The organism is Flavobacterium cryoconiti, from assembly GCF_048158645.1.
GTDB lineage: Bacteria > Bacteroidota > Bacteroidia > Flavobacteriales > Flavobacteriaceae > Flavobacterium > Flavobacterium cryoconiti.
This window is the reverse complement of the sequence record NZ_JBLNKW010000001.1, coordinates 1-57671: the sequence shown is the minus strand read 5'-3', so window position 1 is coordinate 57671 and position 57671 is coordinate 1. Positions and strand designations below refer to the sequence as shown.

General features: G+C 33.7%; 45 protein-coding genes and 1 tRNA gene (1 of these 46 running past the window's edge). 31 read left to right on the top strand and 15 right to left on the bottom strand.

The window, feature by feature from the left end; translation table 11 throughout:
- Positions 1-368, bottom strand: the 5' end (the start) of a protein-coding gene (locus ACM55H_RS00230; RefSeq protein WP_416834587.1) for a hydroxymethylglutaryl-CoA synthase family protein. 994 nt of this gene lie to the left of the window's left edge; the window shows 368 of its 1362 coding nt (coding positions 1-368); the start codon lies at positions 366-368; its stop codon lies beyond the left edge, outside the window.
- Between the two features lie 369 nt (positions 369-737).
- Between ACM55H_RS00230 and ACM55H_RS00225 the strand changes: the two genes are divergently transcribed.
- Genes ACM55H_RS00225 through ACM55H_RS00215 form a run of 3 tightly spaced genes read left to right on the top strand, consistent with a single transcriptional unit; the run spans position 738 to position 4216 of the window.
- Complete coding sequence (locus tag ACM55H_RS00225; RefSeq protein ID WP_416834586.1) at positions 738-1403, top strand: succinate dehydrogenase cytochrome b subunit; 666 nt, start codon at positions 738-740, stop codon at positions 1401-1403.
- A gap of 12 nt (positions 1404-1415) precedes the next feature.
- Entirely contained in the window at positions 1416-3416 is a 2001-nt protein-coding gene (locus ACM55H_RS00220; RefSeq protein WP_416834585.1) for a fumarate reductase/succinate dehydrogenase flavoprotein subunit, read from the top strand.
- 53 nt (positions 3417-3469) lie between these two features.
- The gene (locus ACM55H_RS00215) at positions 3470-4216 is read left to right on the top strand and encodes a succinate dehydrogenase/fumarate reductase iron-sulfur subunit (RefSeq protein WP_416834584.1); all 747 of its coding nucleotides are present in this window, start codon (positions 3470-3472) and stop codon (positions 4214-4216) included.
- Between the two features lie 64 nt (positions 4217-4280).
- Here the strand turns inward: ACM55H_RS00215 and ACM55H_RS00210 are convergent, their stop codons facing one another.
- The gene (locus ACM55H_RS00210; protein WP_416834583.1) at positions 4281-6584 is read right to left on the bottom strand and encodes a family 20 glycosylhydrolase; all 2304 of its coding nucleotides are present in this window, start codon (positions 6582-6584) and stop codon (positions 4281-4283) included.
- Positions 6585-6784: 200 nt separating this feature from the next.
- On the opposite strand from ACM55H_RS00210, the gene ACM55H_RS00205 reads away from it, so the two are divergent.
- A complete protein-coding gene (locus tag ACM55H_RS00205) occupies positions 6785-7561 on the top strand; it encodes a DeoR/GlpR family DNA-binding transcription regulator (protein ID WP_416834582.1) in 777 nt (258 codons plus the stop codon).
- Here ACM55H_RS00205 and ACM55H_RS00200 read toward each other — a convergent pair.
- The 8 genes from ACM55H_RS00200 to ACM55H_RS00165 are packed head-to-tail and all read right to left on the bottom strand — an operon-like array spanning position 7558 to position 18000.
- Positions 7558-8628, bottom strand: a complete 1071-nt coding sequence (locus ACM55H_RS00200; RefSeq protein ID WP_416834581.1) for a dipeptidase — start codon at positions 8626-8628, stop codon at positions 7558-7560. The two genes, ACM55H_RS00205 and ACM55H_RS00200, sit on opposite strands and share 4 nt — an antisense overlap.
- Before the next feature lie 20 nt (positions 8629-8648).
- Positions 8649-9764 carry a D-TA family PLP-dependent enzyme gene (locus tag ACM55H_RS00195; RefSeq protein ID WP_416834580.1) on the bottom strand — a complete coding sequence of 372 codons (1116 nt, stop codon included), beginning with the start codon at positions 9762-9764 and terminating at the stop codon, positions 8649-8651.
- Between the two features lie 4 nt (positions 9765-9768).
- On the bottom strand, positions 9769-10416 hold the full coding sequence (locus tag ACM55H_RS00190) for a bifunctional 4-hydroxy-2-oxoglutarate aldolase/2-dehydro-3-deoxy-phosphogluconate aldolase (protein ID WP_416834579.1): 648 nt from the start codon (positions 10414-10416) through the stop codon (positions 9769-9771).
- Positions 10417-10434: 18 nt separating this feature from the next.
- Positions 10435-11466: a PfkB family carbohydrate kinase gene (locus ACM55H_RS00185; protein ID WP_416834578.1), complete on the bottom strand. Its 1032-nt coding sequence runs from the start codon at positions 11464-11466 to the stop codon at positions 10435-10437.
- Between the two features lie 11 nt (positions 11467-11477).
- The gene (locus ACM55H_RS00180; protein ID WP_416834577.1) at positions 11478-11945 is read right to left on the bottom strand and encodes a RidA family protein; all 468 of its coding nucleotides are present in this window, start codon (positions 11943-11945) and stop codon (positions 11478-11480) included.
- A gap of 4 nt (positions 11946-11949) precedes the next feature.
- Positions 11950-13269, bottom strand: a complete 1320-nt coding sequence (locus ACM55H_RS00175) for a GntP family permease (protein ID WP_416834576.1) — start codon at positions 13267-13269, stop codon at positions 11950-11952.
- 14 nt (positions 13270-13283) lie between these two features.
- On the bottom strand, positions 13284-14810 hold the full coding sequence (locus ACM55H_RS00170) for a SusD/RagB family nutrient-binding outer membrane lipoprotein (protein ID WP_416834575.1): 1527 nt from the start codon (positions 14808-14810) through the stop codon (positions 13284-13286).
- A 34-nt stretch (positions 14811-14844) separates the two neighbouring features.
- Complete coding sequence (locus tag ACM55H_RS00165; protein WP_416834574.1) at positions 14845-18000, bottom strand: SusC/RagA family TonB-linked outer membrane protein; 3156 nt, start codon at positions 17998-18000, stop codon at positions 14845-14847.
- A 378-nt stretch (positions 18001-18378) separates the two neighbouring features.
- Between ACM55H_RS00165 and ACM55H_RS00160 the strand changes: the two genes are divergently transcribed.
- Positions 18379-19143: a nitrilase family protein gene (locus tag ACM55H_RS00160; protein WP_416834573.1), complete on the top strand. Its 765-nt coding sequence runs from the start codon at positions 18379-18381 to the stop codon at positions 19141-19143.
- Here ACM55H_RS00160 and ACM55H_RS00155 read toward each other — a convergent pair.
- Positions 19138-20811 (bottom strand): Ig-like domain-containing domain, encoded by a 1674-nt coding sequence (locus tag ACM55H_RS00155; RefSeq protein WP_416834572.1) that lies wholly within the window; start codon positions 20809-20811, stop codon positions 19138-19140. The genes ACM55H_RS00160 and ACM55H_RS00155 overlap by 6 nt on opposite strands.
- Positions 20812-21037: 226 nt before the next feature.
- Between ACM55H_RS00155 and mce the strand changes: the two genes are divergently transcribed.
- The 3 genes from mce to ACM55H_RS00140 all read left to right on the top strand — a co-directional run bounded on the left by mce (position 21038) and on the right by ACM55H_RS00140 (position 22043).
- Positions 21038-21439, top strand: a complete 402-nt coding sequence (gene mce, locus ACM55H_RS00150; protein ID WP_416834571.1) for a methylmalonyl-CoA epimerase — start codon at positions 21038-21040, stop codon at positions 21437-21439.
- Positions 21440-21581: 142 nt separating this feature from the next.
- Positions 21582-21655: transfer RNA gene (locus tag ACM55H_RS00145), tRNA-Ile, on the top strand.
- Between the two features lie 160 nt (positions 21656-21815).
- Positions 21816-22043, top strand: coding sequence for a hypothetical protein (locus tag ACM55H_RS00140; RefSeq protein ID WP_416834570.1), 228 nt, complete (start codon positions 21816-21818; stop codon positions 22041-22043).
- A 36-nt stretch (positions 22044-22079) separates the two neighbouring features.
- Here the strand turns inward: ACM55H_RS00140 and ACM55H_RS00135 are convergent, their stop codons facing one another.
- Positions 22080-22667: a riboflavin synthase gene (locus tag ACM55H_RS00135; RefSeq protein ID WP_416834569.1), complete on the bottom strand. Its 588-nt coding sequence runs from the start codon at positions 22665-22667 to the stop codon at positions 22080-22082.
- Between the two features lie 58 nt (positions 22668-22725).
- On the opposite strand from ACM55H_RS00135, the gene pdxA reads away from it, so the two are divergent.
- From pdxA to ACM55H_RS00090, 9 genes are all read left to right on the top strand, one after another.
- Positions 22726-23775, top strand: coding sequence for a 4-hydroxythreonine-4-phosphate dehydrogenase PdxA (gene pdxA, locus ACM55H_RS00130; RefSeq protein ID WP_416834568.1), 1050 nt, complete (start codon positions 22726-22728; stop codon positions 23773-23775).
- A gap of 84 nt (positions 23776-23859) precedes the next feature.
- On the top strand, positions 23860-24411 hold the full coding sequence (locus ACM55H_RS00125) for a YceD family protein (protein WP_039108566.1): 552 nt from the start codon (positions 23860-23862) through the stop codon (positions 24409-24411).
- 9 nt (positions 24412-24420) lie between these two features.
- Complete coding sequence (gene rpmF / locus ACM55H_RS00120; RefSeq protein ID WP_007137315.1) at positions 24421-24615, top strand: 50S ribosomal protein L32; 195 nt, start codon at positions 24421-24423, stop codon at positions 24613-24615.
- A gap of 173 nt (positions 24616-24788) precedes the next feature.
- Complete coding sequence (locus ACM55H_RS00115; RefSeq protein ID WP_039108568.1) at positions 24789-25787, top strand: beta-ketoacyl-ACP synthase III; 999 nt, start codon at positions 24789-24791, stop codon at positions 25785-25787.
- A 23-nt stretch (positions 25788-25810) separates the two neighbouring features.
- Positions 25811-26290, top strand: coding sequence for an acetyl-CoA carboxylase biotin carboxyl carrier protein (accB, locus tag ACM55H_RS00110; protein WP_416834567.1), 480 nt, complete (start codon positions 25811-25813; stop codon positions 26288-26290).
- Between the two features lie 92 nt (positions 26291-26382).
- Positions 26383-27729 carry an acetyl-CoA carboxylase biotin carboxylase subunit gene (accC, locus tag ACM55H_RS00105; protein WP_035669422.1) on the top strand — a complete coding sequence of 449 codons (1347 nt, stop codon included), beginning with the start codon at positions 26383-26385 and terminating at the stop codon, positions 27727-27729.
- Positions 27730-28011: 282 nt separating this feature from the next.
- Positions 28012-28332: a hypothetical protein gene (locus ACM55H_RS00100; protein ID WP_416834566.1), complete on the top strand. Its 321-nt coding sequence runs from the start codon at positions 28012-28014 to the stop codon at positions 28330-28332.
- Between the two features lie 38 nt (positions 28333-28370).
- Positions 28371-28676: a hypothetical protein gene (locus ACM55H_RS00095; protein WP_416834565.1), complete on the top strand. Its 306-nt coding sequence runs from the start codon at positions 28371-28373 to the stop codon at positions 28674-28676.
- A gap of 127 nt (positions 28677-28803) precedes the next feature.
- Positions 28804-30141: a sigma-54-dependent transcriptional regulator gene (locus ACM55H_RS00090; RefSeq protein ID WP_416834564.1), complete on the top strand. Its 1338-nt coding sequence runs from the start codon at positions 28804-28806 to the stop codon at positions 30139-30141.
- On the opposite strand, the gene ACM55H_RS00085 is transcribed toward ACM55H_RS00090, so the two are convergent.
- Positions 30138-32564 (bottom strand): hybrid sensor histidine kinase/response regulator, encoded by a 2427-nt coding sequence (locus ACM55H_RS00085; RefSeq protein ID WP_416834563.1) that lies wholly within the window; start codon positions 32562-32564, stop codon positions 30138-30140. The two genes, ACM55H_RS00090 and ACM55H_RS00085, sit on opposite strands and share 4 nt — an antisense overlap.
- Positions 32565-32681: 117 nt before the next feature.
- Positions 32682-34583, bottom strand: a complete 1902-nt coding sequence (locus ACM55H_RS00080; protein WP_416834562.1) for a S9 family peptidase — start codon at positions 34581-34583, stop codon at positions 32682-32684.
- A gap of 212 nt (positions 34584-34795) precedes the next feature.
- Between ACM55H_RS00080 and ACM55H_RS00075 the strand changes: the two genes are divergently transcribed.
- A complete protein-coding gene (locus ACM55H_RS00075; protein WP_416834561.1) occupies positions 34796-35908 on the top strand; it encodes an NAD(P)/FAD-dependent oxidoreductase in 1113 nt (370 codons plus the stop codon).
- Positions 35908-36648 carry a monofunctional biosynthetic peptidoglycan transglycosylase gene (gene mtgA / locus ACM55H_RS00070; protein ID WP_416834560.1) on the top strand — a complete coding sequence of 247 codons (741 nt, stop codon included), beginning with the start codon at positions 35908-35910 and terminating at the stop codon, positions 36646-36648. The genes ACM55H_RS00075 and mtgA overlap by 1 nt, the downstream gene beginning before the upstream one ends.
- Positions 36649-36748: 100 nt before the next feature.
- Here the strand turns inward: mtgA and ACM55H_RS00065 are convergent, their stop codons facing one another.
- Positions 36749-40696 (bottom strand): hybrid sensor histidine kinase/response regulator transcription factor, encoded by a 3948-nt coding sequence (locus tag ACM55H_RS00065; RefSeq protein WP_416834559.1) that lies wholly within the window; start codon positions 40694-40696, stop codon positions 36749-36751.
- Positions 40697-41085: 389 nt separating this feature from the next.
- Between ACM55H_RS00065 and ACM55H_RS00060 the strand changes: the two genes are divergently transcribed.
- From ACM55H_RS00060 to ACM55H_RS00005, 12 genes are all read left to right on the top strand, one after another.
- On the top strand, positions 41086-44097 hold the full coding sequence (locus ACM55H_RS00060; protein WP_416834558.1) for a SusC/RagA family TonB-linked outer membrane protein: 3012 nt from the start codon (positions 41086-41088) through the stop codon (positions 44095-44097).
- A 17-nt stretch (positions 44098-44114) separates the two neighbouring features.
- Positions 44115-45641 (top strand): RagB/SusD family nutrient uptake outer membrane protein, encoded by a 1527-nt coding sequence (locus tag ACM55H_RS00055; RefSeq protein WP_416834557.1) that lies wholly within the window; start codon positions 44115-44117, stop codon positions 45639-45641.
- 79 nt (positions 45642-45720) lie between these two features.
- Positions 45721-46899 carry a glycoside hydrolase 5 family protein gene (locus ACM55H_RS00050; protein ID WP_416834556.1) on the top strand — a complete coding sequence of 393 codons (1179 nt, stop codon included), beginning with the start codon at positions 45721-45723 and terminating at the stop codon, positions 46897-46899.
- Between the two features lie 59 nt (positions 46900-46958).
- Positions 46959-48014 carry a glycoside hydrolase family 43 protein gene (locus ACM55H_RS00045; protein WP_416834555.1) on the top strand — a complete coding sequence of 352 codons (1056 nt, stop codon included), beginning with the start codon at positions 46959-46961 and terminating at the stop codon, positions 48012-48014.
- A 3-nt stretch (positions 48015-48017) separates the two neighbouring features.
- Complete coding sequence (locus ACM55H_RS00040) at positions 48018-49769, top strand: sugar-binding protein (protein ID WP_416834554.1); 1752 nt, start codon at positions 48018-48020, stop codon at positions 49767-49769.
- A gap of 189 nt (positions 49770-49958) precedes the next feature.
- A complete protein-coding gene (locus ACM55H_RS00035) occupies positions 49959-51767 on the top strand; it encodes a glycoside hydrolase family 2 protein (RefSeq protein WP_416834553.1) in 1809 nt (602 codons plus the stop codon).
- 154 nt (positions 51768-51921) lie between these two features.
- Positions 51922-52962: a glycoside hydrolase family 43 protein gene (locus ACM55H_RS00030; protein ID WP_416834552.1), complete on the top strand. Its 1041-nt coding sequence runs from the start codon at positions 51922-51924 to the stop codon at positions 52960-52962.
- 33 nt (positions 52963-52995) lie between these two features.
- On the top strand, positions 52996-54177 hold the full coding sequence (locus ACM55H_RS00025; protein WP_416834551.1) for an aldose epimerase family protein: 1182 nt from the start codon (positions 52996-52998) through the stop codon (positions 54175-54177).
- Positions 54178-55203, top strand: a complete 1026-nt coding sequence (locus tag ACM55H_RS00020) for a glycoside hydrolase family 43 protein (protein ID WP_416834550.1) — start codon at positions 54178-54180, stop codon at positions 55201-55203.
- A 246-nt stretch (positions 55204-55449) separates the two neighbouring features.
- A complete protein-coding gene (locus tag ACM55H_RS00015; RefSeq protein WP_416834549.1) occupies positions 55450-55617 on the top strand; it encodes a hypothetical protein in 168 nt (55 codons plus the stop codon).
- 151 nt (positions 55618-55768) lie between these two features.
- Complete coding sequence (locus ACM55H_RS00010; RefSeq protein ID WP_416834548.1) at positions 55769-56452, top strand: hypothetical protein; 684 nt, start codon at positions 55769-55771, stop codon at positions 56450-56452.
- Positions 56445-57461, top strand: coding sequence for a Kiwa anti-phage protein KwaB-like domain-containing protein (locus tag ACM55H_RS00005; protein WP_416834547.1), 1017 nt, complete (start codon positions 56445-56447; stop codon positions 57459-57461). The genes ACM55H_RS00010 and ACM55H_RS00005 overlap by 8 nt, the downstream gene beginning before the upstream one ends.
- Positions 57462-57671: the final 210 nt, after the last annotated feature.

Below are 57671 nucleotides of genomic sequence, written 5' to 3'. Positions count from 1 at the left end.
ACACCACCAATGCAAGCGAATGTAAAGTCAACTACATCACATTCAGACAAAGTATTTTCTCCAAATTTTTGTTCCATTAAGGCAATTAAAAATGAGCTGATTGGTTTTGAACTGTCAATAGCGCTTTCGGTTCCAACATATATTCTTGCAATTTCATTCAGATTGAGATTGTTTTCTTGAATCAGTTTTGTTAAAGCGTTTGCTGCAAAAACTACTGTATCTTGATGTGTATCTGGTAATGTCATTTTGATTAAACCCAGGCCTTTTTCTAGTTTTTCAGGTTCAATATTTCTGGCTTTTGCCAAAGTTTTAATAGGTAAATGTATTTTGGCAACATCAAAAGAGATGGAATCAATTCCTGTTTTCATTATTCAATTTTTAACTTGTAAAGTTAAAAACGCATTGTCTAGGTGCAATTAATTTAGGTACATAAAATGTAGGTGTAGGGTGTTTTTGTTAATTTAGAAATAAACAATAATAAAAATTATTGAATTGGTAATTTTAGTCGCTTTGTGTGTTGATTTTTGGTAAATTCTGCGGTGCCTTATTTAAGATTTCTTTCTTTTTTGTTTAACCGTTTATTTTGCTATTTTTTTAATTTTGTTTGATATTTAAGGATTTCTTGGTATTTTGTGTAAAACACTTTAAAATCATTATAAATAACGGCGAAAAGGTTGTAGTTGCTGTCTAATTGCTTTATTTTTGTAGAATTTTTTAAAACAAATTATATAAATCTTATGGCAAAATCTGCATTATTGAAATCGTCAATAGCAAAAAAAGTAGCTATGGCACTTTCAGGACTTTTTTTGATGTTGTTTCTAGCACAGCATTTTTTTATCAATATGACATCGGTCTTTAGTTCCGATACTTTTAATTCGATTTCTCATTTTATGGGAAATAATCCATTAGTTCAATTCGTAATACAGCCTATATTGATTGTAGGGGTGGTTTTTCACTTTATTATGGGTTTTGTTTTGGATTTCAAAAATAGAAGTGCAAGGCCTATTGCTTATGCAAAGAATAATGGAGCTGCAAATTCTTCTTGGGCTTCAAGAAACATGATTGTTTCTGGTTCAGTTGTTTTGGCTTTTATTGCATTACATTTCTACGATTTTTGGTTTCCTGAAATGGTTTACAAGTATGTAAATGTTAATCCGCTGGATGCAACAAGATACTATCCTGAATTAGTTGAAAAATTTGAAAGTCCAGTTCGTACAGCATTGTATAGCTTGTCATTCTTATTGTTGTCATTGCACTTGTGGCATGGTTTCAATTCCTCATTTCAATCGGTAGGTTTTAATAACAAATATTCAAAATCTTTGCATACTTTAGGATATGCTTTTGCAATTGTAGTTCCTTTTGGTTTCATTTTCATTGCATTATTTCATCATTTTAATCATTAATATTAAATTATAATGGCATTAGATTCAAAAATTCCTAGTGGTCCAATTTCGGACAAATGGACAAATTATAAAGATCATATTAATTTAGTAAACCCTGCTAATAAACGTAATTTAGATATAATTATAGTTGGTACAGGTTTGGCTGGAGGTTCTGCTGCTGCAACATTGGCAGAATTAGGATATAACGTAAAAGCTTTTTGCTTTCAAGATTCACCACGTCGTGCACACTCAATTGCTGCACAAGGGGGAATCAACGCTGCAAAAAATTATAAAGGTGATGGTGACTCAGTCCACAGATTGTTTTACGATACTGTAAAAGGAGGAGATTACCGTGCTCGTGAGGCTAACGTACACCGTTTGGCTGAAGTTTCGTCTAATATTATTGACCAATGTGTCGCACAAGGTGTTCCATTGGCTCGTGAATATGGCGGATTATTAGATAATCGTTCTTTTGGAGGAACTTTAGTTTCCCGTACTTTTTATGCACAAGGACAAACAGGGCAACAATTGCTTTTGGGTGCTTACTCAGCAATGAACCGTCAAATTGGTCGTGGTAAAGTAAAAATGCACAACCGTCACGAAATGCTGGATTTGGTAGTCGTAAACGGAAAAGCAAGAGGAATTATCGCTCGTAACTTAGTTACTGGTGAAATAGAAAGACATTCTGCTCATGCTGTTGTTATTGCTTCTGGAGGATATGGAAACGTTTTCTTCTTGTCAACCAATGCAATGGGATCTAATGCTACTGCAGCATGGAAAATCCACAAAAAAGGAGCTTTCTTCGCAAATCCTTGCTACACACAAATTCACCCAACTTGTATCCCGGTTTCTGGAGATCACCAATCGAAATTGACATTAATGTCCGAATCATTGCGTAATGATGGACGTATTTGGGTTCCTGCAAAATTAGAAGATGCGAAAGCTATTCGTGAAGGAAAGAAAAAAGCAACCGATTTATCAGAAGCTGAAAGAGATTATTTCTTAGAAAGAAGGTATCCTGCTTTTGGGAACTTAGTGCCTCGTGATGTAGCTTCTCGTGCTGCAAAAGAAAGATGTGATGCTGGTTTTGGAGTAAACAAAACAGGTGAAGCAGTTTATTTGGATTTTGCCGCAGCTATTCAACGCTACGGAAATGAGCAAGCGTATGTAAAAGGATTGGATACAAAGGATACTAAATTAGTAACTAAATTAGGTACCGAAGTTGTAAAAAGTAAATACGGGAATTTGTTCCAAATGTATTATAAAATTGTAGATGAGGATCCTTATACTTCTCCAATGATGATTTACCCTGCGGTACATTATACAATGGGTGGTACTTGGGTTGATTATAACTTGCAAACTACAATTCCGGGTTGTTTCTCTATCGGGGAATCAAACTTCTCAGATCACGGAGCCAACCGTCTAGGAGCTTCGGCTTTGATGCAAGGTTTAGCTGACGGATATTTCGTATTGCCATATACTATTGGAGATTATTTAGCTCCGGATATTAAAATGGGAACAATTTCTACTGATTTACCTGAGTTCGTAGCTGCTGAGAAAGCGGTTAAAGATCAGATTGATAAATTCATAAACAATAACGGAACACATTCTGTTGATTATTTCCACAAGAAATTAGGAAAAATTATGTGGGATAAAGTTGGTATGGCTCGTAACGCCAAAGGACTTAATGAAGCTATTGTAGAAATTGCTGCTTTGCGTGAAGAGTTTTACAAAGAAGTAAAAGTTCCAGGAACTGATAAAGGATTCAATCAGGAATTGGAAAAAGCGACACGTGTTGCCGATTTCCTTGAATTGGGAGAATTGTTCGCTAAAGATGCTTTACATCGTAATGAATCTTGTGGAGGACATTTCCGTGAAGAATATCAAACAGAAGAAGGTGAAGCGCAACGTGACGATGAGAATTTCGCATACGTAGCGGCATGGGAATACACTGGAAAACCAAGTGAAGCTGTTTTGCATAAAGAGCCGTTGGTATTTGATAACGTGAAATTAGTTCAAAGAAGTTATAAATAGTATTTCGAGAAAAGTCTTGAAGATTACTCTTAATACTTAATACTTAAAAAAAGATGAAACTTACATTAAAAATATGGCGTCAGAAAAATGCCGCTACAGAAGGAAAAATAGTTGAATACCCTATAGATCATATTGAACCAGATATGTCATTCCTTGAAATGCTTGACATTTTGAATGATGAATTAATCATGAAAGGGGATGAGCCTGTAGCTTTTGACCACGACTGTCGCGAAGGAATTTGCGGAATGTGTTCTTTGTATATCAATGGTGAAGCTCACGGGCCAGACAGAGGTGTTACAACGTGTCAATTGCACATGAGAATGTTCAAGGATGGTGATACCATTTTTATTGAGCCATTTAGAGCAAAAGCATTTCCTGTAATTAAAGATTTAGTTGTTGACAGAAGTTCTTTTGACCGAATTCAACATGCTGGTGGATTTATATCTGTAAATACATCTGGTAATACAATTGATGCAAACACAATTCCAATTAACAAGAAAGATGCTGATACTGCTTTTGATTCAGCTGCTTGTATAGGTTGTGGAGCTTGTGTTGCGACTTGTAAAAACTCATCGGCAATGTTATTTGTTGCTGCAAAAGTATCTCAATATGCTTTATTACCACAAGGACGAATTGAAGCTACTGATAGAGTTTTAAACATGGTTAGCCAAATGGATGCTGAAGGTTTTGGTAACTGTACTAACACTGGAGCTTGTGAAGTAGAATGTCCAAAAGGAATTTCTCTTGAAAATATTGCTCGTATGAACAGAGAATATATGTCGGCAAGTTTGAAAGGATAATATTATTCTTTAAGAATATAAAGTTAAAAACGCATTCATTAAGTTGAATGCGTTTTTTTATGTTCTATTCGTAATACAATTGCGAAGCGCTTATTTCCTGTTTTTCTTTTCCTTCTTGTTGAATAAAACAACTTAAAGAGGTGCCTCCAATTTGATCAAAATAACTGATTTTAATTTTGTGAAATCCTTTTTCAAGTTTTGTAGCCCCGAAAGCTTCGTTGAGCCAATGAATACCGTCATTATCAACTATTAATTCGTTATCTATAAATAGCTTGGATCCGTCATCGGAAAGAGTAGATAAAGTATAATTTGCAGTTTCTGGAATATAGATGTAGCCATCGAATTTTAAGCCGATGTAACGCTCTACTTTCGATTTCCATTTTTCACTGCTGATTGTACCTTCAAAAATACCAGATAAAGTAGGTTTTTGTAGATCTAAATCTTGTGTCTGCTGGAAAAAAGTTCCTGTATAATAATCGTATTTTAAGCCTTGTTTAGTCGGATTAATGGCTAAGGCTAATTTTAAATCAGAATTTTTTACTAGTATTTTGCTAATAGAACTTCTTCTGCCGCTTGAGCTGATCTGAATTGTTTTGATTGTTCTGTATTCACCTTTTGGAATGTTAATGGTAACTGGTTTTTTGTAAAGTTCAGCGGTTTCATCTGGATTATAACCGTCAATAGTATAGAAAATTTGTCCGTTTTTGATTGTTGGTTGAACATCTAAAACATATTTTGATGCTATTAGTGCTGTTTCTGTAGTGCCAAATGGGGCTGGAACTTTATACAATCTTTTTTGTAATTCTAATTTTTCTAAGTGATGTGGCATTCTGCTCAATACAAAGTTATTGTAATTTTTATTTTGAGTTTCTGTCCAGGCTATTTCTGCTAAAGCAAATAATCTAGGATAGAGCATGTAGTTTAATTTGGCAGGACTCGTTAGATATTCAGACCAAAGATTGGACTGAACTCCCATAATATATTTTTGTTCATCAATAGTTAAACTATCTGCTGGAGTTGGATTGTAATGGTAAACTTTGTCAATGGTAGTTAATCGACCCACAGTCAATGGTTCTTGCGGGGAATAACCTTGGTTGTAATCAAAATAAAGGTATTGCTCAGGATTCATAATTACAGCATGCTTTTGTTTTGCAGCACTAATTCCCCCAGCTTCCCCACGCCAAGACATTACAGCTGCATTTGGTGCAAGGCCACCTTCGAGAATTTCATCCCATCCAAGAATCTGTCTGCCGTTTGCATTAAGAAATTTTTCTATACGTTTTGTTAGATAACTTTGTAATTCGTGTTCGTTTTTTAAACCTAAATCTTTGATTTTTTTTTGACAATTGGGGCATGTTTTCCATCTTGTTTTTGGACATTCATCACCGCCAATATGGATGTATTTGCTTGGGAATAAAGCAATAACTTCTGTTAAAACATCTTCTAAAAAAGTAAATGTTTCCTCTTTTCCTGCACAGAATACATCTTCAAAAACGCCCCAAGATTCGATTACTTTATAAGGTCTTTCAGGAAAACAAGCTAAATTTGGATAAGCTGTAATAGCTGCTGTTGCATGACCTGGCATTTCGATTTCAGGAATGATATTTACATAATGGTCTTGGGCAAATTGAACGATTTCTTTGATTTCGTCTTGCGTATAAAAACCTCCGTATGGATTTCCATCAAAGAACATTGGAGATCTTTCAAATTTATTTCCAACTAAAGTCTGCGCTCGTTTAGATCCTATTTCTGTTAATTTTGGATATTTTTTTATTTCAATTCTCCAACCTTGATCATCGGTTAAATGCCAATGAAAATTATTGAGTTTATAATAGGACATCTGACTGATAAAATCTTTTATAACATCCACAGAGAAAAAATGACGACAAACATCCAGGTGTAAACCTCTGTAGGAATAACGAGGTTGGTCTTCAATCTCAATGCATGGTAGTTTTAGCTGTTTATTGTTAGGCAGATAATTTGGTAGAAGTTGTAGAAGGGTTTGTGTGGCATAAAACAATCCTTCATCGCGACCGGTAACGAGGATGCCTTTTTGAGTAATGCTTATTTTATAAGATTCTTTATTTGCTAATGTGTTATCTGTAGTGTTGAATTGAATTGTAATTCCCGTACTTTTATTTGAGAGTTTATCATTTAAGATGTTTTCAAATAGCTGTGCAGTTTTAAGCTCTTTGGAATTAAATTTTTGTTTTTCGAATTTAATTTTTACTGTTCCTTTTATAATAAGACTATCCCCGCTGGCTTTGTAATAATTAGGGGCGGGTATTATTGTGTTGTTGGTTGTTTTTTCTTGAGCATTGCAATAAGAATAACAAAATATCAAAAAGAGTATGATGCTTTTTTTCATGTTTTAATTTTTGATTGTTGAAACAAATTTAAAGTTTATAATGGTAGTGATAATTTATTTTGCAATTTTTTTGCAAAATAAATTTATGCGTTAAGCCTTTTGAAAACGAGTGTATTGTCTTTATTGATTGGTTAATGATTGATTTATATAGCAATATTATTGCATTAATTGTTTACATTTGTTCTAAAAAATAGAAGGGCATGAATGATAATGAATTAGTAAATTACACTAAAGAAGAAAGAAAAACTCATATTTTAAAAGAGATAAACTTGCATACCCGTGTAAGTTTTGAAACGCTATCGAGTCAGTTATTTGTATCTGAAGACACAGTACGAAGAGACATAAACGAGTTAGAGTTAGAGTCATTATTGATAAAGGTAAAAGGTGGAGCCATGACAAAAGCTTACCATCATTCTTCTTCCTCCACACAAACATATGCTGAAGAATCAAAAAAAATAATTGCTAATAAAACTATTGGATTACTTCATGACGGCATGGTTTTGTTGATTGGCGGTGGCACAACTATTAGAGAGTTTATTAGAATGATTCCTAGTGATTTGAATCTGACTATTTTCACGGTAAGTATTTTATCAGCAGTTGAATTATTGGATAAACCCAATATAAAAACCATAATGATAGGAGGGAGCATCTCTTCCTATAGTCAAATGTGCGTGAGTGGCGATGTTTATCATCAGTTGGGAAATATTAAGGCTGATTTATTAGTATTAGGAACAAATGCATTAGATATTGAAGGTGGTTTTTCCGATTCTGATTGGGAAACAGTTCAAGTAAAAAAGGCAATGATTCAAGCCTCTCATAAAACAGCTATACTCACTATATCAGAAAAATTGGATACAGTATTAAAAATGAAAATAGCCAACTTATCTGAAGTAGATTTTGTGGTTACAGAAGTAGATTCGGACAACGAAAAACTACAATCCTATAAGCAGGCTGTTCCAAGTTTAGTTTTTCTTTAGTTCCAATTTTTCAGTAAGAAATTAATCCAATTTTGATGGAAGATATTTTTTAAATCATCTTCAGAATATCCGTGGTTTCTAAAAATTGTAACCAGTTTTTGTAAGTCGGCGATGGTGTTTAAATCGTATGGACTTTGTTCCGTACCAAAGGCTCCATCAAGGTCAGATCCTATGCCGATATGTTGGGCATTTCCAGCAAGTTGACAAATGTGGTCCATATGTTTGAAAACACTTTCTAAATTACAGTCTTTATCAATAGGGGTTGAAACGCCTCTTTGCCAATTGGTAACTAACATCCATGCATCCAAGGCGCCTCCTATTACAGCCCCTCTATTGATAAGTTCTTTAATTTGATCGTCACTGTATTGTCTATTGTGGTTCACTATGCTTCTACAGTTATTATGACTTGCCCAAATAGGACCATTATATTGTTCTAAAGCTTGCCAAAAAGCATCGTCACATAAATGCGTTGCGTCAAGAATAATATTCAAACGTTCCATTTCCTTGAGTAATTCAATTCCGTTAGAATTCATTTTTCCTGTAGCATCTGTTCCGTTTGCATAGCGTCCAGGTCCATAATGTGCAGGCCCAATTGCTCTTAATCCATAGTTGTAAGCTTTTTCGACATAGGATAGGTCTACAATAGAATCGGCACCTTCTAAGCTTAGGATATATCCAATAGGTTTTTTCTCATTGGGAGTGCCGTCATTCCATAATGTGAGCTGGTTTTGTAGCGATTGCTTATCGGTAATTTGCACCATTTCACCTTCTTCTTCCATGCATTTATACCAAGCTATTTGCGCCTGTGTTTGTGCCCATGCTTGTTGAGGGGAATTCCAACCCGGTATTTTACTTTCCGGTTTTACATAGCGGGCAATCTGTGTAGCCACTACAATTCCAATATTCCCTTTTCTTAAATCAGGGAATGAAACGGTAGCTTTCGCTCTATCTGGTTTGTCAGTCATGCCATGCTCTAAAAGACGCAAAGTGGCTACGTCATTTCTTAAATCTCTATTCCATTCCATAGCATTCATGCTAAGGTCAAGATGTGCGTCTATTATAAACATAAGGTTATTGTGTTTAATCTTTAAATACTTATTTTTTTGTTTCGTGCCAAAACAGACCATTGATTACTGATGTTATCCTGTTTGTTTACCACTTGTATCGATTCATATAAAGCACAAGTCGGACAAACATGATAGGGTAGCGCATAAATTGTTTCTCCAATAGCATAGTCTTTTTCTCCTTTGTTTTCAAAAACTAAATGCTCTTCTGAGTGTGCAATTGGAATTAAGTTTTTATCATTTAAAATAGTTAAACGTTTATCCAAAGGATTTTCTGAAGCCACAGATTTATATCCAATATCGATACATAATGTGTTGCTCGTAGGTTTTGAAATAATGGTTCCAACAATTACAGCTGCATGTTTAAAATCCTGTTCTGGCAACTGTATTTGGTAATTGACATCCCAAAAGATAAAAGTGCCGGGACTGCATTCAATATCTTTTATAGTGGAATAAAAAGGAAATGTATTTGAGCCTCCGGCAACAATTTTCAATTTATAATCTAATCCTTGTTGAAGGATTGAAAGACGATTGTTTATCTGATTAAAGGAATATAAAACATCTTGTTTACGTTGTTCCATCGTGCCTTTTACATGCCCGTCATAAATATGTAATCCTAAAAAGTTAAGCATTGGCAATTGAATTATTCTATTCGCTAAATTCTCCCAATTGTCAGTAAAATTAACACCTGTTCTATTCATTCCGGTATTAATGTCAAGATAGATGTTTAGTGTTAAATTATTTTCCTTTGCCAGTTGAGCTAATTCTTCAACAGTTTTGAGATTGTCAACTATGGTTGAAAAAACGGAACTCGGATATTTTTGTATTAGTTTAATCCACCGATTTTTTTTTAGTCCGGCAGGTTGGTATGCCAATAAAACATCTGAAATATGATGCATGGCACTCAATTCAGCTTCTGCTATTGTAGCACATTTTACTTTGTCAATTTTATATGTTTTAAAAAGATCTAAAATTTCACCGGTTTTATGTGTTTTTATATGTGGTCTTAGCTTTTGGGTATTGCCGTCGACGGAAGCTATCAGCTTTTCAATATTGAATTGCATGCGATCGGTATAAACAGCCAAGAAAGGCGTGTCGATAAGAGTTTCCGGATTTATTTCCCACCAATTATATTGCATAGCTTTAGTTTCTTGATTTTCCCACCATTTCAGTTAAATGCTTAAATAAGTGACATGATTTTTCATAGTCTATTTGAGCCAATGTTTCTTTTGAAAATAAATTAGATCCAATTCCCACGCAAACTACACCTGATTTGAACCAAGATTTTAAGTTTTTTTCTTCGAGCGCTACTCCTCCGGTAGGCATTAGTTTCAAGTTTGGAAATGGTGCTTTTATCGCTTTTACATAATCTGCTCCGCCTATTTTATCTGCCGGGAAAAGTTTGACAATTTCTGCACCTAATTTATTCGCATTAAGGACTTCGTTTAAAGTTGCGGCACCAGGAATCCAATAAAGATTATTTTCAATACAATAATTTCCTATTTCAACATCAGTATGTGGACAAACGATGCAATCTGCACCCAAATTATGATATAGCTTGGCATCGTTAACTGTCAAAACAGATCCTACACATAGCTTCAGGTCTAAGTTGTGTTTTCTTTTAAAATCAATCATGCGGCTGAATACTTCTATTGAATCAGCTGAACGTGCTGCGTACTCAATAACCTTGATTCCGGTATCTGATGCTGATTTCATTATGATTTCGGCAGTATTGATGTCTACTTTAGTGATTAAAGGAAGGACACCTTGTTTTTTTAAAATTTCGTACATGAGTTTGTTAAATAAATATTATCTACTAATTCGATTACTAGGACCATTCTCAAGAAAATGTTTTATTTCCTGCGGGGTAGTCACGGCAAAATCTCCATAAATACTTTGTTTGATAACGCCACAAGCGGTAGCCCAATCAATACAATCTTGCGGAGGCATTTTATTAATTAATCCGTAAAGCAAGCCAGCAGTAAATGCATCTCCTGAGCCAATTTGATCTGTAACCAAATGTATTTGGTGTAGTTTCGATTGGTAAAAATGCGCTTCGTGCATCAACATTGCAGAATATAAATGGGATTGACCCTCTGATTTTCTGAAACTCATGGCAAGCGTTTTTAAATAGGGCATCTTTTGTTTTAATAGCTGGTAAGCTTTTTGAAATCGATCAGCATCAGTGCTGTTTTTATCGGTTTTGATGCCAAAATAAATTTCAACAGCATCTAAGTCTGCTACTGTAATAGTACTGTAAGCAAGTAATTCAGGCATAACTTCAGAAGGTTTTTTGCCGTATTGCCATAACTTAGAGCGATAGTTAAAGTCTGAAGAAATGGTTAATCCTTTGTTGTGGGCAGCAACGATTCCTTCTTTACATACTTGGGTAGCTTCATTGGATATTGCAGGGCTAATTCCGGACCAGTGAAAATGGGTAGCGCCTTCTAAAACGGTTTCCCAATTAACCTCCTCTGATGTAATTGTTGCAAATGAGGAGTTGTTACGGTCGTAAATAACTTGAGACTGTCTTATTTGATTGCCTGTTTCAACAAAATATAAACCCATGCGTTCTCCACCAAAAATGCAGTGAGAAGTGCCTACATTGAATTTGTTTAACTCATTCAAAGCAAGTTGACCCAGATCGTTTTTGGGTATTCTGGTAATGTATTCTGTTTTTATGCCTAACTGGGAAAGTAGTACACAAACATTTGCCTCAGCACCTCCAGTTTGAACACGCATTTCATTGGCTTGGGTAAATCTAAAGCCATTAGTTGCACTCATTCGTAATAAGAGTTCGCCAATAGTCGCTACTTTTGGTTGTGGGGTGTTAGTGTTCATTTGTATAATAATTAGTATAATTCAAAAATTGCCTCTACTTCTACGGGAATATTGTCAGGTAATGAGCCCATTCCTACTGCACTTCTAACTCCAATTCCGTTTTCTTGTCCCCATACTTCGGCAAATAATTCACTGCAACCATTGATTACATAAGGATGCTGCAAAAAATCAGAACTGCAGTTTACCATGCCTAAGACTTTTATGACTCTTTTTACGGAATTCAGACTATCAAAATTAGTGATAATGGTTGATAACATGGTTAATCCCACTTGTTTAGCAGCTAATTTTCCAGCTTCAATATCCATGTCTTCACCGATTCGTCCTATAATTAGTGATTTGTCGTTTCTTACAGGCCCATGTCCTGATAAATACAAGTATTTTCCGTCTATCAAAAACGGTTTGTATATTCCAAGAGGTTTAGGAGCAGGCGGTAATGATAAGCCAAGTGTTTCAAACTTTTCTTGTGGTAATAAATTCATGATATTAGTGTATAATAAAGTTTAATATAAAAACGAAAATAATTCCAAGGACAGAAACTAAAGATTCCATTACTGTCCATGACTTAAAAGTGTCTTTGATGCTGGTGTTGAAATATTCTTTAAACATCCAAAAACCAGGATCATTAACATGGGAGCACATTAGGCTTCCGGCTCCAATAGACAGTACTAATAAATTAGGGTCGAGACCTTGCAACTGAAGTAAAGGAAGTAAAACGCTGGCTGTCATTAATCCGGCCGCAGTGGCAGAGCCAATACTGATGCGTATCAATGCGGCGATGAGCCAGGCAAGTAAGTAAGGGTGAATGTCAATTTTTATTAAACATTCAACAATAGTTTGACTAACGCCACTTACCATCATCACTTCTTTGAGACTTCCTGCACCTCCAATTATAAGTAATATTAAGGCAACATCTTTGATTGCAATTGCGTAATCTGCCATGATAACCTTCATGCTTTTTCCTATGCGTATTCCTAAAGTGTAGGTGCAAATTATTAGGGACAGTAGCATTATAATACTTGGATCTCCTATGGTTTTGCAGATGATACTTACTTGTTCATTCTTCCAAACTAAAGGCAATAAAGACGTAATGGTTAGCCCAAAAACAGGAAATAATGAAGATAAAATGCTAATAAAAAAACTGGGTTGTGATATTTCATCCGTTGTTGTCTCAATTGGAATAATCGTGTTTTCTGAACCAGATTTAATGTTTTTTAATACATTAGAAAATAATAAACCAGCGATTAAAATGGTTGGTACAGAAATTAGAATCCCATAAATTAATACTAAACCAATATCAGCATTCAATATATTACTTAACGCCATAGGCGAAGGATGCGGAGGTAAAAAACCATGCGCTACTGATAGCGATGCCAGCATTGGAATAGCTAAATAGACTTTAGGTAATTTAAATTGATACGCTACTGAAAATATTAAAGGTACCAAAAGCACAAATCCAATGCTGTAAAACAAAGGGATGCCAACAATAAATCCTGTAACCATTAAGCCTAAACGCACATATTTTTCTCCAGTCCATTTCATAATGGTCTTTGCAATGACGTTTGCAGCTCCAGAAGAGACTGTAAGTTTTCCTATGCAAGTTCCAAAAATAATAATCAAGGTAATTGAGCCCAACATGTCACCCAATCCTTTTTGCACTGTTTGAGTTAGCGTTGTTATTGGCAAACCTAAAAAAAGGCCTGCCAACAACGAAACTATAATAAAGGCGATAAACGGATTAATTTTAAACCATGTTATTTGTAACACCAAAAAGATGATGCATGCCGAGAGAATTAAAATACTCATTTATCTATTCTTTTTTATTTATCCCACCACACTTTTGTTGTGAAAGTATCTGCGCCCTGACGCTTAGTTGCTTCTGCTAAGTTAGTTGAATTAACAGAATATTCACTTGTTGGATATTTGAAACGTCTTGGAATTGTGCCGTTTGTTACGTTTCCTGGAAAATTTACCGGAGTTAAAACCGGGTATCCTGTTCTCCTCCAGTTTGCATAAACTTCTTGTTCATCCACAAACAAAGCAATCCAAATTTGGGTATGAATTTGATTCATCTTTTGATCAAATGTACCAGTAGTCATAAATGGATTAGCTGTTAAATAGGGTGTTGTATCATTTATAGTATAGGCTGAACCGTAAATTCCTGCATTAGTAAAGGAAGCTTTGATAGCCTTTTCATATAAACTTTTATCTGTTTCGGCAGTGTACCATCCTCTTAGTGCTGCTTCGGCCATATATAAATTAGTTTCCGTATTGCTAAGTATAATAAGTGGCGCATCATATTTGAAAACAGTGCTTTGATTTGGTTCAGAATAAGTAGCTTGTTCTGTTGCACTTGGGGCAATATTTGTACCGTTTGGAAATCCTTTTTGAATGTCACTGCTTGTGTTTTGTTGTGTTCCTACCCAAACTCCAGAATAAACACTGATTCTTGGATCAGCAGTCGCTTTCAACAGATCGATGAATGTTTTACTAAGTTTACCGCCTTCAACATTTTTTTTACCGTATGACCCTTGTGTGAAATCATCTCTTCTTGGACTAAAAGCGGTTGGATTGCGATTGTAATCGTTTGGCCCATCAGTGTATTTCATTATTGCATTATCAGATCCATTAATGATTACTCCTCCGGCAATTGCTTTATTTACCCAAATTTTAGAAAGTGCAGGATCAACTTTGGTTAATCTCATTCCCAAACGAAGCATTAGTGAATAAGAGAATTTTTTCCATTTATTAACATCTCCATCATATATTAAATCAGCCTTGCCAAAACTTGGTTTAGAAGCATCCAATGCTAATGCCGCTTCATCCAGTTCTTTTAGCAAGTCTTTATAAATAAGTTCTTGACTGTCATATTTTGGTAAAAAGACCAAGTCTGTTCCGCCTTTAGCAGCATCTGAATAAGGAACGTCTCCATATAAATCAGTAATGCGATGAAACATATAAGCTCTCCAGATTCTTGCAATATTAAGTTTGTTGCTATCGGTTGGGGAATACTTTAACAAGTTCGTTACAATTGAAACTTCGTTAATACCAGCAGGGTAAGCTTGATTAAAGAAAGCAGAATAATAAACCTCATTGTTGAGGTATTTGTCTCCTACGCCTGAAGCTTCTTTGTAAGTGGCGTAATGTTGTAGCATTCCCCCACACTCAAGGATTGAGGTTAGGAAATAATTATTATTTAATCCATCTAGCTGGGACTGGCTAAAAAGATAGTTAGCATTCCCTTTCGTTACAGCATTTGGATTAGTATTAATTTCTTCAAAGTCTTTGGTACATGCTGACATACTTAATAAAAGTACACCCGCTATATATATTATTGTCTTTTTCATATCTTTTAATTTTAAATCATTATTAAAAACTAGCTTATAATTTAACATTCAAACTTAAACCAAAGCTTCTGGTTTTAGGTATTCCAAATTGCTCTACACCTTGTGCGTTACCAGCACTAAATACAGACTCTGGGTCAACATTTGGAGTTTTCTTATAAAGGATAAATAAATTTCTGGCTACAAATGAAATCGAAGCACCTTGTATTTTTGATAACATTTTAACCTTGCTTATAGGCAATTGGTATCCAATGATTACTTGTCTAAGTTTGACAAAACTTGCGTCGTATACGAAAGTAGAGGAGATGTTTTTTAAATTATCGTAATAGGTTCTTAAATTTTCAGGAGCAATAACCATATTAACAGGGTTTCCGTTTACATCAACTCCTTTAATAGGTAATCCGTTTTCACGACCTTCTAATGTTAATTTCGTTAATCCCATACGTGTTCCATACAAATCAGTACCAGAGTATAAACTACCTCCAAATTTCGCATCAATTAAAAAGCTAAAAGTGAAAGTTTTGTATTTAAATTCATTGTTGAATCCTGCTCCCCATGGATGTACACCTTGACCAAGTTCTTCAAGTGGTCCTCTAACAATACTGGCAGAACCACCACTTACATTATATACAGTGTTGCCTTTAGCGTCTTTGAGGGGTTTGTATCCCTTTATGATGCTATAAGGTCTATTAACATCACTCGCAATTGTCACGTAACCATTTACGGAAGTAGCCATAGTTATCGAATTCAATTGATCCGTTAGGGCTTCTACTCTGTTTTTGTTATAAGATCCGTTAATACTGGCATCCCATGAAAAATTTCCTGAGTTGATTATTTTGCCACTAATCAAAAGTTCAACTCCTTTGTTGCTCATTTTTCCTACATTTAACAATGCTGTGTTGGCACCTGATCCGGCCGAAATTGTAGTCTCAACAATGTCATTTGTGGTGGTACGATTATACCATGCAAAATCAACATTTAATCTATTTTTGAAAAAACCTAAATCAGTACCGGCTTCAAAGGTTGTTGAGGTTAATGGACTTAACGTTGAATTAGGAACTCTTGTGCCTGTAGGAGCTTGAAGTTGCTGTCCGTTATGTCCACCTTGAATCATCGAATAAGAAGCGTTAAGTGCATAAGGATCTGGAGTTGCTCCACCAACTTGCGCCCAGGAGCTTCTTAATTTTGCAAATGAGATCCAACTTGGCATAGTCATAATGTCAGAAAGTATTAAACTGGATCCTATGGATGGATAGAAAATATTATTGTTTTTAGCTGAAAGTGTCGAAAACCAATCTTGACGACCTGTAAAACCTAGAAAAAATACATTTTTATAGTCTAAATCAATAGATCCGTAAGCTGAGTTTGTTTTCGTTTTCCCATAAGGATAACTATAAGTCAATGTTGATAAATTACTTAAAGAATAGAAATCTTCCAATACAAAACCAGAACCATTTGCGTTTATTTCATCTCTTATAGACGTTCTGGAATTAACTCCTGCCAATGCATTTAATGAGATATCTTTAAATATGTTCTTCTTACTATAATTCATAATAAGTTCAGAATTCAAATTTGATAATGTCGCTTTAGTGCTTTGAACATAGCCTACAGGATTGTTTAATGTTGTTTTTGGGATGTATCCAAAGAAATTATAATTGGTGTAATCCTGTCCAATACGTCCTTGAAGGAATAAATCAGGAGTAAAATTTAGCTTTACGTTCAGCATTCCTATAAAACGTTTTTTGCTATCATTATTTTTAATCTTGTTAACGACAAATTGAGGATTAGTTGCAACTGCCACAGGGTTCCAAGGCACTTCTATTCCGTTAGCATCATATCCAGTACCTAAATTTCTAATGTCTACTGTATTGGCAATCATATAGGTTCCCCAGTTTGCATTTGCTTCAGCATCCGATACAGTTGGTCTGTTGTTTGATTCTTCTACATTATATTGAGTCACGAAGTCAAATTTTAACCAATCCGTTAAACTAACATCACTAGCCATATTGATTGTCTTGCGATTAAAGTCTGAATTAGGAAGAATACTTTCGTTATTCATATTCGAAAAAGAAAGTCGCCCATTTGCTTTTTCAGTTCCTCCCGATAAAGCGATTGAATTAGTAAAAGTAGTACCTGTTCTATAGAAATTTTTGATATTGTTTTTTTGTGGGCTATAAGGCCTTTTCACTCCATCAAATTGAATCACGTCTGTACCATCCATTTTTGCTCCCCAAGACCATCGGCCATCGGCGATAGCTTCAGCTTGTGTAGTAGGTTTTTTTCCTCCGGCACCTGAACCATATTCATATTGCCAATCTGGAATTACCAATGGGTTTTCTAATGTAAAGGATGTATTGTACTCTATTCCAATTCCTTTTTGTGCAGAACCTCTTTTGGTTTTAATCAAGATAACTCCATTCGCTGCATTGGCTCCGTATAATGCTGCAGCTGTCCCTCCTTTTAATACTGTAATCGATTTGATGTCGTCTGGGTTTATTCCTGAAATACCATCACCTCTGTCTACATTTATTCTGGTGGAATTAGCTCCATTACCAATGCCGGGTAAATTGAGTTGAGAGTTGTCTATAGGTAGGTCATTTACCACATACATAGGTTGATTATTTCCGTTTAAAGAACCGTTCCCTCTAATTATTACACGACTCGAACCGTTTGGCCCCGTAGCCATGCTGCTCACATTTACACCTGCAATTTTCCCCACTAATGCATTAGCTATGTTTGCTTCTTTGGCTTTATTGAAGTCAGACCCTTTTAATTCGGTTACAGCATATGTTATTGATTTGGCTACTTTTTTAACACCTAATGCAGTAACTACAACTTGATCCAAAACATTTTCAGCAGGTTTTAAACTAATAAGTAATTCTTGATAGCCGTTTATTTTAAATTCTGTTTTTTCGTATCCCATGTAGGTCACTATAATAGTGCTTTCGTTTTCGGGAAGTTTTAATTTGAATTTTCCTGATGCGTCTGATATTGTAGAAATTTTGGTATTGCTTTTAGCGTATATCATTGCGCTTGGAATTGCTGCGCCGTCATCTTTACTGACTATTTTACCGGAAATTTCTATTTGGTTGATGTTTTTTTCTGTTAGTTGCTTTTTTGTTGCAACTTCTTGCGCTTTTACTGTGAGCATCATTCCCCCAATAAACACTAGAGATAGCAGTTTGATTTTCATAATTTTTTGGTTTTCATTGTTTTTTTGGTTTTTATTAGCATTCAAATGTATATAATTTTTTTCACGAAATGCGATTTTTTTGCATTTTTTGCATTTTTTTTGCAAGAAATTTTTTTACGAAGTTTTTTTTGTTCAGAAAAGAAAGGAGTTTAAGCTATTGTATTGCATTTAAAGTAGCTGAGAAAATTCGTACTTATGGGTTTTGTAAAAAATACCCAAAATGGTTTTTAGCTGATTTATATTACAAGTAGTATATAGTATATTTTAAATAGATATACTGAAATAAAGAAAAATATCCGTTAGGTTCTTTTTGTGGTTATTAAAGAATCCAAGAGTGTTAGGTGTTGTCTGTATTCTATAAATAAGTAATTTTGTAAAATGAAAATAGCACTTATTCAATCGTCTCTTTATTGGGAAAACCCAAAATCAAATCGAAACTATTTCGAAGAAAAAATCAATGCAATTAATAGTGATTTGATTGTACTCCCAGAAATGTTTACATCCGGATTTACTATGAGCCCGGCAAATGTTGCAGAAACTATGCAAGGAGAAACGATGATGTGGCTAAAGTCTTTGGCGAAAGCAAAAAAAACAGCTATTACGGGAAGCTTGGTTATAGAAGAAAATAATAATTTCTATAACAGAATGGTATTTGTTTTTCCATCAGGGGAAATCCAATTCTATGATAAAAAACACTTATTTACTTTGGCTGGAGAAGATAAAGTGTATACCAGCGGAACCCAAAAAATTATTGTAGCGTATTTAGATTGGAAAATTTGCCTACAAGTGTGTTATGATTTAAGATTTCCAGTATTCTCTAGGAATTCTGAGGATTATGATTTGTTGATTTATGTAGCAAGTTGGCCAAAAATAAGAACAAATGCTTGGGATGCATTGCTTAAAGCCCGTGCAATTGAAAACATGAGCTATGCGATTGGGGTTAACAGAATAGGGGAAGACAATAATGGCTATCAGTATATAGGACACTCGCAAGCGATAGATTTTCTTGGGAATTACATTGTCGAGCCAGTAGAGTCTGAAGGTATTCTCTTTGCGGAATTAAATAAAGAAAAGATGCTGCAAACCAGACAAAAGTTAGGTTTTTTGAATGATAGAGATGTTTTTGAAATAAAAAAATTATAGTTTTTTATTCTTTTTATCCGTTTTCTTTTTAGGTTCAGGAATGTAAGGAAGACTTAAATCAAAAACTTGGTTAACGTCCCAATTAGCCCGAACGTCTATTTCCTTAGAAAAATAAATCACTTCCTCAGCTTGGCGTTTTTCTAAATAACTTCCTGAATCCCATTCTTTATTTTTGTTTTCGTCGTAAACAGCTCTAAGGGTATAAAGTGCGGGTTCAATTAGATTAAAGTCGATTATTGTGTTTTTTTCAGAGTATCCGGTAGCTAAAATTTCTCCTTTTGTATTGGTTAGTTCTACTATGACCGGAAATTGTTTTACATTTTGTAAAGACACACTAAGATTTCCATATTCAGCGGTGCTTTTTGTAGTTAATTTATACGTTAATGAATCATTTGATTTTTCAAAAAAATCAGTCAATGCGCCGGGTAGAATCGAAACAGTATACTTTTCTAAAGGTTCTTTTTGAAAATCGAAATGCAATTTCTGGTTGAATTCATCATATTCAGTTGTAAAAGGAACAGCAGTATTTGCTTTATTAACCAATTTTATTTTTGAATTGTCAAAACCTGTTAATGGTGTAGCGGTTTCTAAAGTGAATCGATCTCTGAAATTTAATACGCCATTTTGTACGGCTGTGATGTTTAAAGTGTCTTTTTTCTGGTCTTTGATTTTAAAGGAAAAATTCACATTATATTTCTCTTTGGAAACAGCCAAAGCTAACGAATCTGCTTTTATAGGTTTGTACCATATTTGTAGGGAATCCTTTTTAGGTAATTGGGTAACAATTGTGGATAGTCCCGAAGCTTCGGGATCATTCTTGTTTTTCAAGATTATTTTAGGTCTTGAATTGGCTTGATTAATCTTCCCTTCGTATCCCATCACTAATCTATTTCCTGATACTTGAGTTGGCTTGAAAGCTTTGAATGCAGCTACTTCTCTAAATAATGCTAAGTTGTAGACAGTATCGTTTGGGATAGAGATGAATTGTTTGTGAAATCCAATTTTATCTTTTTTGGGATTGAACTTGTTATTGCTATTGTAGTCTTTCATTGCTACAAGAAGATATTTCCCTGCTTTAAGATTCTCTAAACGGAATGTTTTTAGGCTATCCAATGTATTTGTTACATATCTTGGATTTTCTTTATATACTATTGAATCCTTAAAAGTATCATTTACTTCATACAACATAACAGAAATGAATGATTCTGCGTCTTTTTCATAAGCATCTTTTACAGTTCCTCCAATAGACAAAGAGTCTATGTAGTCTCCGGTTGAAAACACATATTTGAACTGGTTGAATGGATTTCCTTCGTTATTATCTGCTATACTCTGGCCAAAGTTGAAGCTATAAGTCGTGTTGGGCTGCAGTGTGTCTTTTATTTTAATAGTAATAAATTTACTGGCAGTTGTTGGAAGAATCAATGGTTCATTTTTCATTGGAGGTGAAATAATCAACTGTTTGTTTAGATTCTTTAATTTGATATTTTCATCAAATACTAATTTAATCTCATTTCCTTTGAAATTAGTATTGAAATTTTTAGGAAAACTCATTTTTAAAACGGGTGCAATAGTATCTTTCAAGCCTCCGGTAATGCTGCCTCTTTTTGCACAACCAATCATAAGTAAAAGCAGAAATAAGGAAATATATTTTAAATTGTTTTTCAACATATCAAATCAAAATTAGAATCTACAAAATAACAATTATAATTAATGTAATCGAAATTTTTTATCGAATTATTGTGAGGTATTTAACTAAGCTTACTTTTGTAATTCTTCCTGCTTTTGTGATTTTTAATATGTAATTTTACATGGTTTTAAGGTTTATGAATTATAGAAAAATACAATTTTTCTGCCTTTAAATTTTACAATTAATTTCTAATAGAATATTTAAATAATGAAAAAAATAGAGCATATTGGGATTGCAGTTAATGATTTAGAAACGTCGAATTTAATTTTTGAAAAGCTATTAGGAGCGGCTCCTTATAAATTTGAAGAAGTGGAAAGTGAAGGGGTGACGACTTCGTTCTTTAATGTTGGTCCTAATAAAATTGAACTTTTAGCCGCAACCAATACAGATAGTCCTATTGCGAAATTTATTGCAAAGAAAGGAGAGGGGATACATCATATCGCTTTTGATGTGGAGGATATTGTACTGGAAATAGCGCGTTTAAAGGAAGAAGGGTTTGTTGTCCTGAATGAGGTTCCAAAGAAAGGTGCAGATAATAAGCTGGTTGCTTTTCTGCATCCCAAAAGTACTAATGGCGTTTTGATTGAGCTATGTCAGGAAATAAGATAGTTTTTTTAATAAAAAAAACTTATAATTCTAATATTCAGTTAGTTTCTATTTGAAAGCATTCAATAATAAAACTATATGAAAATCTAAGTCAAAAATATTTGGAGCGAATGAAAAATAGTAGTAATATTGCAAACTCTTAACCGGTCCTATAGCTCAGTTGGTTAGAGCACCTGACTCATAATCAGGTGGTCCCTGGTTCGAGCCCAGGTGGGACCACAGAAAAACCCTTTAAAACATTTGTTTTTTAGGGTTTTGTCAGTTATAGTGAAAACCAATAAGCTCTAAAATACGTATCTTTGTTGTAATAAGGGAAGTATTTCTTATTTATGGTTTAATAGGTTTTTTTATTTGAGTAAATTTGCTATTTTTGAGGCCCATGAAGATTGAATCAAACAAATTTTATTTTTTAATAATTTTCCTTTTTGGGATTATGAATGCTTTTGCGGGTGATCCTCCCGCACCGTCTCCGTTTGGAAGAAAAAAGCCTCCACCTCCTCCTGGTTTGCCTATTGATGAAAATATTTTTATATTAATGATGATTGCGGTCTTATTCGGTATTTATATCATTTATGACTTTAAGCTAAAAACAAAAACTCCAATTTAAATTGGAGTTTTTGTTTTTATAGGGTTTGTGTAATTTCTATTTGTTGGAGTATAGTCTTGAAACGTATTTACCAATCACATCAAACTCAAGATTGATTTTTGTGCCAATTTTAAAGGAATTGAAATTGGTATGTTCATGTGTGTAAGGAATAATAGCTACGCTAAATTGATTTTTCTTTGAGTTTACTACGGTTAAACTTACTCCGTTTACAGTAATGGACCCTTTTTCGATAGTAATATTGTTGAGTGTTTCGTCATATTCAAAAGTATAAAGCCAACTTCCGTTAGTTTCTTCGGCTACGATACAAGTTCCTATTTGGTCAACGTGTCCCTGTACGATGTGACCATCGAGTCTGTCGCCCAGTTTCATCGCTCTTTCAAGATTTACGCTGTCACCTTCTTGCCAGTGCCCTAAATTTGTTTTTTTTATGGTTTCGTCAATAGCGGTTACGGTATAAAAAGTATCATTTAAAGCAACTACTGTCAAGCAGATTCCATTGTGAGCTACACTTTGGTCTATTTGTAATTCACTGGTGATAGATGAATTCATTGTAATATGAATATTGTCTTTCTCTTTTTTTATTTCTTGGATTATGCCAAGGGTTTCTATGATTCCTGTAAACATTTCTTATTTTATTTTACTAAATTTGCACTTCAAAATTAGCAATAAATAACGTGAGGTCATGATGAAAAAAGCAGAAAATATAATCGTAGGAATTTCTATAGGAGATTTAAACGGTATTGGAAGCGAAGTGGTACTGAAAACATTTGAGGATTCACGCATGCTGGAACTTTGTACGCCCGTTATTTTTGCCAATGTTAAAATAATGTCATTTGTAAAAAAGAGTTTTGAATCTACTTCAACGCTTCATGGTATTGATAGGTTAGATCAAATTGTTTTGGGAAAAATCAATGTTTTGAATCTTTGGAAAGAGGGTGTTGATTTAAATCCGGGTACAAATGATGAAAAAGTAGGTCAATACGCTATAAAATCATTTGTTGCGGCAACCAAAGCTTTAAAAGAAGGGTTGATTGATGTGTTAGTAACGGCTCCAATTAATAAATATAACATTCAGTCGGAGACCTTTAAGTTTCCAGGGCATACGGATTATTTAGACCAAGAGTTAGAAGGAAATGCATTAATGTTGATGGTACAGGATAATTTAAGAGTTGGTTTGTTGACAGATCATATCCCTTTGAATGAAGTAGCATCACATTTGACAGAAGAGTTGATTAAGCAAAAAATTGAAACTATAAAACAATCGTTAATTCAAGATTTCAGTATAAACAAACCGAAAATTGCTGTTTTAGGGTTGAATCCACATTGTGGTGATGGTGGAGTTATAGGTACAGAAGACGATTTGATAATAAAGCCGGCATTGAAAAAAATATTTGATAAAGGAACGTTAGTTTTTGGTCCTTTTGCGGCGGATGGTTTTTTTGGGAGCAATCAATATGAGAAATATGATGCTGTTATTGCAACCTATCACGATCAGGGATTAATTCCTTTCAAAACATTATCTTTTGGGAAAGGGGTGAATTATACGGCGGGTTTAGATAAAATCAGAACCTCACCAGATCATGGTACTGCTTATGATATTGCGGGAAAAGGGGTTGCGGATTATAATTCATTTAAGGAGGCCGTTTATCTTGCTATAGATATCTTTCATTCCAGAAATCAATACAAGGAAATCAGTCAAAAACCTTTGAAAACAAAAGAAAAACAGTTGTGAACAAAAAAAGGTGAATAACATTATTAGATTTGTAATAATTTTATATCTTTGCACTCCCGAAGTTTAGGGTAAATTGTTGTTGAAATGAACAAGACAAAAGAATATTTAATTCCTTTCGTAGGATTAAAGCTAGGGAAACATCAATTTGAATATCAAATAAGTAATGCGTTCTTTGAAATCTTTGATTATAATGAATTTCAAAATTCAGACATCAAAGTAAATGTAGTTTTAGAGAAGAAAAGTACAATGCTGGAATTAAGTTTAAAGCATAAAGGAACTGTAAATGTTCCTTGTGATCTTACCAGTGAAGATTTTGATTTGCCAGTTAAAGGTAAAATGAAATTAATTGTTCGTTTTGGAGAAATGTATAATAATGACAATGAAGAATTGTTGATTTTGCCACACGGAGAGTTTGAAATGGATATTGCACAGTATATCTATGAGATGATAGTGTTGTCCGTGCCTCTAAGACGAGTTCATCCAGGAATAAAAGATGGAAGTTTAAACACCGAAGCCTTGACAAAACTGAAAGAACTAACAATAAAAGAACAAAAAAAAGAGCATAAACAAGAACAAAAAGAAGAAAATATTGACCCGCGTTGGGACAAATTAAAGCAACTATTAACGGATAAATAATATAGTAAAATGGCGCATCCTAAGAGAAAAATCTCCAAAACAAGAAGAGATAAAAGAAGAACACATTACAAAGCTACTGTAGCACAAATCGCTACTTGCCCAATCACTGGGGAAGCACATTTATACCACAGAGCCTACTGGCATGAAGGGAAAATGTATTACAGAGGGCAAGTTGTTATAGATAAATCTGTAGCTGTTGCTTAATACGTTTTTGTAAATGATATTCGAACTCTCACATCGTGAGAGTTTTTTTGTTGTTTATAATTTTCATTAAATAAGAAGTTCTAAATCAATACGTTTTGGTATTTTTTTTGTAATTTTCAAGTCTTTTAAAAATTTTTCAAATGGAAGCATTTGATAAGAAATAATCGAATACAATGAATACAATTACAGCCGCAATTACAGCAGTTGGAGCCTATGTACCGGACTTTGTGCTTTCAAACAAAGTGCTAGAAACAATGGTTGACACAAACGACGAGTGGATTACCTCTCGTACTGGAATAAAAGAAAGAAGAATCCTTAAAGATGAAGACAAAGGAACTTCCTACTTAGCCATTATGGCTGCAAAAGATTTATTAGCTAAAGCAAACATTGACCCTTTAGAAATAGACTTGTTAATAATGGCAACCGCTACCCCGGATATGCCCGTAGCATCAACAGGTGTGTATGTGGCTACTGAAATAGGAGCTACAAATGCTTTTTCTTACGATTTACAAGCTGCATGTTCTAGTTTTTTATATGGAATGTCAACAGCAGCAGCCTATATTCAATCGGGTAGATATAAAAAAGTACTTTTGATTGGTGCAGATAAAATGTCCTCTATCGTAGACTATACGGATAGATCAACTTGTATTATTTTTGGAGATGGTGCCGGAGCAGTTTTATTCGAACCTAATTACGAAGGTCTTGGGCTGCAAGATGAATATTTACGAAGTGACGGTGTAGGCCGTGACTTTTTGAAAATTCCAGCCGGAGGTTCTTTAGTTCCTACTACCTTAGAAACGGTTAAAGAAAATAGACACAATATCATTCAAGATGGTAAAACTGTTTTCAAATATGCTGTTACGAATATGGCTGATGCGAGTGAACTGATTTTGAAAAGAAATAATTTAACCAATGACGATGTAGATTGGTTAGTTCCACACCAAGCAAATAAAAGAATCATTGACGCTACTGCAAGTCGAATGAATTTAGAAGACTCAAAAGTTTTAATGAACATTGAGAAATACGGAAATACTACCTCTGCAACTTTACCTTTAGTAATAAGTGATTTTGAACATTTATTCAAAAAAGGGGATACCATTATTTTTGCAGCTTTCGGAGGAGGATTCACTTGGGGTTCTATTTACTTAAAATGGGCATACGATAAAAAATAAATTTAAACTAAAAATAAATAATTATGGATTTAAAAGAAATTCAAAATCTAATCAAGTTTGTTGCAAATTCAGGTGTTGCAGAAGTTAAATTAGAGATGGATGATGTTAAAATCACCATTAGAACAACTTTAGAAGGGAATGTAACTGAGACGACGTATGTTCAACAAATGCCAGCTCAAAATACACTTCAACAAGCCGTTGCGCCACAACAAATTGCTCCAGTAGCTCCTGTTGCAGAAGCTCCAGTAGTAGAAAATTCTCATTATATTACCATAAAATCTCCAATCATTGGAACTTTCTACAGAAAACCATCACCGGATAAACCTATGTTTGTTGAAGTGGGTAAAGCAATTTCTAAAGGAGATGTGCTTTGTGTGATTGAAGCAATGAAATTATTTAATGAAATTGAATCTGAAGTATCTGGTAAAATTGTAAAAATATTGGTTGACGATATGTCTCCAGTAGAATTTGACCAACCTTTATTCTTAGTAGATCCATCATAAGAAATTTTGAATGATGAATTTTGAATGATGAATTATTTTTCGATCATTCAAAAAATTTAAAGTTTATAATTATAATTTATAATTTCAAGAAGATGTTTAAAAAAATATTAATTGCAAATAGGGGAGAAATTGCGCTTCGCGTAATTAGAACATGCAAGGAAATGGGTATAAAAACAGTAGCTGTTTATTCTACTGCTGATGCTGAAAGTCTGCATGTAAAGTTTGCTGATGAAGCGGTTTGTATAGGGCCACCTCCAAGCAACTTATCTTATTTGAAAATGTCAAATATTATTGCCGCTGCCGAAATTACTAACGCAGATGCAATACATCCAGGATATGGATTCCTTTCTGAAAATTCAAAATTTTCTAAAATTTGTCAAGAACATGGTATCAAATTCATTGGAGCATCTCCAGAAATGATTGATAGAATGGGTGATAAAGCTTCTGCAAAAGCGACTATGATTGAAGCTGGCGTTCCTTGTGTTCCCGGTTCAGTAGGAATTTTAGAATCGTATGAACAAGCCTTGCAATTATCGAGAGATTTTGGTTATCCAGTAATGCTTAAAGCAACTGCTGGTGGTGGTGGAAAAGGAATGCGAGCTGTTTGGAAAGAAGATGAATTGTTGAAAGCTTGGGAAGGTGCCCGTCAGGAATCTGCTGCAGCTTTTGGAAATGATGGAATGTATCTGGAAAAATTAATCGAAGAGCCTCGTCATATTGAGATCCAAGTAGTAGGTGATTCTTATGGAAAAGCGTGTCATCTTTCTGAAAGAGATTGTTCCGTTCAAAGACGCCATCAAAAATTGACCGAAGAAACTCCGTCACCATTTATGACAGATGAACTTCGTGCTAAAATGGGTGAAGCAGCTGTAAAAGCAGCCGAATATATTAAATACGAAGGTGCCGGGACAGTAGAATTTTTGGTTGACAAACACCGTAATTTCTACTTTATGGAAATGAATACCCGTATTCAAGTTGAACACCCAATTACTGAACAAGTTATTGATTATGACTTAATCCGTGAGCAAATTATGGTTGCTGCTGGAATACCTATTTCAGGAAAAAACTATTTGCCACAATTGCATGCCATCGAATGTAGAATAAATGCGGAAGATCCTTATAATGATTTCCGTCCATCTCCAGGAAAAATTACAACACTTCATATGCCAGGTGGACACGGTGTTCGTTTAGACACTCATGTTTACTCCGGTTATACCATTCCGCCAAATTACGATTCCATGATTGCAAAGTTGATTACAACTGCACAATCTCGTGAAGAAGCAATTAGCAAAATGAGAAGAGCGTTGGATGAATTTGTGATTGAAGGTATAAAAACTACCATTCCATTTCACAGACAATTAATGGATGATCCAAGATACATTGCAGGAGATTATACAACTGCATTTATGGATACTTTCAAAATGAACGATCCAGAATAATTTAGAGTACTATTTATTTAGAAAAAGCCTTACAGTGATGTAAGGCTTTTTTTGTACTACTATTTTTTGTCCATAAGGAGGAATAAATGCGATTAGTGTGTAAATATTATACAGGCTAAAATGGAGTATACACACTTTGATTGATTTTAAATTGTTTAAATAATTAATAAGTGTTTGTAAACTAGTTATTTAATAGCTAGTTAGTTTGTGGGTGTAACTATGGTATGATAATTTCATTAGTTTAAATAACAATAAAATAATAAAATTTTAAAATCTATCATTATGAAAAAGTTAATCTTATCAGCAGCAATCTTTTTAGGAAGTTTATCAACATTTGCACAAGCAACTACGGCTACAAAAACAGAAGAAACTACTCAGACTGCGCAAGCTACTCAAAGCGTTGAGGAAAAATATACAGAAATTAAAGCTGAAGAACTTCCGGATGCAGTTAAAGGTGCTTTGAAAAAAGCTTTTCCAACGGCTGTACTTGACAAAGCATTTGTAAATGAAAAGAAAGAGTATAAGTTACAAGTTACTGTAGGTGAAAAAGTAGGAGCTCTTTATGCCGATGCTACAGGTAAATGGATTGCTAAACAGTCTTAAGAAATATCACAAAATTTAAATCAGACAAATACATTAGTATGAAAAAGTTAATTTTATCAGCAGCAATTGTTTTAGGAAATTTATCAACTTTTGCTCAGTCTTCTACAGTCAAAAAAATAGAAAAAACAGAAACTACAACAAAAGTTGTTGAAGAAAAGTATACAGAAATTAAAGCAGAAGAAGTTCCAGAAGCATTACAAATAGCTTTGAAAACAGTTTATCCAGAAGCAGTTATTGAGAAAGCATTTGTAAATGGAAAGAAAGAATTTAAACTAGAAATAAAAAATGGTGATCATAAAACTACTGTTTATGCGGATGCTAATGGAAACTGGATTAAAAAATAAGTTTGGGTAACTTAGGGGTTTATTTTTAAAAAGAGAGATTGTTTTTTCAATCTCTCTTTTTTTTACAAATTTTTTATGAAAATTCGAGTTTAATAACTTTACATTAGCATTCAAAGTTAAAAAAACCATGTCGAAAATTTTATTGATAGAAGATGATGTTTCTTTTTGTAAGTTGTTAGAGAAATTTCTCGTAAAAAAATCATTTCTCGTCATGACTGCTTTTACAGCTGAAGATGCAAAAATTAAAATTAACAATGAAGAATTTGACCTTATAATTACGGATTTAAGACTTCCTAATTATGATGGAATTGAATTAATGACAGAATTCAAAAAATCACATCCAACAATTCCGGTCGTTCTTATGACGGGTTATTCTGATGTGAATACTGCCGTCAAAGCTATTAAAAAAGGGGCTTCGGATTATATTTCTAAACCATTCAATCCCGAAGAAGTTTTATTGGTTATTTCCAGCGCATTGCAAACACCAATTGAAAATACTCCAAAAAGTGTTATTCCAAAAAATAAAAAAAACAATGTACTATCGGGAAACAAATTTGTTTCAGGTATTTCTCCCGCTTCAAAAAAACTTGCTGAATACATTCAATTAGTGAGTCCAACGAATATGTCCGTTTTGATTATTGGCGAAAGCGGTACGGGTAAAGAAGTTATTGCAAAAAGTATTCATCAAAAAAGTTCCAGAAAAGACAATAATTTTATAGCCGTTGATTGTGGTGCAATACCAAAGGAATTGGCTGCAAGTGAGTTTTTTGGTCATGTAAAAGGTTCTTTTACAGGGGCTATTGGTGATAAAATTGGGTATTTTCAGGCAGCAAATGGCGGTACAATTTTTCTGGACGAAATAGGAAATTTATCGTATGAAAATCAAATCCAGCTGCTAAGAGCTTTACAGGAAAGAAAGATAAAACCAGTTGGGAGTAATAAAGAAATCGACGTTGATATTAGAATTATTACTGCTACCAATGAGGATTTACGGGAAGCGGTTAAAAATGGAGATTTCAGGGAAGATTTGTATCATAGAATCAATGAGTTTTCCATTCATTCACCTTCATTGATTGATAGAGAAGAAGATCTGATGATTTTTTCTGATTTTTTTCTCGTAAAAGCAAACCAAGAATTGAACAAAGAAGTAATAGGATTTTCCCCAGAAGTAGTGACTATTTTTCAAAATTACAGATGGCCCGGAAATTTAAGAGAACTCCAGAATAGTATCAAAAGAGCGACACTTTTATCGCAAGGAGATTTCATCGAAAAAACAGCACTTCCCGTTGAATTTTTTCAAAATTCTGATAAGGAAACAAATGATTTTTCGTTGTCTGAAAACGAAAAAGAAGCTATTCTTGATGCTTTAAAGCAAACTAAAAATAATAAATCGGAAGCGGCCAGATTGCTCAAGATTAACAGAAAAACACTGTATAATAAATTAAAGTTATACGATATCGATTAATGGAGCTCTTTTTCTAAAAGTATGAAAAGAGTTAATATTCTATTTTTTAATTCCTTGAAATTAGCGGTGATACTCTCTACTGGAAGATCTTTCAATTCTAGATCATCTAATATTCCAGTAATATCATGGGCTTGAATTTGTTTAAACATTGGGCACATTCGATGTGAAATTTCTTTGATTTCCAGAATGTTATTTTCTACAATTGCGTTTTCTAATTGGGTTAAATTCTTCTTCGTACTTTTTATAAATGAGGTTAAAAATTCTTTCAAAGCTTCGTCATCGTCGGTCAAAAATGATTGTAATGATGTTAAAGAATAAGGCTTGTTTGAATCTTCAAATAGTTGGTCTGTATTAATTTGATTTTCGATGCGATTAAAAATAGAATTTATTACAGTAAGCAGTGTTTTTGGAGCGTAAGGTTTCTTGACAACTTCCGTGAATCCAGCTTTTTTATAAACGTCTAAATCTAAATCGGTTCTTCCGGTAACAGCTATTAATGGTTGGTTTTTATATTTTAATGCTGTTGCATTTTTTAGTTTTTCTAAAAACAAAAAACCGTCAATTTCCGGCATTTGAATATCGGTAATTATAAAATCAAAGGAACTTGTTTTTATTGTTTCAAGTGCGTCAGCAGCGTTGTTAAAAGGAATGACGTTATAGTTGTTTTGTTTTAAAATTTCAGTAGTCAGTTTCAATAAATTAATATCATCGTCAACTATAATCACGGTTAATTCATTTTTTGGATGATTTGTAATTGCCTTTTCTTTGGTTAGAGAGGAATCAAATTGTAACGGTAGCTCAATTTCAAAAACACTGCCTTTTCCTAAAGTGCTTTTTAAACTTAATTTTCCGCCTAAAATTCCAATTATACTTTTTGAAATAGTAAGTCCTAAACCAGTTCCTCCATATTGTTTTTCGATGTTTTTATCTGCTTGTGTGAATTCTTCGAAAATTAATTTTTGCTTTTTTTCAGCTATTCCAATTCCGGAATCTTCAACTGTGATTCGGATTTTATTTTTTTCAATATCTATTTTGGTTTCAATTTTTATAAATCCTTTTTCCGTGAATTTATAGGCATTTCCTATTAGATTAGTCAAAATTTGTCTCAATCTGAATGGATCTCCCAGTATAGGATTATTTAATTTCTCATCAGTTTCAATCAAAAGTGTTATCGATTTTTGTTCATAAATAGATTGGATACTTCTTGCAACATCAGTAATGATGTCGTTTAATAAAAACGGAACATTTTCAATTGTTATTTTACCGGCTTCAATTTGTGTGAAATCCAGCAAATCCTGAACCAGTTTTGAAATATATTCCGATGAAGTTTTGATGTTTTTTGCAAAATAGAGTTGTCTTTTGTTTAGATTGGAATGGTCTAAAAGTTCGGTGTAGCCCAAGATTGTACTTAATGGTGTTTTTAAATCATGACTGACGGTAGTGATGAGTTGTTCCCTGTTTTTAAGAAGTTTTTTTGTTTTGGTATTGGCAACTTCAAGTTGTTTTTTATAGGATTGTGTTTTTGAAAAATCATTCAAAATTAAAATCAGGAAAAATAAGGTAGATAATAATCCTACTGCGGCTGTTATGGTTACTATTTGATTGGTTTTTTTTAATGAATTTTCTCTATCAAAATAGTTTTTTGTGGTGTTTTTGATAATTTCACTTTCAACAATGTTTAGCACCTTTCTTAATTGTTCCGATATGGAAAGTTCATTTTGAAGCAATTTGTCTTCTTCAATATTTAATGATTCTTTCTTTTTTGCAGTCTCTTTTTTAACTTGATTCAATAAAGTTTTTGAAGCCAATACAATCGAATCTGAAGCTTTTTTGGTCAGTGTATTTGTACTGTCATCAGGAATGTTTTGATTGAGATAAGCAACATATTTTTTAAGTACATTTCTTTGATAATCTCCCATCGCCGATGGATATTTTACAAAATCTTCCAATTGGAGTTTTCTTAACGAAGCTTCCATTTTAGTTAAATCGGCAATGGCTTTTTTTACTGAAACTTCATCGTCAGTTTTGTTTTTTATAGCTTTTAACTGCTTTATGTTTTGAGTTTTTTTTGCTAAAAGAAACTTTACACTATCCAATAATATAATTTGATAGGGAGTAGTGACCAATAATTTTAATGAATCAATGTCTGATTTTAAAGAGTCCGTTTTAGAGACATAGTTTTTGAAATCCTTCTCAGAATCAGATTGAATTGTTATTCGGGCTAAACTTTCCGTTTTATAAACATTAGAAAGCAAATTACTTACTTTTAAAATCTTACTGTTTTCTTTGACAATCTTACTTTCCGTATTCGAAAAAACGGTGCTTTCCGAATACAAGAACCAACCTACACCAACAAATAGAGCAGCCAAAATTAAGTAACTGATGAAAATTTTAATAGGAATATAACTTTTTTTGCTATTCATCTTTCAAAGATAAAAATTACAAAAGTGTTTAAAGTTAAGTTATTCAGAATGTTTTGGCAGAAAAACAAAAAACCTCACTAAGAAGCGAGGTTTTTTAGAATTATATGAATTATAGATTTACAAGGTTTCTTTGAGCCATTTGAAAAATTCACCTTGCCAAATTTGAGCGTTTTGTGGTTTCAGCACCCAATGGTTTTCTTCTGGAAAATATAGGAATCTACTTTTTATCCCTCGCAATTGAGCCGCTTGAAATGCTTCTTGCCCTTGTCCTATTGGTACACGAAAATCTTTCCCACCTTGAATGATTAAAATGGGCTTGTTCCATTTCTCCACCAGAGTCATCGGGTTGAATGTAGTATAGGCTTTTTGAGCAACAGCATTATCTTTTTCCCAATAAGCACCACCAAAGTCCCATTTATTAAAGAAAACTTCTTCAGTAGTCCCAAACATGCTTTGAGTGTTATAAACACCATCATGAGCAATGAATGTTTTGAATCGGTTGTTGTGGATTCCAGCTAAATAAAACACCGAATAACCTCCGTAACTGGCGCCAACGCATCCTAAACGAGTGGCGTCAACATATTTTTCTTTAGCCACATCATCAATTGCTGAAAGATAATCGTTCATTACTTGTCCACCCCAGTCTTTACTGATTTGCTCGTTCCAAGCCACTCCATGGCCTTGCATACCGCGACGGTTTGGTGCCACTACAATATAGCCGTTAGCCGCCATTAATTGGAAATTCCAGCGGAAGGAATACCCTTGTGTCAATGGAGCCTGTGGTCCTCCTTGACAAAATAAAAGTGTTGGATATTTTTTTGATGCATCAAAATTAGGCGGGAGGATTACCCAAACTAGCATTTTTTTACCGTCGGTTGTGGTTACATATCTTCTTTCGGTTTTGCTTAACGCCAATGAATTGTAGGTTGCTGTATTTACATTTGATACTTGTTTCCAAATATTTTTCTTCAGATTGTAAGAATAAATTTCTGCAGCATGGTTCATATCCGTTCTTGTAACGATGATGTTATCACCGGAAAAACCAACTAAATCATTGACGTCAAAATCGCCATTCGTGATTTGGTGGATGTTGATTGCAATTTTGGTGAGCCCTGGGAAATTAACTTCAAATAATTGTTTTGTTCCGTCTATTGGTGCAATAAAGTAGATTTTTTTACCATCATTACTCCACATAAAATGATCAACTGTTCCGTCCCAGTTTGCGGTCAGGTTCATATTCATTCCTTTGAAACTGACAACAATATCATTTTTATCTGATTCGTAACCATCACGTTTCATTTGTAACCAAGTCAAATTTCCTGTTGGAGAAAATAGTGGAGCAGTATCATAACCTAGGTTTTCTTCGGTTCTGTTACTGGTTTTTCCAGTTTCTAGATTGTATTCGAAAATATTAGTATTGGTAGAAATAGCATATTCTGTACCTGCTTTTTTCTTACTTATATATAAAATGCTTTTACTGTCTGGCGACCAAATATAGTCTTCGTCACCACCAAAAGGTTTTTGTGGGCTATCAAAATTCTCTCCTTTCAGAATGTCAATTCCAACGGCGCCTTCTTTGTTTTCTTTATAAAAAACATGGTTGAATTTGCCTTCGTTCCAAGTGTCCCAATGGCGATAATCCAGTCCATTGTAGATTTGAACTTCTGATTTTTCAAGAGCGGGATAAAAATCTTTCCCTAGAACCTTGTCAATTTTTACTTCTTCATTATAAACAATGTACTTTCCGTCAGGAGAAATGTTCTTGTCTTTTAAAACTTCTTTGGTATCGTTTATTTCAGTTGGATTTCCGCCACTTAACGGTAAAGTGTAAATTTTAGAATTTGATTTATTTTCTTCAACGGATGGAGTTGCTACTTTATAAACTACATTTTTTCCGTCTTTTGAAATACCTAATGGGGTTACTCTTCCTAGTTTCCAAAGTAATTCGGGGGTCATTACATTTTGTGCCATAGCATTTAGACTCATCATTATTAGTGTTGTAAACAGTATTTTCTTCATTTTAAAAATTAATTTTTTCAAGCTATAAAAATAGCCTATTTAAGTTGATGTTTTTCGTTTTTAACACTTGCTTTTTAGCCCCGATAATAGTGGAAATCCTTTTATTTTTTTCTTTAAAAAAATAAAAGATTAGAACGGATAGCGGGATTAGCTCCTGAAATAAATTAAGAATAAATCCTAAAAATCATTATTTTTATAAAAAATATTTGGACATGGATTTGAGCTATTGGGAATTAAAAAACTGGTTTACTGACGTAGATTATACGATTGTAGGGAGCGGTATTGTGGGCTTGCACACTGCATTACGCTTGCGCGAAAGATTCCCTGACAGTAAAATTCTTGTTCTGGAAAAAGGGATGTTACCGCAAGGAGCCAGTACTAAAAATGCCGGTTTTGCCTGTTTTGGAAGCCTTTCGGAAATTATAGATGATTTAAAATCCCATTCGGAAGAGGAAGTTGTCAATCTTGTTCAGAAACGATGGAAAGGGCTGCAGTTGTTGCGAAAAAGACTTGGTGACGATACAATTGATTTCAAGCCTTACGGCGGTTATGAATTGTTTTTGAATGCCGATGAAAACAGTTATAGCGAATGCGTTGGGAAATTACCATTCATCAATGAAGTTTTAAGACCACTTTTTAAAACCGATGTTTTTGCCAAAGAAGTGGATCGTTTTGGGTTTGGCGGCATTCAGGAATATTTGATTTTTAATCCTTTTGAGGCCCAGATTGATACTGGAAATATGATGCAGGCTTTGTTGAAACAAGCGATTAATGAAAATATTTTGATTCTAAACCAACAAACGGTAACAGCGTATTTAGACAAAGGAAATAATGTAGAAGTAGCGCTTGGCAATTTTAATTTCACTACTAAAAAATTGTTGTTTGCTACGAACGGTTTTGCAAATGGGCTTACTAATGGTGCCGTAAAACCTGCCAGAGCACAAGTTTTGATTACAGAGCCAATTAAAAATTTAGATATAAAAGGGACGTTTCATTTGGATAGAGGGTATTATTATTTCAGGAATATTGGTAACAGAATATTGTTAGGAGGCGGAAGAAACCTTGATTTTCAGACAGAAACAACTACCGAATTTGGGCAAACAGAAATTGTACAAAAAAAATTGGAACAATTATTAAAAGAAGTAATTTTGCCGAATCAGGATTTTGAAATTGCACACCGTTGGAGCGGAATCATGGGCATTGGCAACAGCAAGAATCCGATCGTTTCGCAACTATCGGATAATGTTTATTGTGGTGTACGATTGGGCGGAATGGGAGTAGCAATAGGAAGTTTAATAGGAACAGAATTAGCAGAATTAGTATAATGGCAACGAAAATAACACCAAAAAGATCAAAACAACCCGCAAAAAAAGAACCAACAACTTTTATGAGTAAACTAACCCGTTTTTTATTTAAAGTTTTCTTGTGGTTTCTGGGAATCTCTTTGTTTTTTGTAGTGCTTTTTAAATTTGTTCCGGTGCCGTTTACTCCTTTGATGGTGATTCGTGCCATTGAAAATAAAATGGAGGGAAAAGAAAATTACTTCAGTCATGACTGGGAACCTCTGGAAAATATATCAGTTAATTTACAAAAAGCGGTTATTGCCAGTGAAGATGGAACTTTCTTGAAACACAATGGGTTTGATTTTACTGCGATGCAAAAAGCCTATAAAAGCAACGAAAGGGGACGCAGAATAAAAGGTGGAAGCACGATATCACAACAAACCGCCAAAAATGTATTTCTTTGGCAAGGGCGTAGTTATTTGAGAAAAGGACTGGAAGCTTATTTTACCGTTTTGATAGAGACGATCTGGGGAAAAAAACGCATCATGGAAGTATATTTGAATAGTATCGAAATGGGTGATGGGGTTTATGGCGCAGAAGCAGCAGCACAACACTGGTATAGAAAAGATGTTTCGAGCTTGACACCACAACAAGCAGCAGGAATTGCGGCGATATTACCAAATCCAAGAAAATATTCGGCTACAAGTTCTTCATCTTATATCAATAATAGAAAATCTAAAATAGTCCGTATCATGCGACATGTGGGGAAACTGGAATATTAGATTTTTTGGTTTAAGAAGGAAATCACCCAAAATAAAAACCGTAAATTCTTAATTAAAGGATTTACGGTTTTTTTTATGAAGAAAGTAAATGTAGGAATGCTTATTTATTCATAGAAATATAATCAGAAGGCGACATTTTGAAATGTTTTTGAAAATTTCTGCCAAAACTAGTTTGGGATTTGTAGCCTACTATTTCTGCAATTTCATACATTTTATAGTCTTTATTTAATAGTAATTCGGCAGCCTTTTTTAGCCTGACTAAGTTGATTAATTCATTCGGGCTCATATTTGAAATATCCTTGATTTTTCTATACAACGTAGATCTGCTCATGTTCATTATTTCAGAAAGGGATTCCACGCTTAAATTTTGATCTGCAATATTTTTTATAATTTCTTCATCTAATTTTTTCAAAAAGTTTTCATCTGTCTTATTGTGTGCCATGCTTTTTATATGAGAAAGAGGAGAGCTAGCATAATAATTCATTATTTGTTTCCTGTTTTCGATTAGATTTGAAGACTGAACTTTTAAGTATTCCATAGAAAAAGGTTTAGCAACATACGAATCTGCCCCAACTTCTAATCCATCAATTTGGGATTTAAGGGAATTTTTAGCGGTTAGTAATATTACTGGGATATGACTTGTTTCTAGATTGGTTTTAATTTTTTTGCACAGCGTAATTCCGTCCATAATGGGCATTTCTATATCACTTATTACTAATGCGATATTTTCATTGTGAATTATTTTAAGTGCTGTTTCTCCATTGTTGGCTTTTAAAACAGCGTAGGAAGACAGCAATTCTTTGGTTATAAAATTCAATAAATCTTCATTATCTTCTACAACTAAAATGGTTGTTTTTTCACTTTTTATTTCGGGTTCTATTATTTCGTTTTCATTGCTGTTGGTTTCTTTAGCCAGTTCGTCATAAAGCATAAATTCCTCTTCTTGATGCAAAGGGACGATAAACTCAAAAACATTCATTTTTGGTTCAGAAAAAACTAATTGCAAACTACCATGATGAAGTTGTGTTAGCGAATGGGCTAAAGAAAGCCCGATTCCGGTTCCAGAATTAGTATCCATATTATCAACCCTAAAAAAGGGTTCGAAGATTTTATTTTTTAAATTACTCGGGATTAATTTTCCGTCGTTTTTGACAATTAGTTCTAATTTTTTTTCATCTCTAATCAAACTCACTATGACTTTGTTTTCAGAATATTTGATGGCGTTATTGAATAGGTTGCTCAATATTTTTTTTAAGGCTTCTTTATCAACAAAAGCATAAATGTCTTTATCACTTAATTCTAATTCAAAATCAATGTTTTTTTCTTCGATGAGTTGGCTAAATCTTAAATGCATGTTTCGGACCAATGCTGAAATATTTACTTCAACAAAAGTTAGTTTTAAGCCGCCAATTTCTGTTTTTCTAAAATCTAAAAGTTCATTTACTAATTTTAATAATCTTGAGGTGTTTTTTTTCATTATAGAGAGATTTTGCGGAATCTCAGGAGTTTGATATTCAAACTTTAAAAGTTTTTCTAAAGGGCTTTTGATAAGTGTTAGCGGTGTCTTGATTTCATGGGCAACATTTGTAAAAAATTCTATTTTGGCCTGATAGATTTCTTTTTCTTTTTCGTCGTTTAGATGTTTAATTTTTCTGTCATTTTTTTCTTGGCTTAAATTATTAGAATAACGAATAATCATAAACAAGCCATAACAGATTAACATAAAATACAATAGATACGCATAAGTACTTGCCCAAAACGGCGGTAGTATTTTTATTTTAACAGCAATTTCTTTACTCCAAACTCCAAAACTATTGCGTGATTTTACTTTAAAAACATAAGAGCCAGGAGAAAGTTCCGTAAAGAAAACTTTATTGTTTCTTTCTAAATAGACCCAATCCTTATTTACATCCTCTAATTTGTACCAATATTCTGTCAGCTCAGCTCCGGTATAATTTAATGCTGCAAATTCAATATTAAAAGAAGATTGATTGTGGTTTAGTTCTAGTTCGTCTACGTGCGAAATGGATTTTTTTATGGGTGAGTCTTTATCGTTTGTTTGTACTTCCTGATTATTTATTTGTAAACTGGTTATAAAGATTTTTGGAGCGTATTTATTTTTACTAAAATGTTTAGGATTGAAGCTAATCATTCCGTTTAAGTTGCCAAAATACATATCTCCATTAGTGTCTTTGTAAGCTGAGTTGTAGTTGAACTGATCGCTTAATAAACCATTAGCGGTTGTGTAAATTTTAATACTATTGTTTTTAGGATTAAACTGCACTAATCCTTTAGAGGTTGTAATCCATAAATTTTGCTTGTCATCTTCTAAAATAGAATAGAAAACATTGCTTGGAAATCCTTTTTTGGTGTTGAATTTGGTAAAGGTTCTTGTTCTTTTGTCAAATAAATTTAAACCGTTTTCCGTGGCTATCCATAAATTTTTCTTGCTATCCTCAAAAATAGAGTTGATAGAATTGTTGCTTATTCCTTTAACATCTTTATAATTGTATCTGAAAATTTCTTTTTTCTTATTTTTTGAATTGTAAAACAACAATCCATCTCTATAGGTTCCGGCCCAGTAATTCCCATCGTTATCTTCCATAAATGAAGTGTAATGCATGTTTTCAGGAAAATTCTTTAAAATGTCAAAATTGTCATTTATCGAATTGTATTTGTAAATTCCTACGGAAGTTTGTACCAAAAAATCTTTGCTTCGGGTTTCATAGAAACTAAAGATAAAATTACTTTTAAGAGCTCCTGTTTCAGTCCCTGCGTTGTAATGTTTGATTACTTTTCCTGATTTGCGATCCAAAACATCCAAACCATGTTCGAAAGTACCAATCCAAATATTTTCTTTTCGTGGCAGTAAAGCATGAATATTGTAATAGGATACTGAACTTGGACTCCCATTAGGTTTATAGGCAGTAAATACCTGAGTTTTCGGATTGAATTTATTGAGTCCCGCGTCTTCAGTTCCTATCCAAAAATCACCGTTATCATCTTTGTGAATTTCTCTGACGGCGCTTCCGCTAATCGAATTCTGATTGTTCTTAGGGAAATATTTTTTGAACTGAGTATATTGTTTTTGATGATAGTTAATGCCTCCAAAATAAGTCCCAATCCAAACCCCATTTTCTTTATCAATAGTAATAGAATAAGCGGCATTATCTGAAATACTAAAAGGGTCGTTAAAGTCTTTTTTTAGATTAATGTATTTTTTTGTTTGAATGTTGTAAATATAAACACCTGATTCGCTTGCTATCCAAATTTCATTTCCCCCCTTTTTTTTGAATTGTCTTACAAACAAAGGGTCTTTTGTTGCAAATGGTAGGGAGGACGTACTTTTAGTTATGCGATTATAGGAAAGAACACCATGATCTTGTGTGCCTATTAAAATGTTGTTTTTGTCTAAAGCGTAAATTACCGTTATTCTATAAGATGGATTATTATAATTTAATGGAACGGTTTCGAATGATAAACTTTCCTCTGAATAATGATATAATTTGTTTAAAGAAGAAACCCATATTTCTCCTTTTGCATCTCTCGTAATAGAAGTGGCTATGAAATAATTGTTTGGATTAAATGTTGTGGTTTCATTTTTTGCAGTGGAATACTTATAGAGAATATTGCCTGAAATGAACCATATATTACCATGTTTATCATGCTCAATTGCTGCTATCCTATCATTAATGGCTTCGTTTAGGATACTAAAACGATCTAATTTTTTATCGTATTTATACAATCCTTTATCCGTTCCTACCCAAATTATACCTTTATATTCATGTAAGGATTGAATGTAATTACTTCCTAAACTATGAATTGGGTCTGAATTGCTTCGGTAGGTCTTGAAACGATAGCCATCAAACCGGTTTAAACCATCTTTTGTGCCAAACCACATAAAGCCATCTTCATCCTGTAATGATGATAAAACGGTATTATTTGAGAGTCCTTCTTCTACTTGATAATGCTTAAAATAATATTCCTGTGCTTGCAGAGAATCTATTGTTAAAATTAAAAAAATACAAAAAAATAAGAATTTACGCATGTTTATGATTTTGATGTTAAATGTCGACTTCGACGAATCGTCTCAATTATATTCCAAATGTTGCAACACTCTAATTTTATAGCTCTAAAACAAGAATTTGCATCATTTCCAGTAAATATTGACACAAATGAATAGATTTTTTTTGAATTAAAATGACCTATTTTGAATTTTCAAATAAAAGATATTGATAATTTATTGGCTTTAAAATTATTATATCTATAAAAAAAATCAATAAAAAATTCACATTATTAATTTATAAAAAAAATGAACCAAATTTTATTGGAAAGCAATATGAATTGCTTCTTTGTTCGAATCAGAGACGATTGAAATCTCCCAATCATTTAATAAACCAAACTAAATAAATTAAAACTATTTAAAATGAAAAATCAATGAAAACAAAAATCAACCAAATTTTAAAGAAGAGATATTGCCTCTTACTTTTTTTTAGCTTACTGCTACAAAAAGGGTATGCTCAAGAGCAAATTAAAATTACGGGAAAAATAACATCTGCTCTTCACGGAGATCCTGTTCCTTTTGCCAATGTTCTTGTAAAGAATACACAAAATGGCGCAGTGACAGATTTTGACGGAAATTTTTCCATTACTGCTAAATCAAATCAAACACTTATAGTTTCTTACCAAGGATACAAAACAAAAGAGATAGCTGTAAATAATCAGCAAACAATTAATATTTCAATCGAAGAAAGTGCAGTTGCCTTAGACGAAGTAGTTCTTGTAGGTTACGGCTCACAGCAAAAGAAAGATTTAACGGGAGCTATTTCTGTCGTTAAAGCGGGCGAAATTCAAAAAAGACAAGTCACTACAATGGCCGAAGGCTTACAAGGCTTAGTGACAGGGGTTAAAGTTCGAGGTGGAGGAAGACCTGGACAAGAAGCCAGTATTGAAATTCGTGGACTTAAAAATCTTCAAAACACGAATCCTCTTTATGTTGTTGATGGTTTAATTACTACAGCTAACAGAGATTTTAATCCAAACGACATTGAAACCATTCAGGTTTTAAAAGATGCATCTGCTGCTGCCATTTATGGTTCCAGAGCTGCTAACGGGGTAATTATTATCACAACTAAAAAAGGTAAAAAAGGTCCTTTGAAAATTGAAGTTTCCTCTAAAACAAGTTTTTCAACGATGCCAAAATATGATTTGATGGGAACAGAAGAATTTTCGAAATTCAATTTCCAAGCCTATGATAATGCTGGTATTCCGAGACAAAACTTAAACCTTGGCGTAAATACGGATTGGCAAAAAGAGATTTTTAAACAAGGATTGCTTCAGGATTATAACGCCAGTTTTTCAGGAGGCGGTGATAATTCCACTTTTTTCATCTCAGCAAACTATTTTGGAAATGAAGGAACTGTAATCTCAACTGATTTTAATCGTGTTTCTTTTAGAGTAAATTCAAGCGGTACAAAAGGAATTTTTAGCATTGGTGAGAACTTAGCTATCAGTAACTCAAGAACTGATGAAATGTCCGGTAATCCGATAATCGATGCTTACCGATTATTTCCAACGATTCCTGTTTATGATCAAGATAATCCAGGAGGTTATGGTTACGGGAAACAAGGTGTAGCAAATACTTTTGGAACAAATCCAATTGCACTTGCCAATTTATTAGACACTAAAAATGAAAATTTCAGAATTAGAGGGAATTTATGGTCTGAACTAAAACTGGCTTCTTTTTTAAAGTATCGCTTTAATTTTGGATACGAAACCAGTTTTGACAGTCATAACTTTATTAGAAAATTAGGGAATTGGACTTTAAATCAGCCTTTCGAACAATCGTTTATCAACCAAAATAAAGGCCGTTCAGAAACTAAATTATTTGAAAATACATTGACTTTCAAAAAAGAATTTGGCAAACATGATATTACGGTTTTGGCAGGTCAAACATTTCAAAAAGACAATTACAACCAAATATATGGTACAAAAAGAAATCTTTTGATTAATCCAAGTACAGGTGAATATTTTGATGTTTTAGATTTAGGAAATCAAGCAGAAGTTGGCGGATTTAGAAACGAAGCCGCATTAGCTTCTTATTTGGGAAGATTGGAATACAACTACGATGATCGCTATTTATTTAATGCAGTTTTCAGACGTGATGGTTCTTCAAAATTTAGCGACGCCAATAAATGGGGGAATTTTCCATCGGCTTCTTTAGGATGGAGAGTGAGTAACGAATCATTTTTTAAATCAAAATTCATTAATGATTTGAAATTAAGAGCCAGTTATGGTGAATTAGGTAGCGGAAATATTGGAAATTATGAATACCAAGGTTTCATAAACACTTTTGGTGCTATTGTCCTTGGAGATGGCCAAACTTTATATCCATCAGCTACACAAGTGAGATTAGCAAATGATGAATTGCGTTGGGAAAAATTAAAACAAACCAATGTCGGGATAGATTTAGGAATGCTTGATAGCTCTTTACGCTTAACAGCAGATTATTTTGTTGCCCGTACTGAAGATGTTTTATTTGGATTCCCAATATTGATGACCACAGGTAATGATGGAGGAAATCCTATTTCAAATGCGGCAACAGTAGAGAATAAAGGATTCGAATTGGATTTAAGCTACAGCAAAAAAATAAATGATTTTTCATTCAATGCATCCATAAATTTTACCAAACTAAACAATAAATTAGTTTCTCTTGGTAACGGACAAAATGAAAGCATTCAAGGAAATACAATTACAAAGGCAGGAAGTGCTGTAGGAATGTGGTATATGCTACAAACCGACGGATTGTTCCAAAATCAAGCAGAAATTCAAAGCTATGTGAATTCAGCCGGAACTGTAATTATGCCAAATGCAAAACCTGGTGACATTCGATTTAAAGATGTAAATGACGATGGAGAAATTACAAATGAAGACAAAGACATTGTAGGCAGTCCATGGCCAGAGTTTGAAATGGGTTTCAATGCCGGAGCTTCTTACAAAGGTTTTGATTTCTCTATGAACTGGATTGGTTCTCATGGAGCAACTGTTTATAACGGATTCAGAAGTACGGTTGACCGTTTTGATGATGACAGTAACTACAGAACAGGAATTCATCCTTGGACTCCTGAAAATCCAAACACTGATTTCCCTAGAATTGTAAAAGGAACTACTTTAAATGCTAGAGGTGATAGTGATCGTTTTTTAGAAAGCGGCGATTTTATCAGACTTAAATATATCGGATTTGGCTATAACCTACCTGAAAATCTTTTACATAAAGTGGGTCTTACAAGCGCCAGATTTTCTTTATCTGCACAAAACGTAATTACAATTACAAAATATCTGGGGCTAGATCCTGAGTTCAGTAATGGTAATATTTTTGAAAGAGGTGTAGATATAGGTTCTTTTCCAAACCTGAAAACCTATTCATTCGGCGTGGAATTTAGTTTTTAATTTAAAAAAATAGCATAATGAAAAAAATATTTTTAATAACTGTAGTTTTTCTCAATCTCCTATCCTTGTCTTCATGTGATAATGAATTGGAACTTAACAACCCAAATACGCTAACAACAGGTCAGTATTGGGCTACAGAAAGTGATGCACAAGCAGGAATAAACTCTGTTTATGCCATGTTTTACAAAGATGGTTTGTGGGCAAGATGGATTTACTTTCGTCTGGATCTAACATCCGATGAAGGTTTCAGCCAAAGTCCGTGGATAGAATTAGCAGACTGGACCAGATTTAATTACATCAATTATAACTTCTGGGAAGGAAACAGCGTAACTTGGAGAGATACTTACAAAGCCATTTTTAGATGCAACCAGGTTCTTGCCAATGTTCCAAAAATCGAATTCAAAAATGAAGATGATAAAAAGAAAATTTTAGCTGAAGCAAAATTTTTAAGAGCATTACACTATTATTATGCTGCTATACTTTGGGAAAATATTCCAATCGTTTTAGAGCCATCAACACCAAATGATCGTCCAGAGCAAAAAAACATCACGGAAGTTTGGGCACAAATAGAAAAAGACTTAAATGATGCTTATACTGATTTACCTACTGAATGGGCGGGCGATCAAACAGGAAGACCAGACAAAGGTGCTGCAAAAGGAATGCTTGCAAAAGTGTATATGCAACAACGCAAATGGACGGAAGCAAAAACAGCTTTAGAATATTTAATTACAGGTGCTGGTGCAAAATACAGTTTGGTAGCTAATTACAGAGATAATTTTACCGCTGAAAATGAAAACAACAGTGAGTCTGTTTTTGAAATTCAGTTTGGAGACCAAAGAAAAGGCGGAACTGACGAAGGTCCAAGTGCGGCCGTTTCCAGTAATCGTGCTCAATTTTTTGCCCCAAGAAGTATCGGATGGTCAGACGGACAAGCAAGATTTTGGTTAGTTGACGCTTTCAAAAAAGAAAAAAACAAAGACGGTGGTTTAGATATTCGATTAAAATACACTTTGTTTTATCCTGATTTATTAGCTGATTTTGGAGACAAAACATACAATAAAACTTGGCAATGGGGAGCAAATGAAGCTTGGTTCAGAAAAGGCAGTAGAGATTATTACAGAGATAATGAAGATTATTACAGTCAAGTAAACTACCGATTAATTCGCTATGCAGATATTTTATTACGTTATGCTGAAGTCTTGAATGAAACGGGTAATACTGCTGGTGCCTACCAATATGTAGACATGGTAAGAGCTCGTGTAAAAATAGGAACGTTAGCAGCTGCGCATCCTGAAATTGGAAATGATAAAACTAAATTCTTGGAACAATTAAAAATGGAAAGAGTTTTAGAATTAGCTGGCGAAAGTGTTCGTTGGGAAGATTTAAAACGTTGGGGAGATTTAGACACTCAAGCTTCTGTGGATAAAATTTCATTACGTGATCCTGATTTTAAAAACTTTGTTGTTGGAAAAAATCAAAGATTACCAATTCCTCAAGTAGAAGTTGATAATAACCCTAATTTAAGTCAACATCCGGAATACTAACTTTTAATTTTTTAGGGAATGAACGTAGAATCATTCCCTAAAAATTAATGCAGACTTGTTCAAATTAAGAAAATTTATAATGAAAAAAACGAAACTGTATCTGGCATTTATGTTGGTTGGGATGCTATTACTTAGTTGTAATAAATCCAAAACCAATTCAGAAGAGAATAATAAAAAAAATCAAGCAGAACAATCTGTAGATAAAAGAGAAATTTGGACAAAAGAACAGGCAAATTCATGGTATGCTAAACAACCGTGGCTTGTAGGATCTAATTATAACCCGAGCACAGCCATAAATCAACTGGAAATGTGGCAAAAGGAAACTTTTGATCCTAAAAGAATAGATCAAGAATTAGGTTGGGCTGAGCAAATAGGAATGAATACCATGCGTGTTTATTTGCATGACTTATTGCACAAACAAGATGCAGAAGGTCTTTATGAACGAATGGATACTTTTTTAGAAATTGCCGATAAACATCATATAAAAATTTTATTTGTACTTTTTGATTCTTGTTGGGATCCCTTCCCAGAATTAGGAAAACAAAGAGCTCCAAAACCATTTGTCCATAATTCAGGATGGGTACAAAGCCCAGGGCAAAAAGCTTTGTCAGACGCAAAAGAATATCCACGTTTAGAAAAATACGTAAAGGAAACAGTTGCTCATTTCAAAGATGATCAAAGAATATTGGGTTGGGATGTTTGGAATGAGCCAGATAACATGACAGGTCCTTCTTATGAAAAGGTTGAAATCGCTAACAAAGTTGATTTAGTATACAATCTTTTGGGAAAAGTATTCGAATGGGCCAGAGAAAGTAACCCTTCACAACCACTTACCTCAGGTGTTTGGGCAGGCGATTGGACAGAGGCGAATCTAAAACCCATTTTTAAATTACAATTAGACCAATCGGATGTGATTTCTTTTCATTGTTATGATAAACCTAAAGATTTCATAAAACGTATCAATGAATTAAAACGTTATGGAAAACCAATGTTGTGCACTGAATATATGGCACGTCCTAATGGAAGTACATTCGAAGGATTTTTGCCAATTGCAAAAGAAAATAAAATTGCTATGATCAATTGGGGTTTAGTTGATGGAAAATCACAGACTAAATTCCCTTGGGATAGCTGGACTAAAAAATACACTTCTGCTCCACCTGTATGGTTTCACGAAGTATTCAATACAGACGGTACACCTTATAAAAAATCAGAAACCGATTTTATTAAAAAAATGACTTCTGAGGCTTATAAGAAATAGAACAAGTTAAAAACTAACCCTATTTTGATTTATTAAAATAGGGTTATAATACAAAAAGAATGAAAAACAGAATCCTAAATACGCTTTTTTTAATTGCAGTTTTAGTGTTAGAAACAGCATTATTTGCGCAGCAACCTAATCCGCCGGGACAAGTACAAAACGGTTCAAAACCGAAGAACGAGGCCTATTTGTTTGCGCATATGACGCATACGGATTACGGAAGACTGTATTATTCTGTAAGTCTTGATGGCTTGCATTGGACTAATTTAAACAACGGAAAAAGAGTTTTTCCGGAATATCAAGGACACCCGGATATTTGCAAAGGTCCGGACGGCAAATATTATATAGCAGGAAATACCAGCGATGAGTCACCAGAAATTAATATATGGGTTTCTGATGATTTGATTACTTGGAAAAAACACGCTGTTTATGCGCCAGATTTAAAAAGCACTCCTGATTATTCCAACGCATTGCAAAGAATAGGCGCTCCAAAATTATATTACGACAAAGACTCCGCAAAGTTTATGCTAACATGGCACACGCCTCACAAACAAGGCTCTAAAGAAGATCCAGAAGCGTATTGGGCAAGTCAAAGAACACTTTATGTGTTGTCAAAAGATTTAAAAATATTTGAAGGCACTCCAAACAGATTGTTTGATTGGGATATGGGAACGATTGATGTCTTCATCAGAAAAGTGGGGGATTCTTATTACGCCATTTTAAAAGATGAAACCTACCCAACTTTATATTGGACAACGGGAAAAACCATCCGAATTGCTAAATCAAAATCGTTATTAGGTCCTTATTCCTTGCCTCAGGAATCAATCAGTCCGAATTTTAGGGAAGCGCCTATGTTGATTCCATCACCGGATGATAAAATTTGGTATATGTATTACGAGCAATATCCGGGAGTTTCTTATGGATTATCCATTTCAGATAATTTAAATGGTCCTTGGTTTCAGGCATCGGGATATACTTTTTATAGTGATTGGGATAAATACAGTTTGCCTGAAAAAGCAAGACACGGTTGCATGATTTCTATTTCCACAAAAGAATATGACAGTTTGGTACAAAAATTTGGTTTAACCAAAACAGAATCGAATCCCAAAAAGTAAAAAATGAGAAAAATAAATTATGCGTTTCTGGGGCTTATTTTCATCCCGTTACTTTCCTGTAGTGATTCTCCAAATGTGATTGATGAAAAACCGGTTGTAGAAAACATTGCATCCAAACCAGCTGTGGAAGGTATCAGAATCGCTTGGGATTATAATTCTTTAACTCAAGTTTCGGATAAAAATAGCAGTGATTACAATGGATACGCCAGATTAGTACAATTAAATGACAAGAAATTAATCTGCACTTATGAATCCGGCGGAGCAATTTTGGTTAAAAAAAGTACTGATTTTGGGAGCACTTGGAGTGAACCCATTAAAGTAGTTTCCGGGAATGCTTCGGTGAATATGACCACGCCGGATATTTTACAATTAAAAGATAATTCTATTTTGATTTGTTATAATCCAAGACCAATTGTTGGTGGGGACAACACCGAAAAATTTTCTGTCAATACGATTAAAAGTTATGACGGAGGCTTGACTTGGAAAGAAAATCAAATCGTGTATGGAGCCAGTTCTGAGTTTGAAAACGGCTGTTGGGAACCTTCTGCGTTACAAATTCCAAGTGGCGAAATTCAATTGTTTTTTTCCAATGAAAATGTGTACCGCAATTCGAATGAGCAAAATATCTCCCTCATTCGTTCTTCGGATAATGGATTAACATGGTCAGCAACGCCAGAAATTGTAAGTTTTAGAACCGGAAAAAGAGATGGAATGCCGTCTCCGATTCTATTAAAAAACGAAACAGAAATTGTTTTTTCTATTGAAGATAATGGTGTTGATAATCAGTTTAAACCGTATATCATTCGAAATTCCATTACAGAAAACTGGAAACAAACAGTTGATACAAATAGCAAGAACAGAAATTATGCTTTGGGAGAAGTGTTGGGTAACGGAATTTATGCGGGCGCTCCGTATCTGTCACAAATCAGCACGGGAGAAGTTTTAATGTCCTACCAAGGAACCGAAGACAGGACAACAAACGACATTAATAATGCCGATATGAAAGTGGTTATTGGTACAGCTGACGCTAAAAATTTCAACAGAAAATCTACTCCGTTTATACTTTCCAGTGGAAAATCAGCTTTGTGGAACAGCATTACTGTTTTGGAAGACGATACCGTTGTTGCTTTAACTACCACAAATCAATTTTCAAATTCATCACAAATTTGGATGATTAAAGGGCATGTTTTACCTGAAATTAATGCTGCGAAAGAAACTGCTGTAATTGATGGATTGAACAATGAAACGGTTTGGCAAAAAGAAAGTCCTGTTTTTATTGGTCAAAAAAGCAACACACAATTAGAAGCTAATTTTGCGTATGACGCAGCGTTTTTATATGTTTTTGCCCAAGTAAAAGACGGCCAAATTGTAAGTACCGATGCTTTAACTGGAAGTGATGGTTTGAATTTGTATTTAGACCCTAAGAATAAAAATTTAATAGCTCCTGGAAATTCTATTTTTAAACTGGAATTAGGACAATCCGCTATTTTTTCAATGTATGAGGGAGAAAATAGCAAATGGAAAAAATTAGAAAGTCCGCAAGGAATTGTAACAACTACAGTCAAAACTACAAATGGCTATCGAATAGAAGCCAAAATACCTTGGATAATATTAGGTGGAATGCCTGCAAAACAAACAAGAATGGGTTGCAACATGGAACTTAGAGAGAAAGGAATAAATAGTTATATAGAAGGTATTGCAACCAATATAAATGATAAACCGTATTCTTGGTCCACTTTAAAGTTGGCTAATTAATATATAAAGAAATTTAAAAAACCGGTGAATTTTTAATGGTTAAAGAATTCACATTAAGGTGGTTGATTAGGTTAGTTTTTTGGGAATTACCAGACTATTTAAATAGTCTGGTAATTTATTTAGTAACAGAAATTGAAAAATAACACATCAATTTTAGTGATGTGTGCTCATAAAATAAATTAGATACAAATGAAAAAAAATGCAACAGTAATTCTCTTTTTATGCTTAGGATTGTCTCTATCCGCGCAATGGAAACCGGCTGGAGAAAAAATCAAAACTGAATGGGCTAATAAAGTAAATCCTAAACAGGTACTCCCAGAATATCCCCGCCCGATAATGGAACGCAAGGAATGGAAAAACCTTAACGGATTATGGAATTATGCTATTCAAGAAGTTGGGAAATCAGCTCCTGTAAAATATGACGGTCAAATTCTGGTGCCTTTTGCGGTAGAATCCAGTTTATCTGGTGTGATGAAAGAAGTTGGTGCTAAAAATGAACTTTGGTATAACACGAGTTTTACTTTAGAATCCAATTGGAAAGGCCAGAATATTATACTGCATTTTGGCGCAGTCGACTGGAAAACAGAAGTGTGGTTAAATGGCGTTAAAATCGGTTCCCATACTGGCGGATATACTCCATTTTCTTTTGATATAACACCTTTTATAACCGGAAAAACACAGCAATTGACGGTAAAAGTTTGGGATCCTTCCAATGATGGACCACAACCAAGAGGAAAACAAGTTAAAAGCCCGGAAGGAATCTGGTACACACCGGTTACGGGAATCTGGCAGACGGTTTGGATCGAACCTGTAAATAAAAAGAATATTACAACCATTAAAACTACTCCAAATATTGATCAGAATGTGATTAATATGAAACCTGAAGTAGCGGGAGCGAGTTATGGAGATGTAGTTGAAGTAACGGTTTATGATGATTCAAAAACAATTGCAACTGCAAAAGCCAGTGTTGGTGAAAATATAGAAATTGTTTTAAATAATCCAAAATTATGGTCTCCGGAATCTCCTTTTTTATACAAAACCAATGTGAAATTGATTAGCAACGGGAAAATTATCGATCAAGTAAAAAGTTATTTTGCCATGCGAAAAATTGGCTCTAAAAGAGATGCAAATGGTGTCCTTAGAATGCAATTAAACAACAAGGACTATTTTCAGTATGGCCCATTAGATCAAGGCTGGTGGCCAGACGGATTGTATACGGCCCCAACTGATGAAGCTTTAAAATATGATATTGTCAAAACCAAAGAATTAGGGTTTAATATGATTCGCAAGCATGTCAAAGTAGAATCAGATCGTTGGTATACGCATTGTGATGAACTGGGGATTTTGGTATGGCAAGATATGCCAAGTGGTGACGAGCAGCCTATATGGCAAGACAAAAAATATTTTGAAGGAACTGAATTGCAAAGAACTCCTAAATCGGAAGAAATTTATAAAAAAGAATGGAAAGAGATTATGGACCATTTATATTCGTATCCAAGTATTGTAGTTTGGGTGCCTTTTAATGAAGCTTGGGGACAATTCAAAACAGTTGAAATTACGGAGTGGACCAAGAATCACGATCCAAGCAGATTAGTCAATTCATCCAGTGGAGGAAATCACTTTCAAACAGGAGATATTTTGGATTTGCATCACTATCCTGGCCCAGAATTGTATCTTTATGATGCTCGACGAATTACCGTTCTTGGTGAATATGGCGGAATTGGATTGCCGCTGGAAGGTCATTTGTGGAGAGCAAACGACAATTGGGGATATGTAAAATTCAAAAATGCTGCCGAAGTAACCAATGAATATATTAAGTATGCCAATGAGTTAAAAAAATTAGTCAAAGCGGGATTTTCAGCGGCGGTTTACACTCAAACTACTGATGTAGAAGGGGAAGTAAATGGTTTTATGACGTACGACAGAAAAGTGGATAAAATGGATTTCGAAAAAGTAAAAACTATTAACAAAGAGGTTATTGATGCTATAAATCATTAATCAAATAGGGTATTTGCTTTTAAAATCTATATAAATCTGCAAGATCTGCAAGAAAATTTCGGTTTATAAATTAAGGAGATTTTGTAAAATCTGAATATTTCTAAAATAATAATTTTTAAAAGCGAATGCCTTGTTAAAACTAAATGCTATTGAAATGAAAAAATATTTAATTCTGATTATAATTATAATTGTTTCAGGTTGTAATTCAGAAACCTATTCGCAAAAAGAAACCTTTACCAATCCTATTTTACCTTCGGGAGCAGATCCTTACAGTACGTATTATAAAGGATATTATTATTACACCCATACCTTGCAAAATCGGTTGGTTTTATGGAAAACAAAAAGCTTGGCTGATTTAAAAAATGCGCAGAGCAAAACCATTTGGACAGCACCAAAAAACACGGACTATTCCGGGGATATTTGGGCACCTGAATTTCATATTGTCAATGGCAAATGGTACGTCTATTTTGCCGCAGACAATGGGAATAACAATACCCACAGGATGTATGTTTTAGAAAATAAATCAGAGGACCCTTTTCAGGGAAAATGGGAATTTAAAGGAAAATTAGCCGCAAAAACCGATAAATGGGCTATTGACGGAAATGTATTCTCTTATAAAAACAATCTTTATATGATTTGGGCAGGATGGGAAGGAGACACTAACGGACAGCAGAACATTTACATTGCCAAGATGAAAAATCCATGCGAAATAGATGGTGATCGGGTTTTAATTTCAACACCAACATTCGATTGGGAAACACACGGCGCTTTGAACGACCCGAATAATCCATCTCAGGTAAATGTCAATGAAGGACCACAGTTTTTAATGCACGATGAGAAGGTATTTATTGTGTATTCCGCCAGTGGGTGTTGGACTGATTTTTATGCTTTAGGTTTATTGCATTTTCAAGGAAATGGCGATTTACTCGATGCTTCTTCTTGGGTAAAAATAGAGAAACCATTATTTCAACAATCGGTAAAAAACCAAGTTTTTGCTCCCGGACACAATTCATTTTTCAAATCTCCAAACGGAAAAGAAGACTGGATTTTGTACCACGCAAACTCTAATCCCGGAGAAGGCTGTGGGAATAAAAGAGCGCCAAGAATGCAAAAAATAAACTGGGACGCGAATGGATTTCCTGTATTTGGAGAACCCGTTAGTGAAGGAACGAAATTAGAAATTCCTGCCGAATAGTTTTTTCAATTAAACGATATAAAATTTAAAACGATGAAAAAAATTCAGATTTATACAGTCATTATTCTTGCTGTATTTCAAGTTTCATGCAAAGAAAATAAAAACAATAATTCAACTCAAAAGGAAATGAATCAAGAAACAACCACAGATTCGGCTCCAAATTTTTTAGAAAATAAAAATTTTGAAGCCGTAATAGACAATAAAAATACGGAATTGTATTGGATTGAAAATAACGGCTTGAAAGCTGCTTTTACCAATTACGGGGGACGATTAGTAGGATTATGGTTAGCGGACAAAAACGGGAAACTAACGGATGTTGTTGTTGGAATGAACAGTGTTACCGGATTTCAAAAATCGACAGAACCTTATTTTGGAGCTACCATCGGCAGAGTTGGAAACCGAATCGCAAAGGGGAAATTTACCTTGGAGGGAAAAGAATACAATGTTCCTTTAAATAACGGAGAAAATGCGCTGCATGGCGGGAAAAAAGGCTTTCAGGATGTGGTTTGGAATGCGGAGAAAACAGACGAACATACTTTAGTTTTTACCTATACTTCTCCAGATATGGAACAAGGGTTTCCGGGTAATTTACAAGTAAAAGTAACCTACACCATTACATCTGATAAAACCTTAAAAATGGAATACGAAGCGACCACCGATAAAACAACGATTGTCAATTTGACCAATCACGCTTTTTTTAATTTAAACGGAGAAGGCAGTGGAAGTATTTTGAATCATGAATTACAATTATTTGCCAATAAATATACTCCGGTAGATGCAGGTTTAATTCCAACAGGAAAGTTGGAAAACGTTGCGCAAACTCCTTTCGATTTTCTTGAAAAACATGCTATTGGAGAACGTATTGAGGCTAATAATGAGCAATTAAAATTCGGGAAAGGATATGATCATAATTATGTGCTTACCGGAAATAGTAAAGATGGAATGAATCATGCCGCTAATATAACTGGAGACCAATCAGGAATTTCTATGGATATTTATACTGCAGAACCTGGGATTCAGTTTTACAGCGGGAATTTTATGCAAGGTAAAAATACGTTCAAATCTGGGGCAAAAGATGATTTTAGAACGGCTTTCGCTTTAGAAACACAACATTTTCCGGATGCGCCTAATCAACCTAATTTCCCAACGATTACTTTGAAACCAGGAAAAAAATACCAAACCGTTTCTTATTATCAATTTTCAATTCGTAAATAAATGAATTCTAAACCAACTCAAATGAATTTGTTATACACCATTCTATTTATAGGACTAAGTTTAAATTCATGTTCACAACAAAAAGAAGAAGAAACCAAAATAACACCTCCACCTGCTGTTGTATTAAAAGATATTTTTTTGGCTGACCCTACCATTTTTTATAATGAAGGCACCTATTACTTGTACGGAACAACAACTGGAAACACCTCACTAAATGGAGAAGGATTTCAGGTCTATACCTCTTCTGATCAAAAAAACTGGAAAGGACCCGTTGGTGCTCAAGGTGGTCTTGCACTCAAAAAAGGAGATGCATATGGTTCACAAGGATTTTGGGCTCCACAAATATTGAAATATAACAATCAGTTTTACATGATTTATACAGCCAATGAAAATATAGCTATTGCAACAAGTGATAGCCCGCTTGGACCTTTCAAGAATGTATCTAAAGAGCCATTAGTTGCTCCGGTCAAGCAAATTGATCCCTTCGTTTTTATAGATGATGACGGTAAAAAATATTTGTATCATGTTAGACTTACAAATGGAAATAGAATTTTTGTAGCCGAATTAAACGATGACCTTTTAAGTATAAAGCCAGAAACACTTACTGAATGTATTGCTGCACAATTACAATGGGAAAACACCCAAAATGCCGACTGGCCAGTTGCTGAAGGCCCTACAGTATTGAAAAAAGACGGTTTGTATTATTTAATCTATTCGGCAAATGATTTCAGGAATCCGGATTATGCTGTAGGATACGCAACCAGTAAAAGTCCCTTAGGACCTTGGAAAAAATCGACAACGAGTCCCATTATATCCCGAAATTTAATTGGAGAAAACGGAACCGGGCACGGCGATTTATTTTTAGACAAAGACAACCAATTACAGTATGTTTTTCATACTCATTTCAGCGGTACAAGCGAAGCGCCCAGAAAAGCAGCAATTATTGAAATGAATTTTGTTAAAAAAGAAAATGAATTACTATTAGAGGCAAGAAAAGAAAGCTTTCGTTTTTTAAAGAAAAACTAGCAGAAAGATTATTAAACTAAAAAACCGTAAATTCTTAATTAAAAGGATTTACGGTTTTTATTTTGTGGAGAATATCGGATTCGAACCGATCACCTCTTGCCTGCCAGAAGCATCAGTACTGATTTTTATAACTGTAAATCAGTTAGTTATGTTTTGTGAAATACCCAAAATGTAGCAATTTTTGACATTTTTCCACTTAGAAAGTACACTTAGATAAATATTAATTTTTAATTAAATCAAACACAAATGTTATCAAATACTAAATGCAAAAAACTTCTAAATAAAAATGGAATTATTTATACGGATAAAGAGATAGTTCTTATAAAAGATGCTCTTTATAAAATTGCTGAAATAATCTGGCGTTCTCATACAGAGAAAAACGAAATTCTTAATCCTTATGACATTTTAAAATAGATGGTAATGGAATTGGGTTTGGATATTTTAATGAATAGTATTTTCTAAGAAGTAAAAACATAGAAATATATGATTTACTATAACTTTATAAGTATTCAACAAATAAAATGGTCATTTGATGATTTGTAAAAATTAAAATGTATATTAGTTTTTGAAAAAGTATCCTCAATTACCATATCTAAATTTGGTTGGATATGTGTTAGAATCACACATTAATAAGTTAGCCAACATTTTAACTCGAAAAATGAAAAGGACAAGACTAAATAACATTTCCTTATTTGTACTGTTTATAACATCTTATATTCCATTATTTTTATTGCTAATTATTAGACAAATAAAACAGAATATTGACTTTTTAAATTTTAGTGGATTTAATAAAGAAAGTCTTTTTATTGCTTTAGAAAAATTCGGATTAAGTTACTTCTTTTTTTTTGTCTCAATTTTAGGATATATCGGGCTGAAATTTCTACTCTCAAATTTAGATGAGAAAAAATCAAACGGTGAAATTGTAAAAATAATTGAAGTTGAAAATAAAAATAGTGAAAGTATAAGTTATATTTCAACCTATATAATACCATTCATTTTCCAAGATACTAATGACCTATTCGATATTACATCAATTTTTATTGTTTTGATAATCATATTTTTTATCTATACAAAGTCAAATATGATAGTAATAAATCCGATATTGAACATAACTCATAACTTATATCAAATTGAATATAATAAAAAAAACAAATCAAAAAAAGCACTTTTAATAACTAAAGAAGTCGATTTAGAAATTGACCAAGAAATTAAAATAAATCTAATAACGAAAAATATATATTATGGATAAATCTCTACTTATTGAAGTAATTAACCAAGCGAATTCAGAAAATTTAAAAATGTATTTTGTTACTCGTATTCTTAAACAAGGAATTAAAGCAAATGCTAAAGTTTTGGAAAAGTTTGACTTCAAGGTTTATCAAATAGAAATTACAAACGAAGTAAGAAACTATCTTTATGAACTTTCAGTTAAGCAGTTTAAAAAGATTGAAGAAAATGAAGATATAAATTTCTTTGACTATGATGTAATTGCTGATGAAACAGAACATTTATTTACATATCAAATGCAAAATAAAATTGGTTCATTTTCAGATGTAGTTTATAACCAACTAAACGGAAGCCCGCAAAAAATAACAGACCTTAATGAAATTCTTCAAGACGAAACATTATGGGCATATTGCACCGAATTTGAATTAGACAGTAATAAATCATTTTATACATTTAGAAAAATTTCTCCTAGTAAAGTCGGAATTGAAAAAGAAAATGACGGAGAAAAGAAAAGTATAGTTTCTCAAATAAGGACATACTTCGACACTAATACTAATACACTTTCCCTATTAAAGAGCGATACTGTTAATTTAGATAAGCAAATTGACTGTATTTTTTACGAAGAAACTTTCTATGTACTTAAGAAATTTTACTTTGAACAACTTGTTGGATTACAAGAAGAATATAAAAAAAGAGCTGAAGAAGTCGCAAAATCGATGTCTGTTCACGAATGTTTTGGAGACGTGAAACTTCTGATTGATAACATTGAGAAAAAGGTAGCTATCCACAAAAAATTAATGAAATTAGAAAAATTAGGAAATTTAAGTTCTCTCACTTTAAAAAACATTAAGAAACTTGAAAAACTTGGTAAACAGAAAAAAGCACCTATAAATTTTAAAGATGGTAAAATACAATTTGAAACAGATGAAGATATTGATAATGTAATTAAACTTCTATGCGACTTTTTTAAAACAGGTGATTATTCTGGAAAATCTTATGGAACATATGCAGGAAAAATACAAATAGAATAAAATCTCAATTAACACACATTTTAGCAAGTTGCAAATTTAATGGAATTGCCATTTTTATCATATCTACATTTAGCTAAAAATACTTGCTTTCAGTGGAAAAACCGGTCAAATTGACCACCACTTTCCAGTGTAAATTGACCACCAGTTCCGGAGCAAATTGACCACCACTTTCCAATCCAAATTGACCACCTAATTTCGGGGTAAATTGAT

Excerpts from the sequence above, each read along its gene's own strand:
- ACM55H_RS00215 (WP_416834584.1), top strand. The coding sequence starts at position 3,470 with ATGAAACTTACATTAAAAATATGGCGTCAGAAAAATGCCGCTACAGAA.
- ACM55H_RS00140 (WP_416834570.1), top strand. The coding sequence starts at position 21,816 with ATGAAGATTGAATCAAACAAATTTTATTTTTTAATAATTTTCCTTTTT.
- ACM55H_RS00115 (WP_039108568.1), top strand. The coding sequence starts at position 24,789 with ATGAATACAATTACAGCCGCAATTACAGCAGTTGGAGCCTATGTACCG.
- pdxA (WP_416834568.1), top strand. The coding sequence starts at position 22,726 with ATGATGAAAAAAGCAGAAAATATAATCGTAGGAATTTCTATAGGAGAT.
- ACM55H_RS00170 (WP_416834575.1), bottom strand. The coding sequence starts at position 14,810 with ATGAAAAAGACAATAATATATATAGCGGGTGTACTTTTATTAAGTATG.
- ACM55H_RS00095 (WP_416834565.1), top strand. The coding sequence starts at position 28,371 with ATGAAAAAGTTAATTTTATCAGCAGCAATTGTTTTAGGAAATTTATCA.
- ACM55H_RS00085 (WP_416834563.1), bottom strand. The coding sequence starts at position 32,564 with ATGAATAGCAAAAAAAGTTATATTCCTATTAAAATTTTCATCAGTTAC.
- rpmF (WP_007137315.1), top strand. The coding sequence starts at position 24,421 with ATGGCGCATCCTAAGAGAAAAATCTCCAAAACAAGAAGAGATAAAAGA.
- ACM55H_RS00205 (WP_416834582.1), top strand. The coding sequence starts at position 6,785 with ATGAATGATAATGAATTAGTAAATTACACTAAAGAAGAAAGAAAAACT.
- ACM55H_RS00055 (WP_416834557.1), top strand. The coding sequence starts at position 44,115 with ATGAAAAAAATATTTTTAATAACTGTAGTTTTTCTCAATCTCCTATCC.
- accB (WP_416834567.1), top strand. The coding sequence starts at position 25,811 with ATGGATTTAAAAGAAATTCAAAATCTAATCAAGTTTGTTGCAAATTCA.
- mce (WP_416834571.1), top strand. The coding sequence starts at position 21,038 with ATGAAAAAAATAGAGCATATTGGGATTGCAGTTAATGATTTAGAAACG.
- ACM55H_RS00195 (WP_416834580.1), bottom strand. The coding sequence starts at position 9,764 with ATGCAATATAATTGGTGGGAAATAAATCCGGAAACTCTTATCGACACG.
- ACM55H_RS00015 (WP_416834549.1), top strand. The coding sequence starts at position 55,450 with ATGTTATCAAATACTAAATGCAAAAAACTTCTAAATAAAAATGGAATT.
- ACM55H_RS00065 (WP_416834559.1), bottom strand. The coding sequence starts at position 40,696 with ATGCGTAAATTCTTATTTTTTTGTATTTTTTTAATTTTAACAATAGAT.
- accC (WP_035669422.1), top strand. The coding sequence starts at position 26,383 with ATGTTTAAAAAAATATTAATTGCAAATAGGGGAGAAATTGCGCTTCGC.
- ACM55H_RS00185 (WP_416834578.1), bottom strand. The coding sequence starts at position 11,466 with ATGAACACTAACACCCCACAACCAAAAGTAGCGACTATTGGCGAACTC.
- mtgA (WP_416834560.1), top strand. The coding sequence starts at position 35,908 with ATGGCAACGAAAATAACACCAAAAAGATCAAAACAACCCGCAAAAAAA.
- ACM55H_RS00165 (WP_416834574.1), bottom strand. The coding sequence starts at position 18,000 with ATGAAAATCAAACTGCTATCTCTAGTGTTTATTGGGGGAATGATGCTC.
- ACM55H_RS00135 (WP_416834569.1), bottom strand. The coding sequence starts at position 22,667 with ATGTTTACAGGAATCATAGAAACCCTTGGCATAATCCAAGAAATAAAA.
- ACM55H_RS00210 (WP_416834583.1), bottom strand. The coding sequence starts at position 6,584 with ATGAAAAAAAGCATCATACTCTTTTTGATATTTTGTTATTCTTATTGC.
- ACM55H_RS00005 (WP_416834547.1), top strand. The coding sequence starts at position 56,445 with ATGGATAAATCTCTACTTATTGAAGTAATTAACCAAGCGAATTCAGAA.
- ACM55H_RS00075 (WP_416834561.1), top strand. The coding sequence starts at position 34,796 with ATGGATTTGAGCTATTGGGAATTAAAAAACTGGTTTACTGACGTAGAT.
- ACM55H_RS00175 (WP_416834576.1), bottom strand. The coding sequence starts at position 13,269 with ATGAGTATTTTAATTCTCTCGGCATGCATCATCTTTTTGGTGTTACAA.
- ACM55H_RS00040 (WP_416834554.1), top strand. The coding sequence starts at position 48,018 with ATGAGAAAAATAAATTATGCGTTTCTGGGGCTTATTTTCATCCCGTTA.
- ACM55H_RS00100 (WP_416834566.1), top strand. The coding sequence starts at position 28,012 with ATGAAAAAGTTAATCTTATCAGCAGCAATCTTTTTAGGAAGTTTATCA.
- ACM55H_RS00020 (WP_416834550.1), top strand. The coding sequence starts at position 54,178 with ATGAATTCTAAACCAACTCAAATGAATTTGTTATACACCATTCTATTT.
- ACM55H_RS00045 (WP_416834555.1), top strand. The coding sequence starts at position 46,959 with ATGAAAAACAGAATCCTAAATACGCTTTTTTTAATTGCAGTTTTAGTG.
- ACM55H_RS00030 (WP_416834552.1), top strand. The coding sequence starts at position 51,922 with ATGAAAAAATATTTAATTCTGATTATAATTATAATTGTTTCAGGTTGT.
- ACM55H_RS00035 (WP_416834553.1), top strand. The coding sequence starts at position 49,959 with ATGAAAAAAAATGCAACAGTAATTCTCTTTTTATGCTTAGGATTGTCT.
- ACM55H_RS00200 (WP_416834581.1), bottom strand. The coding sequence starts at position 8,628 with ATGTTTATAATAGACGCACATCTTGACCTTAGCATGAATGCTATGGAA.
- ACM55H_RS00025 (WP_416834551.1), top strand. The coding sequence starts at position 52,996 with ATGAAAAAAATTCAGATTTATACAGTCATTATTCTTGCTGTATTTCAA.
- ACM55H_RS00060 (WP_416834558.1), top strand. The coding sequence starts at position 41,086 with ATGAAAACAAAAATCAACCAAATTTTAAAGAAGAGATATTGCCTCTTA.
- ACM55H_RS00225 (WP_416834586.1), top strand. The coding sequence starts at position 738 with ATGGCAAAATCTGCATTATTGAAATCGTCAATAGCAAAAAAAGTAGCT.
- ACM55H_RS00180 (WP_416834577.1), bottom strand. The coding sequence starts at position 11,945 with ATGAATTTATTACCACAAGAAAAGTTTGAAACACTTGGCTTATCATTA.
- ACM55H_RS00050 (WP_416834556.1), top strand. The coding sequence starts at position 45,721 with ATGAAAAAAACGAAACTGTATCTGGCATTTATGTTGGTTGGGATGCTA.
- ACM55H_RS00090 (WP_416834564.1), top strand. The coding sequence starts at position 28,804 with ATGTCGAAAATTTTATTGATAGAAGATGATGTTTCTTTTTGTAAGTTG.
- ACM55H_RS00125 (WP_039108566.1), top strand. The coding sequence starts at position 23,860 with ATGAACAAGACAAAAGAATATTTAATTCCTTTCGTAGGATTAAAGCTA.
- ACM55H_RS00220 (WP_416834585.1), top strand. The coding sequence starts at position 1,416 with ATGGCATTAGATTCAAAAATTCCTAGTGGTCCAATTTCGGACAAATGG.
- ACM55H_RS00155 (WP_416834572.1), bottom strand. The coding sequence starts at position 20,811 with ATGTTGAAAAACAATTTAAAATATATTTCCTTATTTCTGCTTTTACTT.
- ACM55H_RS00160 (WP_416834573.1), top strand. The coding sequence starts at position 18,379 with ATGAAAATAGCACTTATTCAATCGTCTCTTTATTGGGAAAACCCAAAA.
- ACM55H_RS00080 (WP_416834562.1), bottom strand. The coding sequence starts at position 34,583 with ATGAAGAAAATACTGTTTACAACACTAATAATGATGAGTCTAAATGCT.
- ACM55H_RS00190 (WP_416834579.1), bottom strand. The coding sequence starts at position 10,416 with ATGTACGAAATTTTAAAAAAACAAGGTGTCCTTCCTTTAATCACTAAA.